This window comes from uncultured Eudoraea sp. (assembly GCF_947258925.1).
Taxonomy (GTDB): domain Bacteria; phylum Bacteroidota; class Bacteroidia; order Flavobacteriales; family Flavobacteriaceae; genus Eudoraea.
Genome location: NZ_CAMYKG010000006.1, coordinates 1 through 57,671 on the forward strand (window position 1 = coordinate 1; position 57,671 = coordinate 57,671).

A 57,671-nucleotide genomic window follows, 5' to 3' on the forward strand; every position below is an offset into this window, starting at 1 on the left:
GTAGTTTTAGAACCGGCCCCACTAACTATTTGTGGCAAATTAAATTCAACCAGGTACTGAAGGCTGTGTTCATGTCCTGAAACAAAGATTATTTTATCATTGTCCTGAGAGAGGGTAATGATCCGATCCCTGAACTCATCATATCTTTTACTTTGTATATCTGCAGGAGAGACACCTCCGGCACGTCGCAGGACATTTTTTAAAGTCCCTAAAATTGGGATTGGTGTCATATGTTGTCCTACTGAAAACTGTCCGCCATGCGGGCCATTCGTAAACATTGGGTGATGCAAAGCCACAACCGTAGTTTTACCCCGGGCCTTCTTTATAAGACTTTCATATTCAAGAAAAAAACGATTACGGCTTCGAATTTCGCAATTGTCATTTAATGTTGGAAACTTATCCCATTTGGTAAGGTACCATTCCGTATCCACGATAATTAACTCTACCTCATCATTAATTTCAACCTTGCGTATGGGGCAACCATCCTCAGGAAGGAATGTATTCTTCCCCAGTTTGTCCTCAATATACTCCTCCTGCCTTTCTAAACCCCTTGGTCCTCCGTTATACCAATCGTGATTTCCGGGTATAAAAATTGCTCTGCCGGCGAAATCTTTTACAACATCGGTTTGAACATCCAGCTGATGTTCTGCAAATTCCCTTCCTTTAGCTCCTTTTTCAGGCAAGCCTTTTGGATAAATATTGTCTCCCAAAAATAATGCGGTACTGTTACTTGAAGCATCCTTTAGTGCTTCTTCAAAAGACTTAAGTGCTTCAGATTTGGATCCTAAAGGTGAATTCCCTGCATCCCCTATTAAATAGAATGAGTGCTGTATTTCACTTTCAGATTGCCGCGGCATCATGGCTCCTTCCTCGTATTGAGGTTTATAGGTAGCACAGGAGTACAATACTAGAAAGCTAACTATAGTAGCAAACGATTTATAGAATCGATTCATTTTTATGAGATGATGAAATTAACCAGTTTTATATATAGTACGAGGAACTATTCGCGAAAATACAGACGTAAAGTATATTAATACCTTACTCTATGTCATTATAAATCCACCTTGAAACTACCGGCAGGATCAAAGATAAAGATATGCAATCTATTAGAATAGTCTTTCCATATCCAAAGTCATATTATAATGAGGGGATAGGAAACTCAATTATGGATTGCCTTATTTATTGACTTTGAACAATATCTATACCCCTGGTATATCCATATATCTTTAACAGAAACCACAGAATTTGTAAATTATGTTTTATAAATTTGGGGGATGTCTGAAATTCTAATTAAAACCGAAGCTTTTGTAGTTGATTTGTTATCGACAGAATTAGATCCGAAATACCTTTATCACAATCTGAAACATACCCAAAGGGTAGTAAAGAGCACTAAAGAATTAATAGAGGCCAATTCATTAGATGATAGTGACCAGGAGGTCTTGTTATTGGCAGCTTGGCTGCACGATACCGGATATACTTTAGGCCACGAGCAGCACGAGCGAAATAGTTGCAAAATAGCTAAGGAATTTTTGGAGAAGGAAGGTTATGACGCAGAAGGCGTCAAGCAGGTTCAGGCATGTATCATGGCAACTCAAATGGTCTATGAACCGCAAAACCTGAGCGAACAGATAATCCGGGATGCGGACGCCTCCCATTTTGCACAAAAAAGCTATTTGGAAACCTGTGAACTGCTCCGGGAAGAACTTTCCCTTTTGGGCATCGCTGATTATTCGGTTAAACAATGGATGGAAGAGAATATTAAAATGTTCCGGACACGCCATCAATATTATACCGACTATGCAAAGGCGAATTGGCAGGACAAAAAGGACAAAAATCTCCTGAATCTTTTAAAGGAACTGAAGAAAGAAAAAAAAATTACGAAAAAAGAACAGTTAAAAGCAAAATTAAAAAGTGATAGCCCGGATAGAGGTATACAAACCCTATTCAGGGTAACTTTAAAAAACCACATTACGCTTAGTGATATCGCCGATACGAAAGCCAATATCCTGTTATCTGTAAATGCAATTATAATTTCAGTCGTACTTTCTAATCTAATACCTAAACTAGACAATCCTTCCAATACCTATCTTATATACCCTACCGTGGTTTTTTTATTCTTCACCGTTACTTCAATGGTAATGGCAGTTATCGCAACACGTCCTAATGTAGGTAGTGGCAAATTTAGTATGGCCGATGTAGCCAATAAGAAGGTGAACCTTTTATTCTTTGGAAATTTTCATAAAATGAAATTGGAAGAATACGAGTCGGCCCTGCAAGAGTTGGTAAAGGATAAAGATTATATATATTCTTCGCTCACCAAAGACCTTTATTTTCTTGGGTTAGTGCTCCACAGAAAGTATAAGATCTTACGTTGGACCTATACCATCTTTATGGTAGGAATTATAGTTTCAGTTATCGCTTTTGCACTGGCTTTTAAATATGCAGGTAGCAGTAAGCTTGGTGAACCGTTTGCTTTACTAAGCATTTAATTCATTCATCAAATCTTCATAGGTAAATGTCTTTTCGTCCTGGGTGTTTTTGCTGTAGAGAATCTCTGCCCTAATTGCTTTGAGCCCTGACACTCCCTGAAGGCCTTCCAATTCTACTATTTCGATATTATTGGTGAAATAACCCTTAGCTTTCAGGAAAGAGATATATCTAAGGTACTCCAGTTCATCTTTTTTCTGAGAATATACTATAGACAGCTTACCTTTTTGGGTTAGTCTCTCATTAGTTCCTTTGACAAAGGACTTGTCAATTCGTTTTTTAATTATTTCGTAACGGGCATTATAGGTCCCATCCACGTCAAATCGTTTTTCATCCATTCTGAAACGAATAGACAAGGATGTGCTGTATACCAGAATAAGGGAAGCCACATCAAGCTGCACATCCAATTGTGGTTTGAGGTTGTAATGCTTGTTCTCCATTTCACACATCACTTGCAGCTGCCACAATCGAAGGTTCTTTAAATACAAAGGATCAAATTCCCTGTCTTCAGCAATTGAACTCCCGATATACATATTGTGTTCTATGCCATCTGTCTTATAGCGCTCGTAAAAGTGGGGAAACATCTCTTGTGCCGCTTCCTGATTATTATCAATTAATGTGGCCAACTTTTTATTAATACGCATCACACTATCGTCATATTGTTTCCTATGGTCGTAATAAGAATGTGTTTCCTCATTAATGGTTTTTTCATAGGCTTCAACCATTTTGGCCAACTCATTATCTTGCTTTTTCAGATGGTTAAATATTGGTATTATGTCCGTATGTACAAAGTCAAAAATAGTCTGTTCACTATTAGAAAATAAGGTTTCCTTTATCTCTTCAATAAAATTGTTAATTCTGTATATCAATTCCTCGTAGACCGGTAAATTTTCAATCTTCAATGCAGCTGTCAAAACTTCTTTGATATTTGATAACTGAATCATCAAATCTCTTTGGATAGCCGTATTCCTGGCATGGGAAGAATCCTTAATATCTATCTGACCGTATAGGGGATATACATCTTTAAAAACTATTTCTTTAAACGAAGGCTGTTTACCATCCAGCCCGTCAATAATAAACTGTTTGGCTTCCTCTTCAAACCTCCAGTGGACGGACTTATGTACCGAAGTACATTCATTTTGTATGATGGCATCTATTAAATTTTCTTCTTCAATTTTAGAACGGACAACTGCAGCTACAATGTAGGGCATTACATCATCAAGCTTCGTTGCATTAACGCCGTTTAACAGGTTTTTTTTTGTTGAAACCAATTCCAAAACCCCTAAAAGTTCATCTTCATTTACAATAGGAGCGAAAATGGCACTTTTAATTCCCTGTTCATACAATCCTTTGTATGGTTGAGATTCTTTTGATAATTTGTAATACTTATCAATGTCAGGTAGGGCAAAATAGCCTTTCTGATTTACTAATTTATCATAAGAACTAATACATAGGAGGTTGTTACAAGCTGCACTATTTTTTTCTTTTAGAAGAAAACTCTCTATACCATTCCCATACACCCGTTCTAATTGATCATCTTTTGAGTTATATGTGACGAAACCTAATTTTAAATCTTTAATCTTAAAAAAGGATCTGAAGGTCTCCTGAAGATCTGACATAAAAGTCTCACTACCTCTTTTATCACTGGCAATGAGATTTGTTTTGATTTCTGATATGGTATGTTCTGCAGTTACGTCAAACATATTAGAAATAACAAAACCTTTAGAGATAAAACTATTCGGGGGGATCATTTCCTTCCACAGTTCAAGATCTTCCGGATTTTCTAAAAGTTTATCAACATCTTCCTGGGTTAATTCCTTGGACAAATCTGTCGGTAAGAGATCCATAAAATCGGCATTATACAAAATGCGATAATGACGCATTACCCCATTTGCATCGGGTATGTCATAGAAGTAAGGCCTGCTAAAATCAAGATTATAGCCATAATACCATTTAAGGATTACTGTACAGCCCATAACATAGTCTATCCCTTCATCCTGATTTCTAATAAAAGGTTTGAAATCCTTACCGGCATTTTCTAAAATCTTTTGAAACCTTTTCGATTTATTAAATACTACATCAAAATAAGGCAAGGAGGCAGCCTTAATTTCATTTTCGCTTAATACCTCGGCAAAAGAATCCTGCAGAATTATCCTTATTACATCTTTATGCTTTTCAAGAAGGTCCAAATCTTCGAAACCTTCACGCAATTCAGGATATGGTGCCTGGGCATCAAGCACTGTTTTGGCCCTGGATACCAATAGCGGATCATCACTTTCAAGCATTTTATCATACTGCTGTAATAGCTTATCAAAGCTAACTAACATTTGCAGTGGCATGTCTTTACTTATAGATTCCATAGTGATATATATGTCTCCATTATTGCTGTAAAATTACAAAACTATTCTAATTCTTTTTGTTAAGAGAATATTTACCTTGTTACGTCCTTTTTTTGGATATTTATATAAATTTCCCGTATGTCTTCAAATAACAGACTTAATAATGCTTATAACAGGGCCAAAATCATAAGATTTGATGACACCTCAAAGTTTATACTTTTTAGTGATTGTCATAGGGGAGACAACAGTTTTGCAGATGAGTTTGCCAATAACAGAAATATCTACTACCACGCTTTAAAGCATTATTTTAACAACGGGTTTCAATACTGTGAGCTTGGAGATGGCGATGAGCTTTGGGAGAATCTGACATTTGAACCCATTTTTGAAGCCCATAAGAATATTTATTTGCTGATGAAACGTTTTCATGATGAAAACAGATTGCATATGATTTATGGCAACCACGATATGGTGTACCGGAAGCAGGAATATGTAAAGAAAAATCTTTATACCTTCTTTGAGCCTAAAGATGAAAAGGAAGCTGCTTTACTGGACCAATTAAAATATCATGAAGCCATAATTTTAAAGCATCGTGAGAACGGCCAGGAACTATTTTTAACGCACGGACACCAGGCAGATTTTATGAATTATCACGGATGGCGGTTTAACCGGTTTTTGGTTCGCATTCTATGGAAACCCTTACAGGTTTGGGGGATAGCAGATCCTACAAGTCCGGCTAAAAATCATCGTGAATTAATACGATTGGAAAAAAGAGTCAAGAATTGGATACTTCGGAATAAAATGAAAATAACGGTAATTGGTCATACCCACAGACCAAGATTCCCTGAGCCCGGTGATATCCCTCTTTTTAATGATGGAAGCTGTGTGCACCCCAGGAGTATTACGGGGATTGAAATAGTAAAAGGGACGATTTCACTTATAAAATGGCAAATTGCTACAAAGGAAGATGGTACGCTACAAATTGTCAGAATATTACTGGAAGGACCTCAGAAATTAGTGGATTATAAACAAAATGAGGATTGATCCTTCTGAATACTCACGTATTAGTCGAATCAATCCTCGGGAAATAGTCATGTGCTCTATTTCTATTGTATCATGAAGTTGATAGGTATACTATAAGGTACTTTAACAGATTTTCCACGCTGCATCCCCGGAGTCATATTTGGGAGTGAAGCAATAATACGATGCGCTTCTTTCTCTAATAGTTTGTCCGGACCTCGTGTGCGTATACCTTCCACTACTCCTTTTGAATTAATCATAAATTGCACAAATACTTTTCCTTTAATTCCCAGTTCCAATGCGCTCTCTGGATAGGTAAATTCTTTAACGATATGGGCTTGAATCATTTTTTGAAAACAAGCCTTTCGTTCATCATTACTTTGAGCACTCTCACATCCCGGAAATATTGGAACATTTTCAATAACCGCAAAGGGAACAACAATATCTTCTTCTTCTTCGGCAGCTTCCACGTCACCAACGTCCATTACCTCATCAATTACAGATTCCTGACTAGTCTCTGTACTCTCGATAATAGTTTCTTCTATTTCCTCGGTATCTTCAACTACTTCAATTACTTCAGGAGCTGCAGGAGGAGGAGGTGGTGGTGTAGTTTTGATCATTTCAGTTACAGGAACATCTTCCTTAAGGTCATCTACTGCCTCTGCGATATCGAGAACAGCAGTATCTTTAGGATACGATTTGTATTCTAAAGCGCGCCACGTTAAAAATAACACGACTGTAAGTCCTACTACAAAATACAGTCCGCTATTTCTGTTTAAATCTACTTTTGGGTTTTTTTTGACTTGCATGACTATTTGTATTATGATATACTCAAAAATACGTCATGTAAAATGCAGATTATATGATATTTATCAGTTTTAAATCATTATATCATAAGATTCTGTTTTTAATGGATAACGGGTGAAAAAAAGAATCAGGACTATTTTTATGTCCTGATTACTCTAAATCTGATGTATCAGATTCATATTGATGAATGGCTATTTCCCTCTTTGCACTTTACATACCAGATAAAAGTACTTCATCAAAATCAATCCCTTCAATAGGTACAATGCGCTGTTCAGTCCTATCCCATTCTATTCGTCTTCCAAGTTTAACCGAAAGGCCTGCCATATGTGCTGATATTGCCTCATCAAATCCCTCATTTATACCACAACTAACTTCACCTCCGTTGCGGGAGCAACTGAGCCATTCCCTTAAATGAAGAAATGTAGAATCAACCCTAGCTCCATTAATATAAGTCCACATAAGACCCTTATCCGCAAAATATTGTGAGGTCGCTGAGGAAACCGCATCAGGCACACTGGCCCCGGGATTGTACTGATAAACCGGTACTGACGGTTTCATTTTTCCGGATTCTATCTGATCTGCATATTTTGTAGATCTACTGTCTGGCCAAATTGTAAGTCGGTTCCCTAATTCCATAGTGCCGTCATGACCCATAAGAACAGTAGGTCTGCTGAAATTATTACCAAGAGTTGCACTGTAAACAAAGGTCATTCCCTTTTCCTTGCCTTTTTTCTGGCTACTCCCTGTACTGAAATTGGGAAACTCCATATTTACCTGGAGCACATCAGGAACATTTCGCCCGTCATTATGCGTATAAATACCACCGGAAGCCATTACCGATGCAGGGATACCCATTTGAAGGACACAATTTAGACGGTCATAGTCATGCGTTAATAAATCTCCGGAAAGACCTGAACCGTATGCCCACCATTTTCTCCATCTAAAAAAGTGATTTTTATTAAAAGGTACTTTTGGGGCCGATCCTAAAAAAAGATCCCAGTCTATTGTTTGCGGCGTTGCTTCATCCTCTATGTGATAATTCCAGGCACCATTATCATCATTCCTGTTTGTATTTGTCTGAACCAGTGAAACATGACCAAGAACTCCTTTGGAGACGATATCCTGTGCCGTTTGAAAACTCAGGGTTTGCCTGTGTTGATGTCCAACCATAAGAACCGCCTTTGACTTCTGGGCTGCTTCTTTAAGCCTGTAGGTTTCTTCTACGGTATGGGTCATGGGTTTTTCAAGATATGCGTGGATTCCGTTTTCGAGTGCATCTATGGCCATTGGCGCATGCCAGTGGTCCGGAGTGGCAATAATTACAGCATCAACTTTACCACTACGTATCATTTCCTGATACGTCTTAAACCTTTGTATCTTAGTTTCTTCGGTAGAAAAGGAATCTATTACCTTTTTCGCCCTAACATCATATACGTCACAAACTGCTGTAAGTTTAACATTAAGCTTATCCTGATTCATAAAGTCCTTTAAACGGGAGTGGTTTGGATCTTCCTCCGCGGCCAATCTCATTTCCTCCAGCCATTCTTTAGTTGCAAATCCTAAAGCCCTGCACAATTGCTCACCACGTATTCCAAAACCAATAATCCCAACACGTACGGGATCTCCGCTAATCTCCTTAACAGCTGAGGGTAAAGAAGGTTGAATATTTAGTTGTTCAAGGATTGCAGCACGCTCCCTGTTTTTAGAAACAGCACTAGCAGCCCCTGCCCACCAAACGGCACCAAGTATTGGAATTCCACCTAGTCCTTTAAGCACATCTCTTCTTGTCCATTTCATAAGGTTTCAGTTTTAGTTTGTTCTTTGTTTTTATTAAATAGATAGGGTAGACCAAAGTATTGTCCTGTAGGAAATTGATAAATTACCATACAAGCCGCCAGTTCTATTAAATTCTTGTTTACGAACCAGTAACTTCCTTCAACGTTTACCTGCATTAACCAGGGGAAAGGTGGGTGTGCCAAATAATACAAAGCAAGCAGGAAGATGGCTGCCAAAGCACCTTTTTTCTCAAATATCCCTAACAAAAAAGTAATCCCTACAAACATAAGTGCCATCCAGTTAAGGGTGTCTGCCCAGCCAATCATTGGTTCCTGGGCAATTGCAAGGAATATAGGTTTTAATGGTCCCTGCGCGGTTGCCAGATAGCCAAATGAAGTCCAGTCAGGATTGTAAAGCTTAATTACACCCTCGTACAGAAAGTGCCAGCCTATAAGTACACGCAATAGTACTATACTGTGCTTTAATTGCCATTTTCCTTTAGTTTCAGTCATATTTTTCAGTTAAAGTTGTTAATTATATGTTTCTGTTACCAGAATTTCGCGATTCCCAGGATATCGGAGATCTATTTCAGTCTATGATATAATGGGTTAAAATACCTTTATTGAGTCTTGGGCAAAATGGAATAAAACAGATCAAAAGTAAATTCACAATCACGAATTTTCTATGACAATTATCAGGTTTAGTCCCTACCGGAAGTCTCTCAATATTATATTGATGTAAACTATGCCAAAAGGCAGTAAAAGGTATTAAAAGTTATTGAAATGTTAAAAATTAGCAGCCATTATCCTGCTCCAATGTAGTTTCCATATCAGTTTTTGATAAAATTGATTATCTTGAGAGAAACAATTAACTAACCAAAAACTAAAAAATGAAAAAATTACTTGCAGAATTTGTCGGCACCCTATGGTTGGTGTTGGGAGGTTGCGGAAGTGCTGTACTTGCAGCAGGGTATCCGGAACTTGGAATTGGGTTCTTAGGGGTCTCCCTGGCCTTTGGATTAACAGTATTGACTATGGTATATGCCATTGGCCACATTTCAGGTTGTCACCTTAATCCGGCAGTTTCTATTGGCCTATGGATTGGCGGACGATTTGAGAGCAGAGAATTGGTTCCATATATTATTGCACAAGTTCTGGGAGGTATTGCCGGAGCAGGGATTTTATACCTCATTGCCACGGGAAAACCGGGATTCGAGCTTGGTGGCTTCGCCAGCAATGGCTATGGGGAACATTCCCCTGGTGGTTATAGTATGTTAGCAGCCCTGATTACAGAAGTAGTTATGACTTTTATGTTCCTGATCATCATTCTTGGAGCAACACATTCCAAAGCCCCTAAAGGAATGGCTGGTATAGCAATAGGGCTTGGGCTTACCCTTATACACCTTATAAGTATCCCGGTCACAAATACTTCGGTAAATCCTGCAAGAAGTACCAGTCAGGCATTATTTGCGGGCGGCTGGGCATTAGATCAATTATGGCTTTTTTGGGTAGGACCCATACTTGGTGCCTTATTGGCCGGTCTTGTTTACAAATACATTTCGCCGGAAAGCAAGGATTAGAAATTCTGGTGCTATTACAGCCCCTTTATTTTAGTTTGAATTACGCTCCATTTAGCTTTTTGAAATAGTATATTTAACGATTCAATTAGATAACCCGCCGTCAATATGCCATTGCTTATAGTAAGTCTGGGGATCATTATTCTCTTTATCCTAATAGCCAGATTCAAACTTAATCCATTTATAACGTTCATAATTGTATCGATTTTTGTAGGTATAGCGGAGGGAATGCCATTGGATAGCCTGGTAGATTCTATACAGAATGGAATTGGCAATACGCTTGGTTTTCTATTGATGATATTGGGTTTTGGAGCTATGCTGGGAAAATTAGTAGCCGATAGTGGCGCGGCACAGCGTATTACTACTAAACTGGTAAGTAAATTCGGTATAAAAAATATTCAGTGGGCTCTTGTACTTACCGGATTCATAGTAGGTATTCCAATGTTTTATTCTGTTGGGTTTGTTATTTTAATTCCACTCGTCTTTACTGTGGCCGCATCTACTGGTCTTCCTTTAATTTATGTGGGTTTACCGATGTTGGCCTCACTATCTGTAACACATGGATTTCTTCCTCCGCATCCTGCTCCTACCGCTATAGCTGTTATGTTTGATGCAGATTTAGGTAAAACCCTTCTTTATGGAATTATAATTGCAATACCTGCAATAATTGTTGCAGGCCCTTTGTTTTCGAGGACGATTAAAAACATAAAAGCAACTCCTTTAAAAGAATTTGTAAATCCCAGAATACTGGAAGACCATGAAATGCCAGGACTGGGAATTAGTATCTTTACTGCATTATTGCCTATACTCCTTATTGCGATTGCTACCCTGGCCGATCTATTTTTGCCTGAAAATTATTATCTTAAACCCATTATAGATTTTCTTGGAAATCCGGTAATAGCGATGCTAATTGCGGTTCTTGTTGCTATCTACACCCTTGGACTTGCCCGTGGCAAAAAAATGCCCGAAGTCATGGACTCTGTAAGCAGCTCAATTTCCGGAATTACCATGGTCCTTTTAATCATAGCTGGTGCCGGGGCATTAAAGCAGGTCTTAATTGACAGTGGTGTAAGTGATTATATTGCCAACTTGCTGAAAGGATCCACAATTTCTCCTTTATTATTAGCGTGGTTCATAGCCACAATAATTCGGGTTTGTGTTGGATCTGCCACCGTGGCGGGATTAACCGCTGCGGGAATAGTATTACCAATGGCTACCAGCCCTGGTGTTAATGCAGAATTAATGGTGCTGGCAATTGGATCGGGAAGCTTAATGTTATCCCATGTCAATGATGGGGGGTTCTGGCTGTTTAAAGAATATTTTAATTTGTCTGTTAAAGATACCCTTAGAACCTGGACAGTCATGGAAACCACCGTTGGAGTTATGGGACTTATCGGCGTATTACTCTTAAACACATTTATTTAAAACAAGGATATGAACAAATTACCATCACAAAGAATAGCTACTTTAGGGCTGAAACTCCCCCCGGCTCCTCCACCGGCCGGGCTATATAAGCCCATCCTCGTGGTTGACAACTTTCTTTATGTTTCAGGACAGGGACCAATGAAGTCAGATGGAGAATACATCACCGGCAGGGTTGGCGAAGATCTTAACCTGGGACAGGGCAAACTTGCTGCAGAACAGGTTGGTTTAACTATGTTGTCTACAATACAAACTCATTTTGGAGATATAGACAGGATTCTTCAGGTGGTTAAGGTATTGGGAATGGTCAATTCTACACCCGATTTTGGACAGCACCCACTGGTCATCAATGGTTTTAGTGAGTTAATGGCTGATGTTTTTGGAACAGACAATGGAGTGGGTGTCCGAAGTGCTGTGGGTATGATGCTCCCTGGAAATATTCCCGTGGAAATTGAAGCCATGTTTCAACTAAAATAAGGATTTTTAAGAATGCAGAATAAAAATTGGTACGAAATTGACCATCCTGAAGACGTTGTCTCACCATCACTTTTGGTTTTTCCTGAACGAATAGAAAAAAATATTGAATTAATGATCTCCATGATCGGTGATCCGGGCAGATTGCGCCCGCATATCAAAACTCATAAAACCGCTGAGATTATTAAAATGCAAATGGAACATGGTATCACCAAATTTAAATGTGCGACTATTGCTGAAGCAGAACTTCTGGGAAAATGCGGGGCTGCTGATATTCTATTGGCTTACCAACCTGTTGGAGCTAATTTAAACCGTTTTTTTAAACTTATAATTAAATATCCTAATTCATTGTTTTCTACTATTGTGGACAATACAACTACCACAGCACTCATTTCTGAAATGGCCGCTAGTAAGGAAGTTAGTATCCCATTATTTGTAGACCTTAACACAGGAATGAACAGAACCGGCATAGAACCAGATATGGGTGCTGTTGCATTATTTAAACAAATAGCAGATGACCCAAATTTAATTGCTCGTGGATTGCATGCCTATGACGGCCATATCAGAGATACTGATCCTTTATTACGCAAACAGGCATGTGATTCCGCTTTTGAATTAGTCATAAATCTGAAAAATACTATTGAAGCTTTGGATATTGAAGTAAAGACAATCGTCATAGGGGGGTCTCCTTCATTCCCAATACACGCTAAAAGAAATGATGTTGAGGCAAGTCCCGGCACCACATTACTTTGGGATGAACGCTATGGAACTTCTTTTAGGGATATGCCATTTTTACATGCTGCGGTTTTATTCACCAGGATTATTAGTAAACCCAAAAAAGGTGTGATCTGTTTAGATTTGGGACATAAAGCCATCGCTCCCGAAATGGATTTTCCCAGGGTAAAAATCTTTGGACTGGAAGATGCCGAGCAAATAGGGCAAAGTGAGGAGCATCTGGTGCTGAAATATGACAAAAGTGAAACCGTAAAAATTGGTGACTTTTTTTATGCAATTCCAATGCATATTTGCCCTACCGTGGCCAAATACTCCAAAATCCTAACTATTGAAAACAGACAAGTCAACGGGGCATGGAAGATTGCAGCAAGAGATTATCAATTGGAAATATAAAAAATACCTATGTTTATTTTTGACGCGCATCTTGATTTGGCAATGAACGCCATGGAATGGAACAGGGATCTTACCTGGACCGTAAAGGATATTAGGGCTAAAGAGATGGGGATGACCGATAAACCCGACAGGGGTAAAAACACGGTTTCCCTGGATGCCATGCGAAAGGGGAATATTGGGATTTGTATGGCTACCCAAATTGCAAGATTCGTTAAAAAAGAAAATGAACTTCCCGGATGGAATTCTCCCTATCAGGCCTGGGCGCAAACGCAAGGGCAACTTGCCTGGTATAAAGCCATGGAAACTCTGGGAGAAATGACCCAGATTAGTGACATAAAGGAACTGGACGACCACCTGGACGTATGGAATTCATCTGCTCAACCCAAAGAAAAACCTATAGGATACATTTTAAGTCTCGAAGGAGCCGACTCTATAATTACTATTGAACACCTTGAAAAAAGCTATGAACAGGGTTTGCGCGCTATAGGTCCTGCACACTATGGTCCCGGGACCTATGCGCATGGTACAAATTCTATTGGGGGTATTGGCCAAAAAGGCAAAGCCCTTTTAAAAGAGGTTGCCCGATTAAATATTATTCTGGATACCACCCATTTGTGTGATGAGAGCTTTTGGGAAACATTGAAGGTATACCAAGGGCCACTTTGGGCCAGTCATAATAATTGCAGGGCCCTGGTAGACCATAATAGGCAGTTTTCAGATGAACAACTTATTGAACTTTTTGCCAGGGATGCTGTAATTGGCGTTCCCCTTGACGCATGGATGATGGTGCCCGGCTGGGTTCGAGGTAAATCCACCCCGGAAGCTATGGGCGTAACCTTAGAAACAATGGCAGATCATATAGACCATATTTGTCAACTAGCCGGGAACGCACTTCATGTAGGAATTGGTACCGACCTTGATGGTGGATTTGGCCAAGAACAAAGTCCGTCTGATCTTGATACGATTGCAGATTTACAAAAACTCCCTGACATACTTAAGAAAAGGGGCTATACCCAAACAGACATTGCAAATATCATGCATCAGAATTTTATAGACTTTCTAAGAAACACCTGGAGCTAATCATAAAAAAATCCTCCCTGTAATTTGGAAGGATTTTGTTCAAATACTATATTTCCTAACTAAAATTTAACGAACCTTTCTCACTAAAGTAGCCATGGTTACCGACTTAAGGTCCCTAAGCTTGTCCATTTCCTGATATGCCTTTTGCTGCGCGTCTGTTGCGGGTCCCATACCAGCTCCATTAAAAAATTGATCATAACCCGTAAACATATCCACGGTAATATGGCTTGCATAAGCCTCAGTTGCATAACCCAGCATATTCCTCAATAACCCCCAATTTGCACGGCCACCAGAGTCAACATCGCCTTGATGATATGGTTTAAAAACTTCAGATTCCATTTTTTCATAGGCCCCGGACTCCCCTGGTTTTGCCTTCATAAAATTGATAACAGCCAAAGTGCCAATGGGCATATCAAAATTATCATTGGTCTTATCAATTTCTTGAAGGAAAACCCTATGTGTGAGATCCCGACTTTTTGCAGTCATTTCCATTTTTTTGTTACTTTCCTCATCAGATAGATTGGGATAAGCACCATTCCAGGCTTTCATAAAATCTCCCCCATCCATCATTTTAACGGGGTCATTATACAGACTTACTGTCATAAATTGTGCCCCCTGCTCTTGTCCGCTCGGCTCAAGACGCCAGAGGTCCCAGCCAATACAATCCCCATTTTTAACTCTTTGTACATGAACTTTTTCCCAAAATTCTTCGGTTTCTGCATAGGCAGCACCCATGCCTTCGTCGACATGCATAAATTCGAATAAAAGATAGAGCGGTTTCTCATCCTGTCCAATCGCCATGGTAGTGATCAAAGTCATCACCATAATCATAATTAATTTTTTCATCTTATTGAATATTAAAGGTTTAATACTCAATTAAAGAATAGAATATGGCAATATCAAGTGCATTAGGACGAATACAGCTTAAATATGTCCCAAGTAGTCAATCTGTTTATCCGGGATATGAAAATAGCCTTTAAATAATAATCTTTTGCTCCCTAAGGAAGGTATCCAGGCTATCAGCTATATCAAAACATCTGCTTACATTACTCACCCCATTGCAGAATCTTGAATCTAGTTGATGAGCCTCACATTCAAAGCCTGATAAATTTACTTTTTCAAAATCCTGGTTCAGGGTTTTGCACTTTTCATAAAGATCATCAACTGGCACACCGTTGCCCGGTTCAACGCCATTTTCGGCTAGAAAACCCCTGAGATAGTTCTCAATGGCAATATGCGAATTCTGGCAGACCATAAAAGATACGACGTCCTCGGCAGGCCGGCATAATTCTTCATTGGCTTCTTTCAGTTTCTGAATAGCAGTTTCATAAAGTCTTTTTGCTTTATCTTCCATAAACTGTGATTAATTCTAATTATCTATTGCTATTGCTTTTTATATTCTAATGTTTTTTGATGAATGAAATAATTACATATTTCTAAACAACTCAAGTCTTTCCCATTTGGTCTCTACCTCTTCCTGAGCCTGTTTCAAGAGTTCTGCACCTAACTCTGCATCTTCTTTTACTACCCTTGTAAAACGGGTCTCGTTGTACATAAAATCAGAAAGTGGAGCAGTTGGTTCTTTTGAATCCAGTCTGAACTTTTTCCCTTTTGGTTTAGAGGGATCAAATCTAAATAGAGGCCAATATCCTGTTTCAACAGCTTTTTGCTGTTGCGTTGCGCCATCTTTTAAATCATATCCGTGTTCACCACAATGTGAATAAGCTACAATCAATGATGGACCAGGATATGCCGCTGCCTCTTCAATAGCTTTGAGCGTTTGCAGGTCCTTGGCCCCCATGGCCACCTGAGCCACATAGACATTTCCATAAGATATAGCCTGAAGTGCCAGACTTTTTTTACCAGTACGCTTACCGGAAACTGAGAATTTAGCACTTGCCCCTAACGGGGTTGCTTTTGAAGTTTGTCCCCCCGTATTGGAGTATACTTCTGTATCCAGAACCATAATATTTATATCTTCCCCGGAAGCTAAAACATGATCTACGCCTCCAAATCCTATGTCGTAAGCCCATCCATCGCCACCAAGTATCCAAACTGCCTTTTTACGGAGATATTCTGTAAGCTGACTTAGTTTTACAGCATCGGGATTATCTTTTTTCTTTGATAATATTTCCTGTAATTTATCAAGATCGGTAAATTTCTGGCTTTGTTGTGCCTCCGTTTCTTCCGGATTGGTTAGAATCGATTCTGTCAATTCGGCACCAACCACATTTTTAAGATGCTTTAATAAATTAATCGCAATTTCCTGTTTCTTGGTTAAAGCCAGTTTCATTCCAAAACCAAACTCGGCATTGTCTTCAAACAAGGAATTTGCCCAGGCAGGACCTCTTCCTTCCTTATTGGTTTTATAAGGTGTTGTAGGAAGATTACCACCATATATTGATGAACATCCCGTTGCGTTTGCAATAAGAATGCTATCGCCATATAATTGGGTAAGCATTTTTATATATGGGGTTTCACCACAGCCCGAGCAAGCACCAGAAAATTCAAATAGCGGTTCTAAAAACTGGGAACCTTTAACATTGGTAATTTGCAAGGCCGTTCTGTCATAATCCGGCATATTGATAAAATAATCCCAGTTTGCGTTTTCCACCTCATCAAAATCGAGTTTCTTCCTCATATTGATGGCTTTGAAATTCTCAATTTCCTTGCTTTCCGCCGGACAAACAGCTACGCATAGGTCACACCCCGTACAATCCTCGGGCGAAACTTGCAGTACATAAGACTCTGTTTCCGCGGTAAATGGCCTTCCCTTAGCAGGAACTGATTTCAAACTACCGGGAGCATTTTCCATAACTTCATTAGGGACAACTTTAGCTCTAATCGCGGCATGCGGGCAAATAGCCACACACTTATTACATTGCGTACAAAGTACTTCATCATCCCATATAGGAATAAAATTAGCTATCCCGCTCTTCTCATATTGGGTAGTACCGGTTGGGAAGGTACCATCTACCGGAAAAGCACTGACTGGCAATTCGTCTCCATGCCCCCCTAATATCTTTTCAAGCACATTCTTAACAAAACCATCTGGTGCATTAGTCATTGCGGAAAGCAACCCTTTCTCACTGCTCACTTCTTTTGGGTAATCTACCTGAAATAAATTTTCAAGTGATTTGTCTACGGCATTAAAGTTCATTTGAACAACCGCATCCCCTTTGTGGGTATATGATTTCACGATTGCATCCTTTATTTTTTGAATTGCCTCGTCCTTGGGCAGGATACCTGATATTGCAAAGAAACATGTTTGGAGAACAGTATTCGTCCTCTTTCCAAGATTCGCATCATGGGCCACTTTGGTGGCATCCACAACATAGAATTTTGCTTCTTTTTCTATGATCCCCTTTTGCATCTTTTTGGGCAGTTTGTCCCAAATTTCATCTTTAGAAAATGGAGAATTTAACAAGAAGGTTCCCCCTTGTTTCAAATCGGCGAGCATATCATATCTTTCAATAAAATTGAATTGATGACTCGCAATAAAATCAGCTTTATCAATCAAATAGGAAGAATAAATTGGTTCAGGACCAAATCGCAAATGGGAAATAGTTTGCGCTCCTGCTTTTTTGGAATCGTAAACAAAATATCCCTGTACATAATTATCGGTCGTATCACCAATTATTTTAATTGAGTTTTTGTTCGCACCAACAGTACCGTCAGATCCCAGTCCGTAGAACATACAATTGATAGTTGTGCTTCTCACTTTAAAATCAGCATCGGAATCCAGGCTTGTATGCGAAATATCATCATTTATACCTACCGTAAAATGATTTTTAGGTTTCTCCTTGGTGAGCTCATTAAAAACCCCGCTGACCATCTGAGGTGTGAACTCCTTAGATGACAAACCATATCTGCCACCAACAACAGCTATATTTCTATCGCTCTCTGCAAGGGAAGTTATTACATCCTGATACAAAGGTTCCCCTGTACTTCCCGGTTCTTTTGTTCTGTCGAGAACTGCAATTTTCTTAACGGAATTAGGCAGACTATCTATAAAATGAGAAACAGAAAATGGTCTGTATAATCGAACAAATACCACCCCAACTTTCTCATCATTATTTACCATGGCTTCAACGGCTTCCCGCACTGCACCTTGACCAGATCCCATAATTACGATAACACGCTCGGCCTCAGGATGCCCTAAATAATAAAACAGGCTATACCTTCTGCCAGTATGTTTGTAAAAATCATCCATTACTTCCTGTACAACGCCGGGCACTTTCTCATAGAAAGGATTTGATGCTTCCCTGGCCTGGAAAAAGACATCAGGATTCTGAGATGTTCCTCTTATAACAGGATGATCCGGATCCAACGACCTTTTTTTATGTTCCATGATCTTATCCTCAGGCATCATTGCTTTAATGATATCATCTGGTATTGCATCAATCTTGGAAATTTCATGTGAAGTCCTAAAACCATCGAATACGTTTAAAAAAGGAATTCTTGTGTGTAAAGAAGCTACTTGTGATATTAATGCGAAGTCCATGGCTTCCTGCACTGATCCACCCATCAACATGGAAAAACCTGTTTGTCTTGTTGCCATAACATCTGAGTGATCACCAAATATAGAGAGTGCATGCGTTGCGACTGTTCTAGCTGCCACATGAATCACGGAAGGCAATAATTCCCCGGCAATTTTATACATATTAGGAATCATCAGAAGCAAGCCCTGCGAAGCAGTAAAGGTTGTGGTTAGTGCACCCGCCTGTAAAGAACCATGTACAGCTCCCGCCGCACCGCCTTCACTCTGCATTTCAACTATCCGGGGTACATTCCCCCAAATATTTTCTTGCCCTTGAGAACTATAGACATCTACGTGCTCTCCCATCGGTGATGCGGGAGTTATGGGATAAATTGCACATACTTCATTGGTTTTATGGGCTATCCTGGCAACTGCCTCATTAGCATCGCAAATCAGTTTTGGAAATTTTTTCTTCATGATGATATTATTAATACGAAAAAAGCATTCTTAGAAAAATATAAACCTAATACTCCACTGTCTATATTCCATCAAATGCAAGTTCTACACGTTTTACATTTCGGATAAAAATAGGACCATTATTACAGGCATACTATGACAAATGTCAGTTAATATTGCGCTAAAAGTCATTTGGGATTTAGGGTTCTGCAGCTTTTTCAAAAAGCAGTAGTTGAATTATACGCACAGTCCGTACACTACACAAAATAATGCACCCTAATGAATGCCATTAGGGTACATGATGGAAATTAAATTTGTTCTGGAAGCTTATTCGCCGTGCATCCAGACTTTCTTAGCCAATAGTTCTTCCTCTGTTTCAACGTGGTCCTCATCGGGCACGCAGCAATCTACCGGGCAAACAGAAGCGCATTGAGGTTCTTCGTGAAAGCCTTTACATTCTGTACATTTATCCGTAACTATAAAATAGAACTCGTCTGAAACAGGCTCGTTTTCTGCATCGGCATCAACTTCTTCTCCTGCAGGTGTGGTAACCATCCCGCTTAACGATGTTTCATCAGAATATGACCATTCCTGATCTGGTTCATAAATCGCGTTATTTGGACATTCGGATACGCATGCATCGCAATTAATGCATTCGTCTGTAATGATAATAGCCATAATAATATGTTTTTGAAATAATTGTGCGTAAATTTAATGTACAACAAATAGCTATCTAATGATAAAAGTCATATTTCTTTCTAAACGTCCAATTTATATTTGGCAGCGATACTTTCTATCAGATAGCATTTAAGTTAAAAATAAGCAAAAAATAAATAAGTAACAGATGATTGCCGAAGATACAAAACAAACGCAGGAAACACTTGAAGCTGTAATAGTAAGGTTTGTTGGTGATTCAGGAGACGGAATGCAATTAACCGGATCTCAATTTTCCGACACATCTGCGATGTTTGGCAATGATATTGCCACATTCCCGAATTATCCTGCTGAGATTAGAGCTCCTCAAGGTAGCCTTTATGGCGTTTCGGGGTTTCAGGTTCATATTGGAAGTGTTGAGATAAGTACCCCTGGGGAAAACGTAGACCTTTTAGTGGCCATGAATCCGGCCGGGTTAAAGACTAACTTACATGCCCTGAAGCCCGGACATTCTGTAATCGTGGATACTGATGCGTTCTCTAAAAAGAATTTGGAAAAGGCCCAGTACGAATCCAACCCACTGGAAGATGGAAGTCTGGAAAACTATCAGGTGATAGAAGTAAGTATGACCTCGCTCACGAAAGAAGCTCTAAAAGAGGTTGAAGGACTGGACAATAAAAGTATTACAAGGAGTAAGAATATGTTTGCTCTGGGAATGGTATACTGGATGTACAATAGGTCCACGGATCATACTATTGATTTTTTCAATAAAAAATTTAAAGCTAAACCAGCATTAATTGAAGCTAACACCAAGGTATTAAATGCAGGTTTTTTCTTTGCGGAAACCCTTGAATTAATACCCAATTCCTATACCGTTGCCCCGGCTAAAATGGCAGCAGGAACTTATAGAATTGTGATGGGAAACACGGCTACTGCCTGGGGCTTTTTGGCAGCAGCTGAAAAATCCGGATTGGAACTATTTTTGGGTTCCTATCCCATTACTCCTGCTTCTGATATTCTACATGAATTGGTAAAACATAAACACTTTGGAGTTAAAGCCTTGCAAGCAGAGGATGAAATTGCCGGAATAACATCTGCAATTGGTGCTGCCTTTGCCGGGGATTTGGCCATAACTACGACCTCAGGACCCGGTTTAGCGTTAAAAGGAGAGGCCCTTGGTCTGGCGATGATACTGGAATTGCCCCTGGTAGTCGTTGATGTTCAAAGAGGAGGACCATCCACAGGTTTGCCTACTAAAACTGAACAGTCAGATTTACTGCAAGCTTTGTATGGCAGAAATGGGGAAAGTCCGGTTATTATTTTAGCAGCCAGTACGCCATCTAATTGCTTTAATTATGCCTATGAAGCTGCCAGGCTGGCAATTGAACATATGACGCCCGTAATCCTTTTGACAGACGGCTATATTGCTAATGGTTCTGCTCCATGGAAAATACAATCGGTGTCCGACATGCCGGAAATAAAAACCAGGGTAATTAAAGAAGCTAAGGAAACATGGAATCCTTATGACAGGGATAGTGAATCTCTGGCACGCGACTGGGCAATTCCCGGAACATTGGGATTAGAGCACCGGGTTGGAGGCCTAGAAAAAGATAAAGTGACCGGACAGGTATCTTATGATCCTGAAAATCACGAACATATGACTAAAGTGAGGGCTGAGAAAGTTAAAAGAGTTGAAAATTATATTCCAAAACTTAAAACAACGTTCGCCGATGAAGGTGATTTACTCGTAATAGGATGGGGCGGCACTTATGGTACCTTATATTCATCTGTAAAAGAACTTAAACAGGAAGGGTATACTTCAATTGGACTTGCACACTTTAATTATATCAATCCTTTACCTAAAAACACTGAGGAGGTCTTGAAAAGATTTAAAAACATCATTGTTTGTGAATTAAATACAGGTCAATTTGCATCGGTATTAAGAATGAATTTTCATGGCATTGAGTTTTTGCAGTACAATAAGGTGCAAGGACTGCCATTTGGCAATACAGAACTTAAAGAACAATTTAAGAAAATATTGAAATAGAAATGGAGACAACAGCAACACCAAAATATACTTTTAAAGATTTTGCCAGTGACCAGGAAGTCAGGTGGTGCCCGGGCTGTGATGATTATGTCATTCTGCGTTCAATGCAAAAGGCACTCCCCGAAATGGGGCTCAAAAAGGAAGATGTAGTATTTATTTCTGGTATAGGATGCTCTTCCCGTTTTCCTTATTATATGGACACCTATGGTATGCACAGTATTCACGGCAGAGCCCCTGCAATTGCTTCCGGGGTTAAACTGGCCAACCCTGATCTAAGCGTATGGGTAATTACAGGTGATGGCGATTCCATGGCTATTGGAGGTAATCATTTTATTCATGTTCTACGCCGAAACCTGGATTTAAATATTGTCCTCTTTAACAATGAAATTTATGGTTTAACCAAAGGACAATTCTCTCCAACTTCCCTGGTTGGACAAAAAACGAAATCTTCTCCATATGGAAATACGCAACCTCCCTTTTTACCCGGGGAATTAGCTATTGGGTCAAAAGCCCGTTTTTTCGCCAGAATTGGAGGGAATACGCCTAAAGAAATGACGGACATTTTTATAAAATCGGAAAAATTCAAAGGGACTTCCTTAATTGAAGTCCTTCAAAATTGTCCTATTTTCAATGATGGATGTTTTGCGAAATACACAGATAAGGCCGTACGTGAAGACAAACAATGCTTTGTTGAACACGGAAAACCAATGATATTTGGTAAAGAAAGAAATAAAGGCTTGGTTTTAAAAGGCTTAAAACTAGAGGTAGTTACCCTGGGAGAAAACGGCGTTACCGAGCAGGATCTTTTGGTCCATGATGCCGAAGAACAGGATCCCACTTTGCACCAAATGCTGGTAAGGTCTGAGTATCCTCTGATAACCGGTATTATAAGAAGTTTTCCGGATGTTACCTTTGAAGAACGCGTTGATGAGTTGACAGCTGCAGTTAAAGCTGATTCCACTTTTTCAAAAACGGATGATTTGTTTTTCTCCGGGGAAACCTATGAAGTTAAATAAGATAATCTAGCGTATGGGGTCAGAAGCCATTATTGTATTTTTTCTCGCTGGAATTGTCCTGGTTGCCGGGGCGAATTTTCTATCCAATCTAATTTCACATAAGTCGGACAACCCTCAAAAACGAGAACCTTATGAGAGTGGGATGACCACCATTGGACCAACGTGGGTTCAGTTTAAAGTTGGTTACTATTTATTCGCAATCCTATTTTTAATTTTTGATGTGGAAGTTGCTTTTTTGGTTCCATGGGCCGTAGTGTTCAAAGGAATTGGAGCTGTTGCCTTTATTGAAATATTCATCTTCCTTGTTATTTTAGGTTTAGGCCTGTTATATGCATGGAAAAAAGGAGCATTAAGATGGGAATAGATAAAAAAAATGAAGCTATGGGTCAACCAGGTAAAGTTCCTGAAGACTTTCCGGGAAAAGTAATCCCGGCAGGTAACGGTGCTAATGTAATTGTTACCTCATTAGATAAAATAATTAATTGGGGAAGATCTAATTCCCTTTGGTCTCTATATTTTGGAACAAGTTGTTGCGCTATTGAAATGATGCAGACGGGTGCAGCACGGCATGATTACTCCAGGTTTGGTTTCGAAGTTGCCAGACCTTCCCCTAGGCAAGCAGATTTAATAATAATTGCGGGTACAATCGTCAATAAAATGGCCCCAGTACTTAGGCGGTTATACGATCAAATGGCCGAACCAAGATATGTAATTGCAATGGGAGCCTGTGCAATTTCCGGAGGTCCCTTTTTTTATAATACGTATTCAGTAGTTAAAGGGGCAGACCACGTAATACCTGTTGATGTCTATGTGCCTGGTTGTCCGCCCAGGCCAGAAGCATTATTAGAAGGTATGTTGATGCTTCAGGATAAAATAAGGACGGAAAACATGAAACATAAAAAGAATCCTATTGAAGGGTTTGATGAAGGTTTATAAACAAAATAGATGACTAACCAAAGTTTACAGGAATTAATAGGCAGTTGGAGCCCAAATCTAGAATTTAATGAAGAAGGCTCCCAATATCTGAATGTCTCTGTTCCCCCGGAAGAATTGCATGCCATTATGTTGAACCTAAAACAGAATGAACAAACCAGCCTTGATTATTTATTTTGTTTGAGTGGTGTGGATTGGGGAGAAGAATTAGGTGTTGTATATCATTTGGAATCCACGGAATTCAGACACAGTCTTGTTGTAAAAACACAAACTTCAGATAGAGAAAATCCAATTTTAGACTCGGTCTATGATATTTGGGCCACAGCTGAATTTCATGAGCGAGAAGTATTTGATTTTTTCGGGATTAGGTTTTCAAATCACCCTAATCTTAAACGCCTCTTCTTGACGGACGAATGGGAAGGATTCCCATTGCGGAAAGATTATGAAGACAACATAAATATGATTATCAAATAATCGGCTATGGAGACAACCACCCTTAATAGTAACTTTAAATCTGAAGAATACTTCATAAACATGGGGCCACAACACCCTGCAACACATGGAGTACTGCGACTATTGCTTACCATAGATGGGGAAATCATAAAGAAAGTAGAACCAGATCTTGGTTACATCCATCGCTCAATTGAAAAGATGTGTGAAAGGGATAGTTACCAGCAAATAGTTCATCTTACGGATAGAATGGATTACTTGTCGGCTAACATAAATAATGAAGCAGTTTGTCTTACAGTGGAAAACGCTTTGCAGCTGGAAATACCGGATCGGGTAAAAGTAATTAGAACAATCATTGGAGAACTTACCAGAATATCTTCACATTGCTTATGGTGGGGTGTTATGGGTATGGATGTAGGAGCCTTAACCACCTATTTTTATGGATTCAGGGACCGTGAACTTCTCAATGATATTTTTGAAGAAACTTGCGGTGCCCGTCTAACGATGAATTACAATGTGCCCGGCGGACTGATGTTTGATATCCACCCTAATTTTGTAAAGCGGGTAAAAGACTTTATAGCGCATTTTAAAACCAAACTGCCGGAATATGACCGACTTCTGACAGACAATATTATTTTTCAAAAAAGAACCAAAGGGGTAGGAATTCTGAGCAAAGAGGATGCCATATCCTTTGGAGCATCAGGTCCCGTTGGGAGGGCTTCAGGCTATTCCTGTGATGTAAGGAAACACCATCCCTATAGTGCCCTGGATAAGGTAACATTTAATGAAGCCTTGAAAACCGAAGGGGATACCTTTGCGCGTTATTCGGTAAGAATTCAGGAAATGTGGGAATCCCTTTCCATTGTTGAACAATTAATTGACAACATTCCTGAAGGAGAACACAGAGTTACCACAAAAGCTGTAATAAAATTACCAAAGGGAGAATTTTACCAAAAAGTGGAAACAGCCAGAGGTGAATTAGGGGTCTATATAATAAGTACAGGTACGAAAAGTCCTTATCGACTTAAATTCAGATCTCCCGGATTTTCAAACCTGTCTTTACTGAACCATATTGCCGTGGGTGGTAAAATAGGTGACCTGGTTGCGACAATGGCAACATTAGATCTGGTAATACCGGATATAGATCGATAAAAGAGGATTATGAATAGTGCACTAAGTATCACAAAAAATATTCACGACTGGCTCTACGAAATTATGCCCGAGGGAGTAGCCAATATTGTGGAGATGGTATTGATAGCCCTTGTCTATCTGGGGATCTTTGCAATAGCCGGATTATTTCTCGTATTACTGGAAAGGAGAGTTGCCGCGTGGTTTCAACTAAGGATTGGTCCAAACAGAGTAGGATTTAAAGGCCTGTTACAAACAATGGCCGACGCTATTAAACTTCTTTCCAAAGAATTAACTGGGACTGAAAAAGCAGATAAATTGCTCTACAATTTAGCTCCCTATTTTGTTATTATTTCTTCTTTAATGGCCTTGAGTGTCTTTCCTTTTACAAGGGAATTCCAGGCTTTTGATATCAATATCGGTATCTTTTTCCTAATTGCTATTTCCTCAATAGGCGTCATAGGAATATTGTTAGGCGGATGGAGTAGCAATAATAAGTTTGCGATGATCGGGGCAATGCGGAGTGGAGTTCAAACTATCAGTTATGAACTATCTATAGGTTTATCACTGCTTACCATGGTAATAATAACAGGCAGTTTACAACTTTCAGAAATTGTTGAGGTACAAAAATCGGGTTGGTTAATTGTACAGGGCCATATTCCGGCCGTTATAGCCTTTATGATTTATATGATTGCGGGTACTGCTGAAACTAATAGGGCTCCATTTGATATGGTTGAAGCCGAATCTGAACTTGGAGCTGGTTTTCACACGGAATATTCAGGAATGAAGTTTGCCTATTTCTTTTTAGCAGAATTCATTAATATGTTCATTATTGCTGCAATTGCCACTACTGTGTTTTTTGGTGCCTGGTTGTCTCCATTTGGAATAACAGAATCCATTCCCGTTTTAGGCGTATTCTGGTTTTTACTTAAAACCCTTATCCTGGTTTTTTTAATGATGTGGTTTCGCTGGACGTTCCCCAGGTTAAGAGTAGATCAACTACTTACTCTGGAATGGAAATATTTATTACCCATAAACCTTGTAAATATTGTAATAATGGCCTTACTGGTTTGGCACAATTTAACAATTAGTTTTTAAGATTATGAGCTACTTTTCAGATATCTATAATGGCATAAAAACCTTACTTACCGGCATGAGTGTTACCGGGAAGTATTTCTTAACATCGAGGAAAGGTGCTATTACCCAACAATATCCGGATAACAGGGAAACGCTTAAAATGTTTGATCGTTTTCGCGGTGAGGTGATAATGCCACATGATGAAAATAATGAACATCGATGTACAGGGTGTCAAAAATGTGAAATAGCCTGCCCTAATGGAACCATCGAAATCATTTGGGATAGAGGTATAGATGAGAATACCGGTAAAAAGAAAAAGAAAATCGATCAGTTTGTATATCATTTGAGCATGTGTACCATGTGTGGTCTATGCATAGATGTCTGCCCTACCGATGCTATAGAATGGGGTCAGAATTTTGAAAATTCGGTATACGACCGAACAGCTTTAACAAGAGTTTTAAACAATCCGGGATCGAAGTTACAGGCCGGTGTAGAAGATTAAATATGGAAAGAATTATTTTTTATTGTCTGGCAGCAGTCATAATTGTATTTGCGATTGCTTCCGTTACGAGCCGAAAAATGCTTCGATCTGTAATTTACCTTTCCTTTGTCCTGATCAGTATAGCAGGAATTTTCTTTTTAATAGATTATAATTTTCTGGCCGCAATTCAGCTAACAGTATATGCTGGTGGAATTGTTGTCCTGATTATTTTTTCTGTACTCCTGGTTCATCACATCGAAATGGAGTTGGAAATGGCCAAAACATCTCAAAAAATTTTGACTGCCATAGGATGTTTAACTGGTTTGAGTGTTTTCTTAACAGCCATATATTCCTTTGAGTTTAATGAGATAAACAATTCTCTCACGACCACAACAGAAGACATTGGTACCGGATTATTAAGCTACAAAGCAGGCGGATTTATATTGCCATTCGAAGTAATTAGTGTGCTTTTGTTGGCAGCAATGATTGGAGCAATAGTAATTGCCAAAGGGAAAAAATTAACCGAGAAAAATAATGATCCACAATGATAGAAGGAATAAGCATTTATGAAATTCTTACCATAACTTCTATACTGTTTTTTATAGGCGTATATGGCTTTATCACCAGAACTAATCTGATATCTATTTTGATTTCTGTGGAATTGATACTAAACGCCTCGGTGGTAAACTTCGTAATCATCAATAAATATTTGTTTCCGGAAGTTTTGCAAGGCGTCTATTTTTCAATTTTTATTATTGCCGTGGCAGCTGCAGAAACTGCTCTTGCGGTTTCTATAATTATTAGTCTTTACAGGCAGATTAGCTCAGTAGATGTCAAGGAAATTGAAACCATGAAATACTAACACGACCGAGTATGAATTTGAACTATGTCATTTTAATTCCCTTAATACCCCTGGCGGTGTTTTTGATTCTCGGACTTTTTTACAATCGAATAAAACCTGCTATCTCGGGATATATAGGTGTTTTAGGCTTAGTTATCTCCACCGGTTTATCCTTGTATTCGGCATATCAGTACTTCATTGTAATCGGAAAAACAGAAGGGATTTATCAAACTCTAGTGGAGAAAACAGTTTGGATGAACTTTGCTGAAACCCTTCATATTGATATGGGAATTCTTGTAGATCCCATTTCGGTCATGATGCTGATTGTTGTTTCTGTAGTTTCTTTAATGGTCCATATATATAGCAGGGGATATATGAAGGGAGATCCGGGCTACACCAAATACTTCGCTTTTTTATCTCTGTTCACATTTTCCATGTATGGCCTGGTCCTGGCAACCAATTTATTTCAAATCTATATCTTCTGGGAGCTCGTTGGTGTATCCTCATATTTATTAATAGGTTATTACTATACCAAGGAATCTGCCGTTGCGGCGGCTAAAAAGGCCTTTATTGTTACTCGTTTCGCAGATTTGGGTTTTCTAATTGGAATCCTGATTATTGGTTACTACACCGGTACATTTGATTTTGAAACTCTGAATAATCCTGAAGGAGCAAGTATTTTAAACTGGGCTTCATCTTCGTTTATGGGATTATCCATGTTAACCTGGGCCCTTATCCTGATCTTTATTGGCGGGGCAGGAAAATCTGCCATGTTTCCATTACATATTTGGTTACCCGATGCAATGGAAGGACCCACTCCGGTTTCGGCATTGATTCATGCCGCAACCATGGTTGTCGCAGGTGTTTATCTCGTTGCTCGTCTCTTCCCCATGTACTATTTTGTTGAGGAAGGCTACGCATTGAACATTGTAGCTTTCGTAGGTGCTTTTACCGCCCTTTTTGCAGCTGTAATCGCCATTACACAAACAGATATAAAAAGGGTACTGGCATTTTCAACAATGTCGCAATTAGGCTATATGATGATGTCACTGGGAGTCTCAGGATATGAAGGTCATGAAGGTTTGGGTTATATGGCATCTATGTTCCACCTTTTTACGCATGCCATGTTTAAAGCATTGTTATTTTTATGCGCAGGTTCGGTAATACATGCTATTCATAGTAATTTCTTAAAAGATATGGGAGGGTTGCGAAAATACATGCCCATAACAAATATTACGTTTTTAATAGCCGCTTTGGCCATAGCCGGAATACCGCCATTGGCAGGTTTTTGGAGTAAGGATGAAATTCTTGTAGCTGCTTTTGAACACAGTAAATTCATATATATAATTGGTCTATTTGTAGCCGGACTTACCGCATTTTACATTTTTAGAATCTATTTTGGGATATTTTGGGGAAAAGAAGGTAATTATCAACAAAAGCCTCATGAATCTCCGGGGTCAATGACCGCACCGCTCCTAGTATTAGCTTTTTTAAGTATAGCTGTTGGGTTTATTCCGTTTAGTGAATTCATCAGCCCGGATAAAGCAGGGTTTGAAACTCATATCAATTATCCATTAGCGGCCATAGCAGTAATTGCAGCACTGATTGGAATTGCTCTTTCGTGGCTATTTTATAAAAAGGAAAATACACTCGCCGATCAATTTGCAAATCGTTTAGGAGTGCTATTTACCTGGGCTTTTCATAAGTTCTATATGGATGAACTCTATCTTTTTGTCACTAAAAAAATACTATTCAATCTAATCGCAAGGTCTGCGGCGAGATTTGATAAAAAATATGTAGACGGGACAATGGTTGGAATAGGCAATCAAACCGTTAACACATCGGAGAAAATAAAAGGCTTACAGTCTGGTAAAGTTCAGGACTATGCCTTTGCTTTTATAGCCGGAGCTGTTATTCTTGCAATTTTATGCATCTATATATGGTCTTAATAAATGAATAATATGGATATCCTATCCCTTTTTATTGTAGTACCCGCCTTAACCGTTTTGGTTTTGATTTTTACCAAAAATCTAAAGCAAGCCCGAATTGTTGCCTTGGCAGGAAGTTTAGTACAGCTGGGCATGGCAATTAACCTTGTATTTTCTTACGTCAGAGAAAAAGAGGTAAACAATGCCATTATGGTCTTTACTAAAGATGTCATCTGGTTTAAAAACTTCAATATTCATTATAATATTGGCGTTGATGGTATTTCAGTTGCCTTGTTATTACTAACCGCAATTGTTGTATTGGCCGGGGTTTTTATTTCCTGGAAAATGGAAGATTTACCTAAGGAGTTCTTTATTTCACTAATTGTACTTTCCATTGGTGTTTACGGCTTCTTTATATCCATCGACCTCTTTACAATGTTCGTATTCTTTGAGATTGCGGTTATTCCAATGTACTTATTAATTGGTATCTGGGGTACCGGCCCGAAAGAGTTTTCTGCAATGAAGTTAACCTTGATGCTAATGGGTGCATCTGCAATTCTTTTGGTGGGGATATTGGGTATTTACTTTAATTCGAATTCAGACGGAGGTGCATTGACATTCAATATCCTGGAGATAGCGAAAGTGAACATTCCCTTTGAAGTTCAAAGATTGTTCTTCCCAATTACTTTTATCGGTTTTGCAGTAATAGGTGCATTATTTCCTTTCCATACCTGGTCTCCGGACGGTCATGCATCAGCACCAACCGCGGTTTCGATGTTACATGCCGGGGTACTTATGAAACTGGGAGGATATGGAGTTTTCAGGGTAGCTATTTTTTTATTGCCTGAAGGAGCTCTGCATTGGTCCTGGTTCTTTATTATTTTATCTGCATTTGGTGTAATCTATGGAGCCTTTGCGGCCATTAAGCAAACTGATTTGAAGTATATAAATGCCTATTCCTCCGTGAGCCATTTGGGGTTAGTCCTCTTCGCATTGCTCATGCTGAATAAAACAGCATGGAATGGCGCCATACTGCAATCGCTCTCACATGGTTTTATGACAGCTCTTTTCTTCGCTTTAATAGGAATGATATACGGGAGAACACATACCCGTGATGTCACCAAATTAGGAGGTTTGTTAAAAGTAATTCCTTTTATCTCTGCCGTTTATGTTATTGCCGGTTTAGCCTCCTTGGGTCTGCCCGGATTTAGCGGTTTTGTAGCCGAAATGAACATTTTCGTTGGTGCCTTCGAGCAGGAAGATATTTTCTATAGGATTGCAACCGTAATAGCCATTTCTGCAATTGTGGTAACCGCAGTATACATATTACGAGTGGTTGGTATTATGTTAATGGGACCAGTGAAAAATGATGCTTTTTTAAATCTTGAAAGGGTACGTTGGTACGAAAAACTGGGTATTTTGTTACTCTTATTACCAATAATTGCAATTGGCGTAGCGCCGTTATGGTTAAGTGAACTGATCCTACAAAGTCTGGATCCGTTTTTAAAAGGAGTGTTATAATTTGATTACTAAATAACCTAAAATGAATTTTAGCAACTTTTTATTAATGAGACAAGAAATTGCTTTACTGGCAATCATTCTGCTACTGCTTATCGCTGAGATTTTTATCCCCAAAAACAAAAAAGAAAGCATTATTCACCTTGCACTATTTTTATTTGGAATACATACTATTATAGGATTTTTTAATATTGATGAAAATAGTTTATTTGGCGGAATGTTTCGCACCAATAACCTCATTCATTTTTTCAAAAATATATTGAACCTGGGAGTTTTTATCCTCTTGCTGCAGTCTGCAGATTGGATAAAGGAAAAAATATTGAATCAGAATAAAGGTTCTGAATTCTTTATTTTATTGTTTTCCTCCTTGTTGGGTATCTACTTTATGATATCGGCAGGTGATTTTTTGATGTTCTATCTGGGGCTTGAATTATCCACATTGCCTGTGGCAGCCCTTGCAGCTTATGAAACTGCAAAAAGGATCTCGAGTGAATCAGGAATAAAATTAATCCTTTCGTCCGCACTGGCTTCCGGGGTTTCATTGTTCGGTATCTCCATGCTATATGCCACCAGCGGATCCATCTATTTCGATGAACTGTTACTCACCCTTAGCTCAAACCATTTATCACTACTAGGTATGGTATTGTTGTTTGCCGGAATAAGCTTCAAGATTTCGTTAGTTCCATTTCATTTTTGGACAGCAGACGTTTACGAAGGTGCACCTATTAGTATTGCGTCCTATCTATCAGTTATATCAAAAGGCGCCGCAGTTTTTATTTTAATGATCTTATTATTTACCGTATTACAACCCTTGGCTGACTTATGGGAAAAGATGATTTATTTCATTGCCATTGCAACGATGTTCATAGGTAATTTATTCGCATTAAGGCAGCAGAATATGAAGCGTTTCCTTGCATTTTCCTCTATTGCACAAGCAGGATTTATTCTACTGGGTTTAATAGCCGATTCACAATTAGGTACAGCTACCGTAGTCTATTTTGTACTGATCTACATATTTTCCAATTTAGCAGCCTTTGGGGTTGTACAGGCCATTTCCTTGCAAAGCGGTAAGGAGCGAATAAAGGATTACGAAGGTTTATACAGGACAAATCCTAATCTTAGTTTAGTGCTTATGCTCGCGCTATTTTCTTTAGCGGGTATCCCGCCGGTGGCAGGATTTTTTGGGAAATTTTTTCTCTTTACTGCTGCCGCTAGCGAAGGATACTACTTCCTCGTTTTCCTAGCTGTAGTAAATGTTACCATTTCATTGTATTATTATCTGCTGGTCGTAAGAGCTATGTTTCTAAGAAAAGGAGAAAATCCAATCCCTTTTTTCAGAAACAAAATTTATATGAGAATTGGATTGGTTATCACTGTAATTGGTATTTTGTTACTTGGTATATACAGCCCTTTATACGATTATATTTATGAATTAAGCAGTGTTTTTAATTAAAGGCTATGAGTTTAGGAGGCAAACATTTATTTGGTAGTATAGAAGATACAAGGGTGACATTTGTTGAAAAAAAAATAACTGCAGAACGCGTTGAATTTTTAAAAAAACTCCTGGAACATAACGGGTTTGAAGTTCTTATTCAGGAAGAAAAAAGGAAATCAGAAGAAGAACCGCAGTTGTATACCTTAGGCGTTACAGACATGGTCTTCAACCCTACGATATGGGTATACCAACGAAAACTTAAAACCTTTGACGGGCATAAGGTCACGCCTGATTACTGGAATCAACGTGCGGAAAATACACCCCCGCAGTATTGGAAAACACCGAAAGATCAATAACTGTTCATATCAAATAGGAGTATTTTTCACCAGGCTCAAAATCTGAATTTCATCGATTTTAACAGCAAATTAAGCGCCTATGGCAAGGTATTTGCTAACTTTACAGCGTAGAATCAAGGTGATGAAAAATCATTATTTACTTATATTATTTCTTTTTGCTTCTTTTTGCGTTAAGGCACAAACGGATTTTCCAAAAACCCAGCCTTTAAAAATAGAGGCGGATAAAAACTTGGATTTGAAGAACAGCCCCAATAATGGGACGGCTCTGAAAATGCCCTCATTGCTGGATTTTAATCCCAATGCAAGCATCAAAGAAACCAATTCTTCAAGAACAGTAAAAATGCTCCCCGAGAAGAAATTGAAACAAGCTGGTTTTGATTTGAAATTGGATACTAAAGTAGGAGAGCGTCAAAATGCCAACTCCAAGAAACACTTTGGTAATATGTATTTGGGTGATGTTAAAACTGGTGGAAAATTTATTGGCATAGTTTGTCGTGACCATGAATATGTTGATGGCGACCGCGTAAAGGTTTACGTAAATGGGGAAGTTGCTGAATACAACATTCTGCTTTCGAGCAGTTTTAAGGGACTAAATGTTGACCTTCAGGAAGGCTTTAACCGATTAGAATTCGAAGCCTTAAACCAGGGGTCTTCAGGGCCAAATACCGCACAAGTGAATGTATATGATGATAAAGGCGAGTTAATCCACTCTAACCAATGGCTCCTGTCTACGGGATCCAAAGCCTCTTTGATCGTTGTAAAATTCTAAAACTCACTCACCGGGATTATAGGTTGTCCTTGCTCTTTTAAGAACATCTTCTTTATAATAAGCTGCTTCTTTAAAATTAACTTTGGCATAAGGTAATGCCTGATCATCAAAATGAGGAGAATCGGGATCACCGCTCTGACCTCCTGCCAAAATTGTTTTGGCCTTCACTTTTGGCCCGAATTCTACAATGGCCACGAAACTATTTCCCCGCGTACCATAAATCTTTTTGGTATTATTGTGATATCGTGCTCCATATGCCGCCAATGCACCCCAACGTCCTGATGCAAAGCCAATGGGTATACTGGGTTTATTATCATCAAAGGCTTGTCTAATATCCCCGTTTAACCTCTGATACCTGTTAATTTCACCCCAGGGCATATTCCAACTCCCGAAATCATTCTCCAATTGTTTTAATACCTGCTTAAAAATAAATAAGCGTTCTTCCGGCGGAGAATCTGAACCAAAATATGACATCAATTCCATATCGCTCATCGGACTTGGTCGTTTTCCTTTTTTTCCATACAAAGTACCGTAGTAATGCGCCAGGGTCATGGCTACAGATTCTTCAGTAGTTCTATAATCCCAATTCCGAAGGATGGTTATAGCCTCTTCGAGTTCAGGAAATCCGGGTTCCAACTTATCACATGCGGAAACCAAACCAGGAATCAAGGCGGCGAAAGCTGGTAGATATGAATCGTGGGCCAGGGTAATAAGACTGTCTATGGTATACCCCGTCTTATTTTTTAATAAACTGATAGCGTGTATTCCCCGGAAATTTTCCCTGTCAACGGACATGTAATTGGGATAGTTTTTACGCTTTGGACTATATTCCAGAGATGCGGTAAAAGGCGTCGAATTACAATTTTGAATCCATCCGTTTTTGGGATTTAGCACAAGTATATTTTCATCTACCGTATGCAAACCTTTCCAGTCGGTAAGGGGATTACTGCCATCAACGGGTGCGCTGTAATCATATATGGTATCGCGAACCGGGATAAAGTTCCCATGAAAGTAGGCAATATTGCCGTCGGCATCGGCGTATACAGTATTATTCGACGAATTTGTTCGAATATCCATCATCTTGCGAAAGCCATCATAATCCTTTTGTTTTGTTCTGATATAGGACTGTTCCAACGCCTTTGGCGGTTCCCACATCATTGCCGTAGCAACGGGCGAGCCCTTTTCTCTATGTGTAATAGGTCCATGATGGGTTCGATAGATGGGAAATGTCTTTTCCTTAACCCCTTCCTTATCCTTATATTTCAGGACAATTTCAGATTGAATGACAGGGCGTAATTCCTTACCATATCTATAATATAGTTTACCTTCTTTCTCTTCAAATACCTCAATAAATTCATCCAATACATCGGTATACGTTGAGGTATGCATCCATCCTGTTTTTTCATTGAAACCCTGGTAGACAAAAAACTGCCCCCAGGTTACTGCGCCATAGGCGTTTAATCCTTCCTCACTTACAACATGTACTTCTCCCCTGAAATAAAAAGATGTATGCGGATTAATTAGTAACATGGCGTTACCACTTTTTGTTAAGTCTCCGGAGATGGCAATTCCGTTGGAACCCTGTGGTTCTAATTCTTCTTTACTCCTATTTTGTTTGGATTCCTCAGCTTTTCCAAATACAGCTCCTTTTTCATAAAAAGCACGAATTTTATCAGTACTGATTCGTTCAATATCCCCTCCTATTGAGCCCTCGCTAAAATACATGGGCATCCAGGGTTCAAATCTGGTTAATAGCTTAGGTTTCACCTCAGGATGGGTGTACAAATAGTAATTAATCCCATCAGCAAAGGCATTACAGAGTTCTTTTAACCATTGTGGGCTATTTTCATAATTCGCTAAAGCTTCTTCTTTGGTCATGAACATTTTGGCACGCAAATCACTGTAGAGCGCTTCCTTGCCTTCAATTTCTGCTAATCTTCCAATCGCTGATATATAATTTTGCTCTACCCGGTTAAAATCATCTTCACATTGTGCATACAACAGTCCAAATACCGCTTCGGAATCAGTTTTACCATAAATATGCGGTACGCCATAATCATCCCTTATGATGGTTACATTTTCCGCTTGTTCTTTCCACTGATCTAATTCTGATAGCTCCTGTTTACTTTTGCACGAAGTAAAACACAGTAATAATGTTAAAATGGCAAGGTACTTCATTGGCTGATTTATAGGGTTATTCCGGTATTTTAGTATGTCGAATCTGGAAAACAAATTCATCCTCAAACTTTTTTCAAAAACTGAGTTTTAAGTACAATCCGACTTTTACCAATTCGGCATTCCACTTCCTGTGGATTATTGGTAAGCCTGATATTTTTTATGATATTTCCTCGCTTAAGAGTTTTGGACATTCCTTTAATCTTCAGATCTTTTATGATATGAACATTGTCTCCGCTATCCAGAATATTTCCGTTACTGTCTTTTGATTCCATATAGCTATTTAATTCTCTGTGAAATTAAAAGTAATCAATCTTATATGCTAATTCTTCCTTAAATTATAATATGGGTCTGTTCTTTTATAGAATGGACGGCAATTTTGCTGTAAATTGCACCCTTTGACAAAGAATTAGAACAAATTTTCCAATGTCTGATAAAAGGGTAAGCATAATAAAAGCATTTAAAACTATAATTTGGCCAAGAAGGAATCTGGTTTTTATAGGTTTAGCCCTTATTATAGTTAGTAAGGCAGCTAGCTTTGTTGCTCCAATGTCTCTTAAATATTTAATGGATGATATTATTCCGAACAAAGACCTGGAATACCTAAAAATTCTCCTTGGTGTGGTCATTTTGGCCATTTTAATACAAGCTGTAACTTCATTTTTGTTGACCAAAATACTCAGTGTTCAGGCACAATATATGATCTCTGAATTACGGGCTCAGGTTCAAAAGAAAATTCTGTCTTTACCCATACGGTTTTTTGATAATACAAAATCCGGAGAATTAGTTTCCAGGATAATGACAGATGTAGAAGGGGTGCGTAATTTAATAGGAACCGGGTTAGTTCAATTAGTGGGTGGAACAATTACGGCCGTAGTATCCTTGATCCTTCTTCTTAATATAAGTCCCAGCATGACGATTTTTGCATTAATCCCCCTCGCTATTTTTGCAGTTATCGCACTAAAGGCATTTAAAATAATCAGGCCCATATTCCGCAATCGGGGAAAAATTAATGCAGAAGTTACAGGACGGCTTACAGAAACATTAGGAGGAATACGTGTAATTAAAGGCTTTAATGCAGAAACCCAGGAACATGGTGTTTTTGAAGAAGGCGTACTAAGGCTTTTTGAAAATGTAAAAAAGAGCCTTACCGCAACAGCCTTTATGACTAGCTCTTCAACTTTTTTATTGGGTGTCGCTACTACCGGAATAATGGGTTTGGGAGGTTATAAAATCATGATGGATGAACTCACAGTGGGCGAGTTCTTAACCTTTACCTTTCTGTTGGGTTTAATGATTGCCCCAATAGTGCAAATGAGTAATATTGGGAGTCAGCTTACAGAAGCGTTAGCAGGTCTTGACAGAACGGAAGAATTAATGAATATGGAACCTGAGGCCAATGAGGAAGTGCGAACAATGATGTTAAACGGAATTATCGGAGACATGGTGTTCGATAGTGTATCATTCGCCTATGAAGAAGAAAAAGAAGTGCTTCATGATATTAATTTCTCTGTAAAAGCAGGTACCGTTGTAGCACTTGTAGGCAGCTCCGGATCCGGGAAAAGTACCATTGCCGGCTTAGCTGCAAGCTTTTTAAACCCGCAAAGTGGAACTATTACCGTAGATGGTCACGATCTGTCTGAGGTTGATCTCAATAGTTTCAGAAAGCACCTTGGGGTTGTACTTCAGGATGATTTTTTATTTGAAGGAACCATAAGGGAAAATATATTATTTCCCAGACCTGATGCCAGTGAAGCTCAATTACAGGAAGCGGTTAACGCGGCCTATGTCAGTGAATTTACCGACCGTTTTGAAAAAGGATTAGATACGCTGATCGGTGAAAGGGGTATTAAATTATCAGGGGGGCAAAGACAGCGAATTGCAATCGCAAGAGCGGTATTAGCCGATCCGAGAATATTAATTTTGGATGAAGCTACCTCCAATCTCGACACAGAAAGCGAAGCTTTAATCCAAAAAAGTTTATCGCATCTTACTGAAGGAAGAACAACATTTGTAATTGCACACAGATTGAGTACGATCAGGAAAGCGGATCAGATTTTAGTAATTGAGAATGGCCGTATTGCCGAGCAAGGCACTCATGACTCCCTCATTGCTAAAGAAGGCAGGTATTATAATTTATTTACTTATCAGGCAAGAATTTAAGCAGCTGTTCGAACTAAAACATATTACAGTCTTAGTCAAGGTATATATCAAGCAATATTGATCACTTTTTCGATTTGGGGGGCATGTTTTTTAATTGTCATCTCCACCCCGCTCTTCAATGTCATTTGATTAACGCTGCACCCTACACAGTTACCTTCCAGTTTAACCGTAACTAGTTTGTCATTATCAATAGCTACCAACGAAATGTCTCCCCCATCACTTTGTAAAAAAGGACGAATTTCATCCAAAGCTTTTTCAACTGTTATTTTGAGTTCCTCAGATGTCATAGTCATTTCTTTTTAACTGCGGCACAGCCAGCCATTGTCGTTATCTTTATCGCTTCAGTAGGTGGTAAACTCTTATTTCTTGATACAACTTCCTGAACCACATTTTTAGTAAGTTCTTCAAACGCTTTTTCTACAGGAGTTGCAGTTTGTAGTGCTGCAGGCCTGCCAACATCACCAGCTTCACGTATGCTTTGAACCAATGGTATTTCTCCCAAAAATGGGACTTTCAGATCAGCAGCCAGGTTTCTTGCCCCGGCTTTACCAAAAATATAGTATTTATTATCCGGTAACTCTTCGGGTGTAAAGTAAGCCATGTTCTCAACAATGCCCAAAACAGGTACATTTATCGCTTCCTGTTGAAACATGGCAACACCTTTCCGAGCATCCGCTAAAGCAACTTCCTGAGGTGTACTCACAACTACGGCTCCGGTTACAGGCAGTGACTGCATAATACTTAAATGAATATCGCCTGTTCCAGGAGGTAAGTCAACTAACATAAAATCCAATTCTTCCCAATGGGCATCAAAGATCATTTGATTTAAAGCTTTTGAAGCCATCGGCCCTCTCCATATCACTGCCTGATTGGGTTGTGTGAAAAATCCGATGGATAAAAGCTTTACCCCAAAGTTTTCGATAGGCAACATTTTTGATTTTCCATTCACATTTGTTGCCAGGGGTTTATCCTCAGTCACATCAAACATAATAGGCATTGATGGGCCGTAGATATCCGCATCCAGCAGGCCAACTTTAAAACCCATTTTTGCCAAGGTGACAGCCAAATTAGCCGTTACAGTAGATTTTCCTACACCGCCTTTCCCTGAAGCAACCGCAATTATATTCTGTATTCCAGGTATTGGTTTTCCCTTAATTTCATTGACTTTAGGTTTAACAGGGGCATCAACTTTTATATTTATCGTAATCTTGGCTTTTTCATAAACCTCCCGGTGTATTGCTTTTAAAATCTCTACTTCGGTTTTCTTCTTTGCCTGCAGGCTTGGATTGTTGATCGTAATATCAATTACAACTTCATCTCCAAAAACCTGGATATTATTTATCGCACCACTTTCAACCATATTCATCCCTTCACCAGGAACTGTAATAGATTCAAGGGCTTTTAAAATTTCTTTCTTATCCAACCTCATGGGCATTAGTATTTATAACTTTATGTAAAATCATTCTAAACAACAAAGATAGGTCATAGGTGCCAAACAATAAAGTTGTGGCATTGAAAAGACCAATGGGCATATAGATTTGGTAAATGCGGGTAACTCCTAATATAGACCCTCGGGGAATGTAATATTTTTAATTTTCATACGGCAGTTCTTTGGCAGGGTCCCAAAAGTATTTTTCTAAATCCACAATTTGATTATCACGTATTTCCAGGCCTTCATTTTCTAATAATTGCTGCATTAAATTGGTTCCGTCAAAGTGGTGTTTACCCGTTAACAAGCCCTTTCTGTTAACTACTCTATGAGCAGGAACTCCTTCCATTTTTCCAGCACCATTCATTGCCCAACCGACCATTCTGGCGCTTCTGGCAGCTCCCAAATATCTGGCAATTGCTCCATAAGAAGTAACTCTTCCGTATGGTATTTGCTTAGATACCTCATAAACTTTTTGAAAGAAATTTTTATTTTCAGGTTTCATATTATTTATAAAATATTCTGAAAATGGTAATTACTAATAAGATCAGCATCAGAGCACTAAGAATGTAATTCGAATTTTTTGAAAATCGATCGGTCCTGGCTTCCAACTTATAGAAGTAAACCGTATATAAATACAGAACGGTAAAAGTACCACTGCCAGCCGCTATAATAAAAGTAAGTATATCCCAAATTTCAAATTTAATCCAGCCCGAGGCCTTCCACATGGCATGGAGACCACTATAATAGGGAATGGTAAGTAAATTAACGGCTGCAAGGAGCATCCCTTTAAAGTAACTATTCCTTTTACTCACCTTTACTATTTTTATCTTTTTCGCTTTTTCACGTTTAGCTGAAATAAAAAAATAAAGTGCGAAAAATGTAAAAACACCAAGCGCAATCTTAAGAAGTAGATCAATAATTTCAGGATGTCTGTACAAAAACTTTGAAATGAGCACTGCAATGTAGGCTTGCATCATTATCATTGTTGCAACGCCCAGGCTAAACATAATTCCGTTCAGCTTCCCTTTCTTGACACTTGTTTGAGCTGCATTCATATTGAGCAATCCGGGTGGTACAGTTGCCATAAAAGCAGCCGAAAATGTTACAAAAAAAAGTATGATCAGATGTGCCATTGGTTATTTGACAGTAAACTTAAGGTACGTAATAGGTTTTCCTTTTTCAAGATACTGCTTTTCATAGAAAGTCTGAATGTCGATAACTTCTTTTGGACTTCCTTCATTCCTGTAAATATCATGATTGGCATATAGAATTTCACCGCCTAAACCGTGTAATAATCCCAGGGTGTACCCATGCATAAATTCACTATCCGTTTTTAAGTGGATTATTCCATTCTTCTTTAATATAAACTTATATTTATCCAGAAAGGCACGGTTTGTTAGTCTGTGTTTTGTCCTTTTATATTTAATTTGCGGATCTGGAAATGTTATCCAGATTTCATCTATCTCATTCTCGTCAAAGATTAAATCTATAAGCTCTATCTGTGTCCTAAGAAAGGCAACATTCTTTATATTCTCTTCTTCAACTGTTTTTGCACCCCTCCACAGCCTGGCACCTTTTATATCAATCCCAATAAAATTACTGGAAGTCTGCAACTTTGCAAGACCAATGGTGTACTCTCCTTTTCCACAACCAAGTTCTAAAACTATTGGATTGTCATTATTAAAAAAAGTCTTCCAATTTCCTTTTAAAGCAAATTGGCCTTTGACAATCTCATCTCTGACCGGTTGAATTACATGGCTGAACGATTCGTTTTGTTTAAATCGCTTGAGTTTATTTTTACTTCCCAAAATGAAAAGGATTATTTTGTTTCAGCAAAACTAAGAATTTCTTATGGAGTCTGTGGTTGAGCTTCCTTAATACGAGCCTTTTCTAAAGTAAACGAAAATTCAGATCCTACATCCTCCACACTTTCAACATATATTTTTTCGCCATGGGCTTCAATGATGTGTTTTACAATAGATAAACCCAACCCGGAACCCCCTTCTTTTCGGCTACCACTTTTATCTACCCGGTAAAATCTCTCAAAAAGTCTTGGAATATGTTCATCAGGAATGCCCTCCCCATTATCAGTAACTCTCACGATAACCTTATTCCTGATTAGATTTTCCACACTTACTTCTGTCGTTCCGTCAGGATGACCATATTTTATTGAATTCACAATTAAGTTGGACAAAACTTGCTGTATCTTGTCCCTGTCTGCCTTAACGTAGATTGGAGTTTCATAATTCATATCAAAAGTGAGGGAGATATTTTTTTTTCCCGCTTTGATCTCTAAAAGTTCAAAAACACTTTTAATCAGTTCAATAATATCAAAGTCGCTCAATTCTAAATTAAGATCTCCAACTTCCAGTTTTGTAATTAAATCAAGATCCTTGATGATGTAGATCAGGCGTTCAACTCCTTTTTTGGCTCGCTGCAAATATTTTTTCCTTACCGTCTTATCCTCCATTGCTCCATCGAGAAGTGTAAGGATATAGCCCTGTACCGTAAATAATGGAGTCTTGAGTTCATGAGATATATTTCCCAAAAAGTCCTTTCGGTACTCCTCACGAATCTTAAGTGTATCTATTTCAATTTTCTTATCCTGGGCAAATTTTTCAATCTCAGCGGTCAATGTTTTCATATCTGTTGTTACAGGATCAATAGTAAAGGAGGAGGATTCCAGCAAAGAAACATCATCATATATCTTTTTAATCCTGCGATAAATATATTTTTCAACACGGATCTGAATAACAACAAAAGATAGTACAAAAATAAATGTGATAAGAAGCAAGAACAATAACAAGGAATCGCTTAGCTGCTTTTTAGAGAACAAAAAAACACCAATGGATAGTGCTAAAATAGCAGTAATTATTAGCGATGAACGGAATGCAAATTTATAAGACTTTTTGAGCTTCGTAGCCATTACAATACAAACTTATAGCCAACGCCTTTTACGGTTTTAAAATGATCCTCCCCAATTTTTTCGCGTAATTTTCTAATGTGCACATCAATCGTTCTTCCCCCTACAACAACCTCCTGTCCCCATACCTTGTCCAATATTACTTCACGCTTAAATACTTTATCTGGTTTTGAAGCCAACAAGGCCAATAGCTCAAATTCCTTCCTCGGTAAAATAACTTCATTCCCATCGTTGATTACTTTGTATTCTTCGCGGTTAATTTCAATATGACCAACTTTCAACACATCTTCATGCTGATTCTTGTCCTCATTTAGCCGTCTCAACAAGGCCTTAATCTTACTCACCAATACTTTTGGCTTTATTGGTTTGGTTATATAATCATCCGCCCCGGCATCAAAACCTGCTACCTGAGAATAATCCTCTCCGCGGGCAGTTAAAAATGTAATTAAAGTGTTTTCTAATCCTTTGGTGTTTCGAATAACTTCACAAGTTTCAATTCCATCCATTTCCGGCATCATGACATCTAATATTATCAAATGCGGAGTTTTCTTCTTTGCCTTTTCCACTCCCTCTTTTCCATTCTTGGCAGTAAAAACCTGATATCCCTGAGAAACGAGATTATATTTGAGAATTTCCAAAATATCGGGCTCATCATCTACCAGTAAAATTTTAATATCTTGTTTCTTCATGCTTATATAATTAGATCCTTTTGACCAAAAATAAAGATAATACTGATGCTTTAATTACTTCACATTGAATTAATGACAATTAATTAACAATGGAACTATAAAACAGGCTTGTTTAGCCGAAATTTATCGAAAATAATGCGACCTCCTGGTGCATTTTGTCGAATTTAACGCAATTTGCAATTTACTGGGGTATTGTAGACTGCTAAAATTTTTATATTTGTCATAACCAGTTTGTTGAAGAGTGTTTATGAAGCAATTTTACATCGTTTTTTTATTTCTTTTTATCTCCCTTAGCTATGGACAAGAAGCACAACATTCTGGTGGTGAAATAGAAGGTTTTGAACTCTATCCTAATCCTGTGACTACAGGAAAAGTTTATATACAAACTACCCTTAATGCCCCGAAAAGAATACTGATCTTCGATGTTTTTGGCACCCAACGACTAGAGACAACAATTCTGAGAAAAGAGTTGAATGTGTCAGATTTAGTGGCTGGGGTATATGTACTCCGTGTGTATGAAAAAGACAAGGTGGCTACCAGGAAATTGATAATAAAATAGAGCTGCTAGCTCAGACGTTCGTTGTTCATTCCTTGTAAATAAAAATTATTTATCATCGATGAAAGGTTTCTTTTTATCGATGAAAGTTAGATCTGGTTGTATTAACCTACAAAAATTTAGCTTTCACAACAATTTCTGTCAGGAGAAAGGGTAATATCATATATTTACTTTGTTGATCCCAAATCAATATTAATGCGTAAAGCCTACTTTTTCCTTTTACTGATCTTTACTTTAGTTCTTTCCGGACAGGAAAAGAAACAGGCTCTTGATGAAAAGAAACAAGAGTCTCCAACGTTTACGTTATATCCTAATCCGGCCACGGAAGGTGTAGTTTACATTAAAACTTCAAATAAAAATTCCAAAGATGTTGCAGTTTATGATGTCTTTGGGAAAATAGTACTTCGTGACAGGATTTCTACTGATATGTTGAATATAGGTAGACTTTCTCCGGGGGTTTATGTAATTCAGGTTAAAGAAAATTCCGTAACAATGACCAGAAAATTGGTTGTTAAGTAAAATTCGAGAAGATATCCAATTTTGTGCTCCGCGAAGGAGCCTTTTTTATTTTAGCTATTTTTGTAGGCGTAAAGAAGTATGGATATAAATAGAATTTTTGAGATAAAGACTTCATCTCAGTTCGATAATCTGGCTTTGGAAATTTTTAATTTTCAATATGATAACATTGCTATTTATAAGGAGTTTTGCAATTATTTTGGTAAATCTAAATCCAATGTCAAAACAATAGAAGAAATTCCATATCTACCTATTGAATTTTTTAAATCCAAAAAAATATTACATAAAAAATTTAAGCCACAGATCGTGTTTAAAAGTAGTGGCACAACCGGACAACAGCTAAGTAAACACTATGTGGCAAAGTCTGCGATTTATGAAAAAAGTTATTTAAAAACCTTTGAACAATTCTATGGAAATATAGAAGATTTTTGTGTGTTGGCATTATTACCATCTTATATGGAACGCAAGAACTCGTCCCTTATCTATATGGTGAAGGATTTAATAATGAAAAGCAGGAATAAGGATAGTGGATTTTACCTTGACGATATCGAAGGCTTGTTGAAATCACTTAAGGAACTGGATCAATCTAATCAGAAAAGTATTTTAATAGGTGTCTCTTATGCCTTACTTGAAATTTCTGAACACTATTCCATGAATCTTAAAAATACAATTATCATGGAGACCGGTGGAATGAAAGGCAGGCGAAAAGAAATAGTGCGCAAGGAGTTGCATAGTCTCTTAACTAATAGCTTTGGGGTAAATACAATTCACTCGGAATATGGCATGACGGAATTACTATCTCAGGCGTATTCCCGCGGTAATGGAATTTTCCAATGCCCTCCATGGATGTCAGTATCTATTCGTGAAACTGAAGATCCATTGACCAGAGAAAGTTTTGGCAGAATCGGGGGTATAAATATAATAGATCTGGCCAATATGTATTCTTGTTCATTTATTGCTACCCAGGATCTGGGCAGGGTATATAAAGATGGGAGTTTTGAAGTCTTAGGCAGATTTGATCATTCAGACGTTCGTGGTTGCAATTTAATGGTACTTTAATAGCGAATAAACTCGCCTGAATTCCCATCTTATTTATTGGGACTTTCTGTCCCCATCAATTTATCCCAAAAGGTAAAGTACAATCCAAAATTACACCTGAACTTTCTATGGTGCTGATCATGATGAGTTGCCCCTATAACCCATTTCCCAAAACTACTTCCATATTTACCGGAGGGGTATATTTCTACACCGGCATGATTAATAGTCGCGGAAATAGTCATGATTAAAAGCATGAATAACAGTGCGTAATAGTGCATTGGTAAAAACACCACTATTAAAGGAAGAATAATTGCCTGCAGAACGGTCTCCAGGGGGTGAAAAGAAAAAGCGGTCAGTACCGAAGTGTGTACACTTTTGTGATGAATTCTATGAAAATACTTATAAACGATTGGGATATGCATCCAACGATGTATCCAATAATAATAAGTGTCCTGAATAAACAGCGCTAAGAAAACACTAAGGGGTATATACCAAATTGGATAGGCATTGATATCATCGTATATAACCGTTTTGCCATTTGACCAAAGTGCATAAATAAAGATTCCAAAGATTGCGAAAATCAATCCGCTGATTGCTGACCAATACAATTCTTTAAATAACTGTTTTTTCTTAAGAGGGGTATGATCTAATATTCGATTATCGAATTTCTTCCTAAATAAAAAGAAAAATATGTAATGGTATAATCCCGAAACAATTAAAAAACGAATAAATATGATCACAAACAAAAGTACAGTTAGAACCAATACCGCTTTAAAATCTAAAAAATCAATTTTCTCCATTTATGTTGCGAAAATAAAATCTGCTTGTTGAATTATTCGAATAGCTTTATCAATTTCCTTTATTGACAATTTATGCCGTAACCACGAGGATAAAGTAATTCTTTTTTCCCCTTTGAAGTAAAACATACTTTTTATTAATCAAATCATCTTCGGTTATCAAATAGTCTTCTTTAACCTTTTCCTTATTTACTGATATAGCATTTTGCTTTAGCTCCCTCCTGGCTTCTCCATTTGAACTTAAAAATCCGGTTTTGGCAGCTAATGCCGCCACCATATCTAATCCGTTTTCCATTTCAGCCTTGGAAATTTGAGTTTGTGGTACTCCATCAAAAACATCTAAAAAAGTTGTTTCATCCAGGAGTTTAAGGTCTGTTGAGGTAGATTTACCGAAAAGAATTGAGCTTGCTCTTACAGCATTTTCATATTCCTCTTTGGAATGAACCATAATAGAAATTTCCTTTGCAAGGCGTTTTTGTACTACCCTTAAATGAGGTGCTTCGGCGTGTTCAATAATCAAATTTTCAATCTCCTCCTGAGATAAGAAAGTAAAGATTTTAATATATTTTTCAGCATCTTCATCAGACGTATTTAACCAATATTGGTAAAATTTATATGGTGATGTCCTGTGGGCATCCAGCCATATATTCCCCCCTTCTGTTTTGCCAAATTTAGTTCCATCTGCTTTTGTAATAAGGGGACAGGTCAGCGCATATCCTTTACCTCCACCAATTCTGCGGATGAGTTCGGTGCCCGTTGTAATATTTCCCCACTGATCACTCCCACCCATTTGAAGCGTGCAATTATACTTTTGAAAGAGATGTAAAAAGTCATATCCCTGAACCAGCTGGTAGGTAAATTCGGTAAAGGACATTCCTTCCTTTTCATCAGGCGACAATCTTTTCTTTACCGATTCTTTGGCCATCATATAGTTCACCGTAATATGTTTGCCAACATCCCGAATAAAATCAAGAAACGTAAACCCTTTCATCCAGTCATAGTTATTCACCAATACTGCCGAATTTTCGCTGTCACTTTCAAAGTCCAGAAAACGCGATAACTGCTCTCTGATCGCCTCCTGATTAAGTCTTAGCGTGGTTTCATCCAATAAATTTCTCTCCTTTGATTTCCCCGAAGGATCTCCAATCATACCCGTTGCACCCCCAATAAGAGCATATGGCTTATGACCTGCCAATTGAAAATGTCTTAGCATCATTACACTTACCAAATGACCAATATGGAGCGAGTTGGCAGTTGGATCGATTCCTACATATGCCGATTGCATCCCGGTTAATAAATGTTCTTCAGTCCCGGGCATTACATCGTGCAACATCCCTCTCCATTTTAGTTCAGAAACAAAGTTAAAATTCATCTTGTGATCTATTAAAATAGTTGCTGCAAATATAATAGAAATAGCAAGCAGCTTATCCCTTTAAACAAATATATCCAATCGAAATGAGTAAATTAGGCCCATGATTTTAGTCACAGGAGGAACTGGGCTGGTGGGGTCCCATTTACTATTGCATTTACTTGCAAGTGGAGCATCCGTTCGGGCCATTCACAGAAAAAACAGTGATTTGCAAAAAGTTAAGGAAGTCTTTTCATACTACCGGGAAGATTCTCTTGCCCTGTTTAGCAAAATTCAATGGGTAGAAGCTGATCTTAACAATATCCCAGCCCTAGAATTGGCATTCAAAGGCGTTACAATGGTATATCATAGTGCTGCACTCATTTCGTTTGATCCCCATGATTTTGATTCATTGCATAAGATAAACAAAGTCGGAACCGAGAATATTGTAAATCTATGTATCGACAAGAAGATTAAAAAATTGTGCTACGTAAGTTCCATAGCTGCAATAGGGAAGTCCACAACGGGTAATCCCGTGACCGAGGAAAAAGAATGGAATGACACCAATGCTAATGTATATGCATATTCCAAGCACTTTGCGGAAATTGAGGTCTGGCGGGGAGCTCAAGAGGGTGTTCCGGTAGTTATAGTTAACCCCGGGATCATCCTGGGCCCGGGATATTGGGAAAATGGGAGTGGACTGCTTTTTAAAACTTCAGCAAAGGGAATGCGTTATTATTTCCCCGGTGGAACAGGATTTATTTCTGTTGGCGACGTCATTAAAATAATGGTTCAACTTATGAATTCGCCTATTGAGAATGAACGGTTCATTGCTGTAGCTGAAAACCTGTCTTATCGAAGTATTTTGGAGAAAATTTCACAGGGATTTAACAAACCTGCTCCTAAAATTGGTCTAAAATTCTGGCAATTAGAAATTTTCCGGAGAATGGACTGGGCAATATGTTTAATTACCAACAAAAAAAGAAAATTGACTAAAAATGGGCTAGAAGCTTTACGTAACCCACAAAATTATGATAATTCAAAGGTAAATGGAACATTCAAGATGGAATATGAATCAATACAATCCTGCGTGAATCATTCCTGTAAAAAATATCTTGAAACTCATTCCACAACTTTATCCTGACCAAGACTATCCTTTTCTTGCTCTTTCATTTTGTCAAAACGATCTTTCTCCTTTTTAATCCTATCTTCCAGCTTTCTATAAATTTCTTCATATTCCAAAGGTTGCGATGCGTAATATAGATCACTGGAAACAAATTGCATACTGTCAATATCATATTTGTCATAAATAAATTCCATTGGATTAAATCCCCTGTTTTCCATTACATGGGGTCCGGTTGTCTTGGCCGCATTAATAATTGCCATATCATAGAGAATGTCAACCATTTTCTCTTTGGCAATAAGGCTGTTGGGTTTTTCTATAACCTCTTCCCCGCATGACAAAAGGGCAACGAATGGTAATATGATTAGTAATTTACGCATCATTATCTATCAAAAGTAAGTCTTTTAGCATTTCTTATATTGGAAAATTGTCCCTGGTCATAGGCTAAATGACCATTTATAAAAGTTTGAGTGACTTTTGTTCTAAACCCAGTTCCTTCAAAAGGTGACCATCCACATTTATAAACTATATTATTTTTACTTACAGTCCATGGAGATTCCATATCTATTATGGCCAAATCGGCATAATAACCTTCTTTAATGTAACCACGTTTTTTAATTTGAAACAATTTAGCCGGATTATGGCACATTTTTTCAACCACTTTCTCAACGGTAATTTTACCATCAAGAGTCTTTTCCATCATAGCGCTTAAACCGTGCTGAACCAACGGCCCGCCCGAAGGTGCTTTCATATATGGGTTGTTCTTCTCCTCCAAGGTATGTGGTGCATGGTCCGTAGCTATAACATCGATCCTGTCATCCAAAAGAGCTTGCCATAATTGATCTCTGTCTTCAGAAGTCTTAATTGCAGGATTCCATTTTATAAACATTCCCTTATTCGCATAATCTTCATCCGAAAACCATAGGTGATGAATACACACTTCAGCCGTAATTTTTTTTTGTTCTAGCGGAATATCATTTCTGAAGAGGTGGGTCTCTTTACCTGTAGAAACATGAAAGACGTGTAATCTGGCACCGGTTTTCCTGGCAAGGGCAATAGCCCGCGAGGAAGAAAGATAACAGGCCTGTTCACTGCGGATGACAGGGTGAAATTCAACAGGAATTTTATCTCCATATAAATCGCGGTATTTCTCAGTATTTGCTCTTATAGTATTTTCATCTTCACAATGTGCTGAAATTACCATCTCTGTATTCCTGAATATTCTTTCCAAAACTTCTTCATCATCTACCAGCATATTTCCGGTGGAAGAACCTAAAAAAAGTTTAATCCCCGAACAAGCAAACTTATCCAGTCTCTTTATTTCCTCAAGGTTATCATTTGTGCCTCCAAATAAAAAAGAATAGTTGGCATAGGAAGTATTGGAAGCTCGTTCAAATTTTTTCTCCAACTCCTCCAATGTTGTTGTTTGGGGTATTGTATTGGGCTGCTCCATAAAGGAAGTTATTCCACCGGCGATCGCTGCCCGGCTTTCAGAGGCAATATCCCCTTTATGCGTAAGTCCCGGCTCCCTAAAATGCACCTGATCATCAATAACCCCGGGTATTACCAGATTTCCGTTTGCATCCAGGACTTTTGCTGTCTTTGAAGAAAGATTTGTCCCAATTTTTGAGATAATCTCATTTTGAATTAAAATATCCGACTCAAACCTGGCCCCTTCATTTATTATCACAGCGTTTTTGATCAAGGTGTTTTTCATGATTTAGCGCTTTAAAAATATACTTCTCAATTTCATGCTGATTACTCCAAAAACTGCCTCCCAGATAATGGAAGAACTCATCTTGGATTTACCTTTTTCCCTATCGGTAAAAATTATGGAGACTTCTTGAATTTTAAACTTTTTAAGGTAAGCCCTAAATTTCATTTCTATCTGAAAAGCATATCCAATAAATTTAATGGAATCCAGATCTATTGCCTCCAAAACTTCCCTTTTATAGCACACAAAACCAGCCGTTGGGTCATGAACCCGCATACCAGTAATTAGTTTTACATAAAAAGAAGCTCCGTAGGATAATAAAATTCTGTAAAGTGGCCAATTAACAACATTTACGCCTTTCTTATAGCGTGATCCAATTGCTACATCAGCCCCATTAAGGCAGGCTCTATACAGTCGTTGCAAATCTGATGGTCTGTGTGAAAAATCGGCATCCATCTCGAAAATATATTCATATTTTCTTTCTAAAGCCCATTTAAACCCATCGATATAGGCGGTGCCTAATCCGGATTTTTCCTTTCTCACATTGAGAAATAATTCATTGGGATATTTACTCTGTAATTCAACAACCTTAGCGGCAGTACCGTCAGGAGAATTATCGTCTACAACAAGGATGTCAAATTCTTTTTTAAGTCCGAACACTGCTTCAATAATAGCTTCAATATTTTCAATCTCTTTGTACGTCGGTATAATTACTAAGCTGTCTGCCATAGGACTTTTGGTAATTTGGACAAAAATACTACTTTAAAAGCTCCGCCAGAAAATACCAAAGTATTTTTATCGTTTCTCTAAAGGAAATTATTAGTTGTATAATTTGTAATTTTGAATCGAATCGACAACCGGAATGAAACTTTATCTACCAAGACTATTCCTTTATTTACTAGCATCAATTTTAATAATTAATCTATTTCAAGGTTATTTTACAGAGCTGATTTTTGATGAAGCCTATTATTGGTATTATGCTCAAAAAATGGCCTGGGGCTACTTCGATCACCCGCCTATGGTGGCCTTACTAATAAAGTCTGGTAGTTTATTTTTCAACGGAGAAATGGGGGTACGCTTTGTGAGTTGTATCCTATCTGCAGGTATTTATGTCATCCTATGGTTTCTGATAGATAATCCTAAAAAGGAAAAATATATAATCCATTATTTTGTGTTGGCTTTCTCCATGACCCTAATGCATGCCTATGGCTTCCTAACATTGCCGGATACACCTTTGCTTTTCTTCACTGCCTTATTCTTACTGGTTTATAATAAGTTTTTAAAGAGCCCTTCCTTCGTATTGGCCATTATTTTGGGGCTTGTTATGGCAGCCCTAATGTATAGTAAGTATCATGCTGTTTTGGTTATTTTCTTTGTGCTGCTATCTAATCTGCGGCTTGTAATTAACAGATATGCCTGGCTCTCCGTAATAATAGCATTAGTATTTTATATCCCGCATTTTGTTTGGTTGATAAACAATGATTTTGTTTCTATAAAATATCATTTGTTTGAAAGACCGAACAGGGCCTATGAATTCGGTGATTTTACCCTTGGCTTTTTCATCAATCTGATCGCTCTTTTCGGATTAACATTTCCCTGGATCTACAGAGCCCTTTTTAAAACTAAAAGATCTGATAAATTTAACGATGCTCTTCTATTTTTGATTTATGGTTTTATCATATTCTTTTTTATCTCCAGTTTTAACAGACGAATACAGACCCAATGGCTAATTGTTATCAGTATTCCAATGATTGTAGTTGTTTACAATCAATTACTCCGCGATAAGGTCACAAGAAAATGGATATTTATCTTCGGAACAGCCAATATTGTTATTTTGTTGTTCCTGAGAATAGGCCTGGTCTACGCCCCTCTTTTTCCTATAGTTTATGAAACACATGGTAATAAAGACTGGGTAAGTAAAATAAGTTCTCAAGTCGGGACCATGCCCGTAGTCTTCGAAAATTCTTATACCAAAGCCCCCATGTATACTTTCTATTCTGGTAATACCACGTACTCTTTAAATAACATCCGATATAGGCCAAACCAGTACTCAATAGACGAGTCCGAAAATCTTGTACAAGGTAAAACTATACTTTATGTTTCCAAATTTCTGGATAAAGGCGACATCTCCTATAAGAATGCAAAAGGAGAATTGCATAATGGTGTTTTTATTGAGAATTTCGAATCTTTCAGGAAGCTGAGAACAAGTATTGAATCGCCTGTTAAATTAATAGACGACAAATACTTATCGTTTAAAGTCTACAATCCATACCAGAGGGACATTGAATTATCCAAACTTGAGTTTGGGGTAATATTTCTAAACAAATACAAAAATTTCAGGGAAGTCAAAAAGATTCAGGCCCAACCTATTAATGAAGAAATTCATTTGCTGAAATCGAAAGATACCACGCACTTCAGATTACTTATGCCCAAACCTGACATAAGTGATGCTTTCTATTTTAAGATAAGTATTTCTGAAAATGGGCTTTACTGGGGTATAAATGGGAAAAATACTAAATTACCATAATGGAACCGGTTCAAAGAGTTGTCAACAATATAGATTGGATAACAGCAATTATCTTTTCCAGCATCTTGTTTGTTGTAATTGCCAAAAATTTATTTTATAACAGGTTCTTAAATTTTATTATCCTGCCATTTAACAACAAATATATTTTCATGTATAATAAAAAGGATAAACTCTTAAATTGGTTTCATGTCTTTTTTACCATCTTCCAGCTTTTGAATTTTGCACTTTTCATTTATTTGGCCGCTAACATATTATCCAATTCAGAAAGTAGCCAGTATCCTATAGTATTTTTAATAATCCTGGGTTTTCTTTTATTGTTTTTAATTGTTAAAATTCTTCTTCAGTTTGGCAATGGCTTTGTCTTTAATAACACTAAGATAATATCCGAATTCATTTTTAAGAAACTGACTTATCTTAACTACAGTAGTATCATCATGTTAGCAGCCAATATTATCCTTACTTATGTGTTTAAAGATTCCAAGATAGTTGTGTTTACCAGTATTTTTCTAATAGTTTTGGTAAACGTTATTGGATGGATAACTATCATTAAAAACTATCAAAAGTTAATCTCGGCCTACTTTTTCTATTTTATTTTGTACCTTTGCGCTCTCGAAATTGCACCCTTTGTGATCATTTTTAATTTTTTAAAAAACTAAGGTAAATGAAGGTAAAAACTATTTTGGTGTCACAGCCAGAACCAAAAATGGAAAATTCTCCATACCTAAGGTTAATTGAAAAAGAAAAGGTAAAGGTAGATTTCAGGCCTTTCATTCATGTAGAAGGAGTAGAAGCCAAAAACATAAGGCAGCAAAAGATAGATCTTAAAGATTATTCCGCAATTATTCTTACAAGCCGTAATTCAGTTGACCACTTCTTCAGAATAGCCGAAGAAATGCGTTTTAAGGTTCCGGATAGCATGAAATACTTTTGTCAATCAGAGGCAGTTGCCTTCTATCTCCAGAAATATGTAGTTTACAGAAAACGGAAGATTTATGTAGGCAAGAGGAATTTTAGTGATTTACTTCCACTGATCAAAAAATATAAAGACGAATCATTTTTACTTCCCTCATCGGATGCTTTAAAACCAACTATCCCCGAGGCCTTAAATGAACTTGCCATTAACTGGGACCGAGGAATTTTCTATAAAACTGTTATCAGTGACCTGTCAGACCTTAGAAATGTTTATTACGATGTACTTGTGTTTTTTAGTCCGTCTGGCATAGAATCATTACTTAAAAATTTTCCCGACTTTGAACAAAATGATACCAGAATTGCGGTGTTTGGAAATTCAACTGTATTAGCGGCAACTAACGCCAGCTTGCGCATAGATATTAAAGCTCCAACACCGGAAACGCCATCTATGACAATGGCTTTACAGAAGTACATTACCAGTGTCAATAAAAAATAGATTTCAGCTTTATAAAGGTCTATCACCGGAAAGCCCAAAGAATAATGCTGTATCTCCATTCTCACCGACATTCGCTGAACAGTGCATAGGCAGGGTATTCTTGTATAATGGCAATATGAAGTTTAATGCGGAAAAAATTCCTTTTTTGATCTTCCCTGTATAGCCAGTGCCTCCTAGCAAAGTAATTTTACGGGTAAAATTGAGTATCGCAAAATTATGCTGTCTTGTTCCATTTATTGCAGCATTTGCTAAAAATCCCGGTGCATTAATCACTGTCCATTCCGGAACAAAAGTCTCCAAGTCTTTTTCCTGAGGTCTTAAAAACATATTGTATACAAACAAATTGGACCAGGGATATTCATTAATAGCCCTTATGTTCAACAGGTAATTACTATCCGCACAGGCATAACAATCCCTTACGAATAGGTTTTTATCTTTTAAATAAGTGGTAACCTTATTCTATAATGAATCAAATTTTGTGGGTTCAAAAGGAATATTTATTTCCCACCACCATACTTTATCCTCGGTAATATCATCTCTTACAATAAAGCGGTCCATGGGGGAACGACCCGTAAATTCCCCCGTGTTAACTGCCAATGCGCCGGTCGATGCCTCTTTACCCATTCCGTTTTCCAGGGTATTTTTATGGAGTTGAGCAGGGGTAATTGGTAAAAAACGTTATTGGTTCCCAGGCCGTACTATTCCAATGAAATTGATTTCATCACCTTATTACTTACTCCCATTTACGATATCTATTATGCTATTATTCTTATCGCATTCAAAAGCATGCTCGTTGATTATTTTAGTCGTCTATAAGCCTGGTACCCTAAAAGCAACCAACCCAAAATCATGAGAACCCCTCCAATTGGAGTAATAAATCCTATGGTTTTAAAATTAAACCCCGTTAAACTATTAGTTGCTAGCAAATAAATGGAAAATGAGAAAAAAATAATTCCAGAAACAATTAAGTAATATACCTGTTTCTTTGCTTTTTCAGGAATACCTTGGACACTGCCAAGGACAAGTAGTAATAAGGCATGATACATTTGATAAGTTACCCCTGTATTGAAAGTGTCTAATTCAGAAAGTGACATCACATTCTTCAGGCCGTGTGCCCCAAATGCTCCCAGAACTACCGAAAGGGCCCCAAAGAAAATACCGGTACAGAAAATTGTTTTGTTCATAACTTAAATGACCATATTTTTGACAAATGTAACAATTTGATACCTTAGTCCCCGCAATACTTACTAAAGTATATGAATTTATGTCACGAAAAATATTAGTAATAGGAGCAGGCAAATCCACCTCCTATTTATTGGATTATTTCCTTAAAAAAGCTTCTTCAGAAAAACTATTATTAACTATTGGAGATTTGAATCCTAACCTGGTTCCCTCTGAAATAAGGAACCATCCCTCATGTGAGGTCTTACAGTTGGATATTCTAAATGATGTTGAAAGAGAAGGGGTCATACAAAACTCGGATATCGTAATTTCAATGCTCCCTGCGCGGTTTCATATAAAAGTGGCCGAAGACTGTATACGTTTTAAGAAACATTTAGTTACCGCATCCTACCTAAGCAAAGAAATTAAAGTTTTGGATGTTGAAGCCAAAAAAAACGGACTAGTTTTTATGAATGAAATTGGGTTAGATCCGGGTATTGATCACATGAGTGCAATGAAATTTATAAATAGCATAAGGGACGAAGGTGGTAAAATGTTACTATTTGAGTCTTTTACCGGCGGTTTGGTCGCCCCTGAAAGTGATAATAACCTCTGGAATTACAAATTTACCTGGAATCCAAGAAATGTTGTTTTGGCCGGACAAGGAGGGGCAGCTAAATTTATACAGGAAGGCACTTATAAATATATCCCCTACCATAAACTTTTCAGAAGAACAGAATTCATGAATATAGAGGGGTATGGAGCATTCGAAGCTTATGCAAACAGAGATTCTTTGAATTACAGGGAGGCCTATGGCCTCAATGACGCCCTCACCCTTTACCGCGGAACTATGAGGCGTATTGGATTTTCAAAAGCCTGGAATATGTTTGTTCAATTAGGAATGACTGATGATAGTTATACCGTTGAAAATTCTGAAGGCATGTCCTATAGAGAATTCACCAACCTGTTTCTCCCCTATTCACCAACCGATTCTGTTGAACTTAAACTCCGTCATTACCTCAAAATAGATCAGGACGATATCATGTGGGGTAAATTGTTGGAACTGAATTTGTTTGATTCAAAAAAGACAATTCCTATAAAAAATGCTACTCCTGCCCAAATGCTACAGAAAATATTGGAAGACAGCTGGGCGATGGCTTATGACGACAAGGATATGATTGTTATGTACCACAAATTTGGATATGAACTGAATGGCAAAAAACAACAGATTGATGCGAATATGGTTGTAATTGGTGAAAACCACACCCATACTGCAATGGCTAAAACTGTGGGTTTACCTGTCGCTATTGCCACCTTACTGATACTAAATAAAAAAATTACCACTCCTGGGGTACAAATTCCAATATTGAGGGAAATTTACGAACCTATTTTAAAGGAACTGGAAACCTACGGCATAGAATTTAAGGAATATGCCGTACCCTACTTAGGTTATAACCCTGATTCAGTAGCAGGTTAATTTATGAAACTAATTTTGGTATCTTTAGGTCTAAATTGAAAGCCTAAGCATGAAAACCGCTAATGAAAATTTAAAAATTGATGGGATTGATAAGAAAATCCTAAGGTTTCTTATGCAAGATGCCCGAAAACCAATATTGGAAATCGCGAGAAATATAGGGATTTCCGGTGCTGCCATACATCAACGACTTCGAAAGCTGGAAAAATCCGGGCTTATTGCCGGATCTAAATTCATTGTTAATCCTAAAATTTTAGGCTATACTACGATGGCCTATATTGGTATTTTTCTGGATAAGGCCATGAGCAATCCAATCGCCGTAAAACAACTTGAAAAGATACCGGAAGTTCTGGAGTGTCATTACACCACAGGTAACTGGTCTATTCTTATCAAAGTTCTATGTAAAGACAATGAACATCTTATGTATCTGCTGAATAATAAAATTCAACAGATTGAAGGCGTTTCCAGAACAGAAACATTCATTTCCTTGGAACAGCAGATCAACCGACAAATTTCTATTTAGTATTTAGTACTTTAAATATACGTTTATTGGATCCGGCATTAATCTCTTCCGCCAAAGACTTGAAATCCCCAATAAACCAATGATGCTAAGGAACCAATTGCCGCAACTACGTAGGTTCTTGCCGCCCATTTTAAGGAATCTTCAGAGCCTTTGTATTCTTCCTGTGAAACAATGTTCTTCCTTTTTAACCACGCCAGAGCCCTATTACTGGCATCGTATTCAACCGGGAGGGTAATAAAACTAAATAGCGTTGCAAACCCCATCATTATAAGGCCTGCTACGGCAACATAAAAGCCTAATTGACCCCCGGCACCTTCAGACGAAGCCGCCAAGATAAGACCTCCAAAAACAACCCAGGTAGACATCCCGGAAGTAACACTTACCACTGGCACTAATTTAGAACGAATTGAAAGCCATTCATAGGCCTGA

At 38.1% G+C, this 57,671-nt stretch carries 57 protein-coding genes and 1 pseudogene (1 of these 58 running past the window's edge); 32 read left to right on the forward strand and 26 right to left on the reverse strand.

What is annotated here, in order from left to right; genetic code table 11:
- Window positions 1-953: metallophosphoesterase (locus Q0X77_RS03185; RefSeq protein WP_297792901.1), on the reverse strand; the 953-nt coding region annotated here is incomplete at its 3' end.
- A gap of 321 nt (window positions 954-1,274) precedes the next feature.
- Between Q0X77_RS03185 and Q0X77_RS03190 the strand changes: the two genes are divergently transcribed.
- Window positions 1,275-2,489, forward strand: coding sequence for a Pycsar system effector family protein (locus Q0X77_RS03190; protein WP_297792903.1), 1,215 nt, complete (start codon window positions 1,275-1,277; stop codon window positions 2,487-2,489).
- On the opposite strand, the gene Q0X77_RS03195 is transcribed toward Q0X77_RS03190, so the two are convergent.
- Window positions 2,478-4,847, reverse strand: coding sequence for a GAF domain-containing protein (locus Q0X77_RS03195; RefSeq protein WP_297792906.1), 2,370 nt, complete (start codon window positions 4,845-4,847; stop codon window positions 2,478-2,480). The two genes, Q0X77_RS03190 and Q0X77_RS03195, sit on opposite strands and share 12 nt — an antisense overlap.
- Window positions 4,848-4,964: 117 nt before the next feature.
- Here Q0X77_RS03195 and Q0X77_RS03200 point away from each other — a divergent pair, with 117 nt between their 5' ends.
- A complete protein-coding gene (locus tag Q0X77_RS03200; protein WP_297792909.1) occupies window positions 4,965-5,867 on the forward strand; it encodes a metallophosphoesterase in 903 nt (300 codons plus the stop codon).
- Window positions 5,868-5,929: 62 nt separating this feature from the next.
- Here Q0X77_RS03200 and Q0X77_RS03205 read toward each other — a convergent pair whose 3' ends face one another.
- The 3 genes from Q0X77_RS03205 to Q0X77_RS03215 all read right to left on the reverse strand — a co-directional run bounded on the left by Q0X77_RS03205 (window position 5,930) and on the right by Q0X77_RS03215 (window position 8,938).
- Entirely contained in the window at window positions 5,930-6,652 is a 723-nt protein-coding gene (locus Q0X77_RS03205; RefSeq protein ID WP_297792910.1) for an energy transducer TonB, read from the reverse strand.
- Window positions 6,653-6,860: 208 nt separating this feature from the next.
- Complete coding sequence (locus Q0X77_RS03210) at window positions 6,861-8,447, reverse strand: Gfo/Idh/MocA family oxidoreductase (protein WP_297792913.1); 1,587 nt, start codon at window positions 8,445-8,447, stop codon at window positions 6,861-6,863.
- Complete coding sequence (locus Q0X77_RS03215; RefSeq protein ID WP_297792916.1) at window positions 8,444-8,938, reverse strand: DoxX subfamily; 495 nt, start codon at window positions 8,936-8,938, stop codon at window positions 8,444-8,446. The genes Q0X77_RS03210 and Q0X77_RS03215 overlap by 4 nt, the downstream gene beginning before the upstream one ends.
- Before the next feature lie 377 nt (window positions 8,939-9,315).
- Between Q0X77_RS03215 and aqpZ the strand changes: the two genes are divergently transcribed.
- The 5 genes from aqpZ (at window position 9,316) to Q0X77_RS03240 (ending at window position 14,106) form a co-directional block, all read left to right on the forward strand.
- Window positions 9,316-10,005 (forward strand): aquaporin Z, encoded by a 690-nt coding sequence (aqpZ, locus tag Q0X77_RS03220; RefSeq protein WP_297792918.1) that lies wholly within the window; start codon window positions 9,316-9,318, stop codon window positions 10,003-10,005.
- 105 nt (window positions 10,006-10,110) lie between these two features.
- Window positions 10,111-11,427 carry a gluconate:H+ symporter gene (locus tag Q0X77_RS03225; RefSeq protein ID WP_297792921.1) on the forward strand — a complete coding sequence of 439 codons (1,317 nt, stop codon included), beginning with the start codon at window positions 10,111-10,113 and terminating at the stop codon, window positions 11,425-11,427.
- A gap of 9 nt (window positions 11,428-11,436) precedes the next feature.
- Window positions 11,437-11,901, forward strand: a complete 465-nt coding sequence (locus Q0X77_RS03230; protein WP_297792923.1) for a RidA family protein — start codon at window positions 11,437-11,439, stop codon at window positions 11,899-11,901.
- A 12-nt stretch (window positions 11,902-11,913) separates the two neighbouring features.
- The gene (locus tag Q0X77_RS03235) at window positions 11,914-13,026 is read left to right on the forward strand and encodes a D-TA family PLP-dependent enzyme (RefSeq protein ID WP_297792925.1); all 1,113 of its coding nucleotides are present in this window, start codon (window positions 11,914-11,916) and stop codon (window positions 13,024-13,026) included.
- 9 nt (window positions 13,027-13,035) lie between these two features.
- Complete coding sequence (locus Q0X77_RS03240) at window positions 13,036-14,106, forward strand: membrane dipeptidase (protein ID WP_297792929.1); 1,071 nt, start codon at window positions 13,036-13,038, stop codon at window positions 14,104-14,106.
- Between the two features lie 66 nt (window positions 14,107-14,172).
- On the opposite strand, the gene Q0X77_RS03245 is transcribed toward Q0X77_RS03240, so the two are convergent.
- The 4 genes from Q0X77_RS03245 to Q0X77_RS03260 form a co-directional block, all read right to left on the reverse strand.
- Window positions 14,173-14,952, reverse strand: coding sequence for a hypothetical protein (locus Q0X77_RS03245; protein WP_297792932.1), 780 nt, complete (start codon window positions 14,950-14,952; stop codon window positions 14,173-14,175).
- A gap of 130 nt (window positions 14,953-15,082) precedes the next feature.
- On the reverse strand, window positions 15,083-15,460 hold the full coding sequence (locus tag Q0X77_RS03250) for a HEPN domain-containing protein (protein ID WP_297792934.1): 378 nt from the start codon (window positions 15,458-15,460) through the stop codon (window positions 15,083-15,085).
- A gap of 72 nt (window positions 15,461-15,532) precedes the next feature.
- A complete protein-coding gene (gene nifJ, locus Q0X77_RS03255; RefSeq protein ID WP_297792936.1) occupies window positions 15,533-19,063 on the reverse strand; it encodes a pyruvate:ferredoxin (flavodoxin) oxidoreductase in 3,531 nt (1,176 codons plus the stop codon).
- Between the two features lie 306 nt (window positions 19,064-19,369).
- Complete coding sequence (locus Q0X77_RS03260; RefSeq protein WP_297792939.1) at window positions 19,370-19,720, reverse strand: 4Fe-4S dicluster domain-containing protein; 351 nt, start codon at window positions 19,718-19,720, stop codon at window positions 19,370-19,372.
- A gap of 166 nt (window positions 19,721-19,886) precedes the next feature.
- Between Q0X77_RS03260 and Q0X77_RS03265 the strand changes: the two genes are divergently transcribed.
- The 15 genes from Q0X77_RS03265 to Q0X77_RS03335 all read left to right on the forward strand — a co-directional run bounded on the left by Q0X77_RS03265 (window position 19,887) and on the right by Q0X77_RS03335 (window position 33,675).
- Window positions 19,887-21,743 (forward strand): 2-oxoacid:acceptor oxidoreductase subunit alpha, encoded by a 1,857-nt coding sequence (locus Q0X77_RS03265; protein WP_297792942.1) that lies wholly within the window; start codon window positions 19,887-19,889, stop codon window positions 21,741-21,743.
- A gap of 2 nt (window positions 21,744-21,745) precedes the next feature.
- Complete coding sequence (locus Q0X77_RS03270) at window positions 21,746-22,759, forward strand: 2-oxoacid:ferredoxin oxidoreductase subunit beta (RefSeq protein ID WP_297792945.1); 1,014 nt, start codon at window positions 21,746-21,748, stop codon at window positions 22,757-22,759.
- Window positions 22,760-22,772: 13 nt separating this feature from the next.
- Window positions 22,773-23,123 carry an NADH-quinone oxidoreductase subunit A gene (locus Q0X77_RS03275; RefSeq protein WP_297792947.1) on the forward strand — a complete coding sequence of 117 codons (351 nt, stop codon included), beginning with the start codon at window positions 22,773-22,775 and terminating at the stop codon, window positions 23,121-23,123.
- Complete coding sequence (nuoB, locus tag Q0X77_RS03280; protein ID WP_297792950.1) at window positions 23,114-23,695, forward strand: NADH-quinone oxidoreductase subunit NuoB; 582 nt, start codon at window positions 23,114-23,116, stop codon at window positions 23,693-23,695. The genes Q0X77_RS03275 and nuoB overlap by 10 nt, the downstream gene beginning before the upstream one ends.
- Window positions 23,696-23,704: 9 nt before the next feature.
- A complete protein-coding gene (locus Q0X77_RS03285; RefSeq protein WP_297792952.1) occupies window positions 23,705-24,166 on the forward strand; it encodes an NADH-quinone oxidoreductase subunit C in 462 nt (153 codons plus the stop codon).
- Window positions 24,167-24,172: 6 nt separating this feature from the next.
- Window positions 24,173-25,294, forward strand: coding sequence for an NADH-quinone oxidoreductase subunit D (locus tag Q0X77_RS03290; protein ID WP_297792954.1), 1,122 nt, complete (start codon window positions 24,173-24,175; stop codon window positions 25,292-25,294).
- Window positions 25,295-25,303: 9 nt separating this feature from the next.
- Complete coding sequence (gene nuoH, locus Q0X77_RS03295) at window positions 25,304-26,368, forward strand: NADH-quinone oxidoreductase subunit NuoH (RefSeq protein WP_297792956.1); 1,065 nt, start codon at window positions 25,304-25,306, stop codon at window positions 26,366-26,368.
- Window positions 26,369-26,372: 4 nt separating this feature from the next.
- Window positions 26,373-26,849, forward strand: a complete 477-nt coding sequence (locus tag Q0X77_RS03300; protein WP_297792958.1) for a 4Fe-4S binding protein — start codon at window positions 26,373-26,375, stop codon at window positions 26,847-26,849.
- Between the two features lie 2 nt (window positions 26,850-26,851).
- Window positions 26,852-27,376: an NADH-quinone oxidoreductase subunit J gene (locus tag Q0X77_RS03305; protein ID WP_297792960.1), complete on the forward strand. Its 525-nt coding sequence runs from the start codon at window positions 26,852-26,854 to the stop codon at window positions 27,374-27,376.
- A complete protein-coding gene (nuoK, locus tag Q0X77_RS03310) occupies window positions 27,373-27,690 on the forward strand; it encodes an NADH-quinone oxidoreductase subunit NuoK (RefSeq protein WP_297792962.1) in 318 nt (105 codons plus the stop codon). The genes Q0X77_RS03305 and nuoK overlap by 4 nt, the downstream gene beginning before the upstream one ends.
- Window positions 27,691-27,701: 11 nt before the next feature.
- On the forward strand, window positions 27,702-29,618 hold the full coding sequence (nuoL, locus tag Q0X77_RS03315) for an NADH-quinone oxidoreductase subunit L (RefSeq protein WP_297792964.1): 1,917 nt from the start codon (window positions 27,702-27,704) through the stop codon (window positions 29,616-29,618).
- Window positions 29,619-29,630: 12 nt separating this feature from the next.
- Window positions 29,631-31,118, forward strand: coding sequence for a NuoM family protein (locus tag Q0X77_RS03320; protein WP_297792967.1), 1,488 nt, complete (start codon window positions 29,631-29,633; stop codon window positions 31,116-31,118).
- Window positions 31,119-31,164: 46 nt separating this feature from the next.
- On the forward strand, window positions 31,165-32,568 hold the full coding sequence (locus Q0X77_RS03325; RefSeq protein ID WP_297792970.1) for an NADH-quinone oxidoreductase subunit N: 1,404 nt from the start codon (window positions 31,165-31,167) through the stop codon (window positions 32,566-32,568).
- A gap of 5 nt (window positions 32,569-32,573) precedes the next feature.
- Window positions 32,574-32,906, forward strand: coding sequence for a hypothetical protein (locus Q0X77_RS03330; RefSeq protein WP_297792972.1), 333 nt, complete (start codon window positions 32,574-32,576; stop codon window positions 32,904-32,906).
- Window positions 32,907-32,985: 79 nt separating this feature from the next.
- On the forward strand, window positions 32,986-33,675 hold the full coding sequence (locus Q0X77_RS03335) for a hypothetical protein (protein WP_297792974.1): 690 nt from the start codon (window positions 32,986-32,988) through the stop codon (window positions 33,673-33,675).
- Window positions 33,676-33,678: 3 nt separating this feature from the next.
- Here the strand turns inward: Q0X77_RS03335 and Q0X77_RS03340 are convergent, their stop codons facing one another.
- Window positions 33,679-35,853 carry an acylase gene (locus tag Q0X77_RS03340; protein ID WP_297793075.1) on the reverse strand — a complete coding sequence of 725 codons (2,175 nt, stop codon included), beginning with the start codon at window positions 35,851-35,853 and terminating at the stop codon, window positions 33,679-33,681.
- A 62-nt stretch (window positions 35,854-35,915) separates the two neighbouring features.
- Window positions 35,916-36,125, reverse strand: coding sequence for an alkylphosphonate utilization protein (locus Q0X77_RS03345; RefSeq protein WP_297792976.1), 210 nt, complete (start codon window positions 36,123-36,125; stop codon window positions 35,916-35,918).
- Window positions 36,126-36,276: 151 nt separating this feature from the next.
- Between Q0X77_RS03345 and Q0X77_RS03350 the strand changes: the two genes are divergently transcribed.
- Window positions 36,277-38,013 (forward strand): ABC transporter ATP-binding protein, encoded by a 1,737-nt coding sequence (locus Q0X77_RS03350; protein ID WP_297792978.1) that lies wholly within the window; start codon window positions 36,277-36,279, stop codon window positions 38,011-38,013.
- A 47-nt stretch (window positions 38,014-38,060) separates the two neighbouring features.
- On the opposite strand, the gene Q0X77_RS03355 is transcribed toward Q0X77_RS03350, so the two are convergent.
- The 7 genes from Q0X77_RS03355 to Q0X77_RS03385 form a co-directional block, all read right to left on the reverse strand.
- Window positions 38,061-38,300: a NifU family protein gene (locus tag Q0X77_RS03355; RefSeq protein WP_297792979.1), complete on the reverse strand. Its 240-nt coding sequence runs from the start codon at window positions 38,298-38,300 to the stop codon at window positions 38,061-38,063.
- Between the two features lie 2 nt (window positions 38,301-38,302).
- Window positions 38,303-39,442: an Mrp/NBP35 family ATP-binding protein gene (locus Q0X77_RS03360; RefSeq protein WP_297792981.1), complete on the reverse strand. Its 1,140-nt coding sequence runs from the start codon at window positions 39,440-39,442 to the stop codon at window positions 38,303-38,305.
- Window positions 39,443-39,602: 160 nt separating this feature from the next.
- Window positions 39,603-39,947, reverse strand: a complete 345-nt coding sequence (locus Q0X77_RS03365; protein WP_297792984.1) for an MGMT family protein — start codon at window positions 39,945-39,947, stop codon at window positions 39,603-39,605.
- A 1-nt stretch (window position 39,948) separates the two neighbouring features.
- Window positions 39,949-40,578 carry a LysE family transporter gene (locus Q0X77_RS03370; RefSeq protein WP_297792986.1) on the reverse strand — a complete coding sequence of 210 codons (630 nt, stop codon included), beginning with the start codon at window positions 40,576-40,578 and terminating at the stop codon, window positions 39,949-39,951.
- A 3-nt stretch (window positions 40,579-40,581) separates the two neighbouring features.
- Window positions 40,582-41,253 (reverse strand): tRNA (guanosine(46)-N7)-methyltransferase TrmB, encoded by a 672-nt coding sequence (gene trmB / locus Q0X77_RS03375; RefSeq protein ID WP_297792989.1) that lies wholly within the window; start codon window positions 41,251-41,253, stop codon window positions 40,582-40,584.
- Between the two features lie 41 nt (window positions 41,254-41,294).
- Window positions 41,295-42,371 (reverse strand): ATP-binding protein, encoded by a 1,077-nt coding sequence (locus Q0X77_RS03380; RefSeq protein ID WP_297792992.1) that lies wholly within the window; start codon window positions 42,369-42,371, stop codon window positions 41,295-41,297.
- The gene (locus tag Q0X77_RS03385; RefSeq protein ID WP_297792995.1) at window positions 42,371-43,057 is read right to left on the reverse strand and encodes a response regulator transcription factor; all 687 of its coding nucleotides are present in this window, start codon (window positions 43,055-43,057) and stop codon (window positions 42,371-42,373) included. The genes Q0X77_RS03380 and Q0X77_RS03385 overlap by 1 nt, the downstream gene beginning before the upstream one ends.
- Window positions 43,058-43,304: 247 nt before the next feature.
- On the opposite strand from Q0X77_RS03385, the gene Q0X77_RS03390 reads away from it, so the two are divergent.
- The 3 genes from Q0X77_RS03390 to Q0X77_RS03400 all read left to right on the forward strand — a co-directional run bounded on the left by Q0X77_RS03390 (window position 43,305) and on the right by Q0X77_RS03400 (window position 45,188).
- A complete protein-coding gene (locus tag Q0X77_RS03390; RefSeq protein ID WP_297793001.1) occupies window positions 43,305-43,616 on the forward strand; it encodes a T9SS type A sorting domain-containing protein in 312 nt (103 codons plus the stop codon).
- A gap of 192 nt (window positions 43,617-43,808) precedes the next feature.
- Window positions 43,809-44,132: a T9SS type A sorting domain-containing protein gene (locus Q0X77_RS03395; RefSeq protein ID WP_297793004.1), complete on the forward strand. Its 324-nt coding sequence runs from the start codon at window positions 43,809-43,811 to the stop codon at window positions 44,130-44,132.
- A gap of 78 nt (window positions 44,133-44,210) precedes the next feature.
- Entirely contained in the window at window positions 44,211-45,188 is a 978-nt protein-coding gene (locus Q0X77_RS03400; RefSeq protein ID WP_297793007.1) for an acyl transferase, read from the forward strand.
- 29 nt (window positions 45,189-45,217) lie between these two features.
- On the opposite strand, the gene Q0X77_RS03405 is transcribed toward Q0X77_RS03400, so the two are convergent.
- Both Q0X77_RS03405 and tyrS read right to left on the reverse strand, forming a co-directional pair.
- On the reverse strand, window positions 45,218-45,967 hold the full coding sequence (locus Q0X77_RS03405) for a sterol desaturase family protein (protein ID WP_297793010.1): 750 nt from the start codon (window positions 45,965-45,967) through the stop codon (window positions 45,218-45,220).
- A 70-nt stretch (window positions 45,968-46,037) separates the two neighbouring features.
- Window positions 46,038-47,336 (reverse strand): tyrosine--tRNA ligase, encoded by a 1,299-nt coding sequence (gene tyrS, locus Q0X77_RS03410; RefSeq protein WP_297793013.1) that lies wholly within the window; start codon window positions 47,334-47,336, stop codon window positions 46,038-46,040.
- A 100-nt stretch (window positions 47,337-47,436) separates the two neighbouring features.
- Between tyrS and Q0X77_RS03415 the strand changes: the two genes are divergently transcribed.
- Complete coding sequence (locus Q0X77_RS03415; RefSeq protein ID WP_297793016.1) at window positions 47,437-48,456, forward strand: NAD-dependent epimerase/dehydratase family protein; 1,020 nt, start codon at window positions 47,437-47,439, stop codon at window positions 48,454-48,456.
- Here Q0X77_RS03415 and Q0X77_RS03420 read toward each other — a convergent pair.
- From Q0X77_RS03420 to Q0X77_RS03430, 3 genes are read right to left on the reverse strand one after another with little or no spacing between them, the layout of a single operon-like run.
- A complete protein-coding gene (locus tag Q0X77_RS03420) occupies window positions 48,435-48,818 on the reverse strand; it encodes a DUF4296 domain-containing protein (RefSeq protein WP_297793018.1) in 384 nt (127 codons plus the stop codon). The genes Q0X77_RS03415 and Q0X77_RS03420 overlap by 22 nt on opposite strands.
- The gene (locus Q0X77_RS03425; protein WP_297793021.1) at window positions 48,818-50,152 is read right to left on the reverse strand and encodes a dihydroorotase; all 1,335 of its coding nucleotides are present in this window, start codon (window positions 50,150-50,152) and stop codon (window positions 48,818-48,820) included. The genes Q0X77_RS03420 and Q0X77_RS03425 overlap by 1 nt, the downstream gene beginning before the upstream one ends.
- A gap of 3 nt (window positions 50,153-50,155) precedes the next feature.
- A complete protein-coding gene (locus tag Q0X77_RS03430; RefSeq protein ID WP_297793024.1) occupies window positions 50,156-50,878 on the reverse strand; it encodes a polyprenol monophosphomannose synthase in 723 nt (240 codons plus the stop codon).
- A gap of 133 nt (window positions 50,879-51,011) precedes the next feature.
- Between Q0X77_RS03430 and Q0X77_RS03435 the strand changes: the two genes are divergently transcribed.
- Genes Q0X77_RS03435 through Q0X77_RS03445 form a run of 3 tightly spaced genes read left to right on the forward strand, consistent with a single transcriptional unit; the run spans window position 51,012 to window position 54,084 of the window.
- Window positions 51,012-52,676, forward strand: a complete 1,665-nt coding sequence (locus tag Q0X77_RS03435) for a glycosyltransferase family 39 protein (protein WP_297793026.1) — start codon at window positions 51,012-51,014, stop codon at window positions 52,674-52,676.
- Complete coding sequence (locus Q0X77_RS03440; RefSeq protein WP_297793029.1) at window positions 52,676-53,332, forward strand: DUF4271 domain-containing protein; 657 nt, start codon at window positions 52,676-52,678, stop codon at window positions 53,330-53,332. Before Q0X77_RS03435 ends, Q0X77_RS03440 begins: the two co-directional genes overlap by 1 nt.
- Before the next feature lie 5 nt (window positions 53,333-53,337).
- Complete coding sequence (locus Q0X77_RS03445) at window positions 53,338-54,084, forward strand: uroporphyrinogen-III synthase (RefSeq protein WP_297793032.1); 747 nt, start codon at window positions 53,338-53,340, stop codon at window positions 54,082-54,084.
- Between the two features lie 24 nt (window positions 54,085-54,108).
- Here the strand turns inward: Q0X77_RS03445 and Q0X77_RS03450 are convergent.
- Window positions 54,109-54,776 (reverse strand): annotated as a pseudogene (locus Q0X77_RS03450) (phosphoenolpyruvate carboxykinase (ATP)); the annotation flags it as partial.
- 105 nt (window positions 54,777-54,881) lie between these two features.
- Window positions 54,882-55,268, reverse strand: coding sequence for a DUF423 domain-containing protein (locus Q0X77_RS03455; RefSeq protein ID WP_297793035.1), 387 nt, complete (start codon window positions 55,266-55,268; stop codon window positions 54,882-54,884).
- An 80-nt stretch (window positions 55,269-55,348) separates the two neighbouring features.
- Between Q0X77_RS03455 and Q0X77_RS03460 the strand changes: the two genes are divergently transcribed.
- On the forward strand, window positions 55,349-56,722 hold the full coding sequence (locus Q0X77_RS03460) for a saccharopine dehydrogenase C-terminal domain-containing protein (RefSeq protein ID WP_297793038.1): 1,374 nt from the start codon (window positions 55,349-55,351) through the stop codon (window positions 56,720-56,722).
- 49 nt (window positions 56,723-56,771) lie between these two features.
- Entirely contained in the window at window positions 56,772-57,242 is a 471-nt protein-coding gene (locus Q0X77_RS03465) for an Lrp/AsnC ligand binding domain-containing protein (protein ID WP_297793040.1), read from the forward strand.
- Between the two features lie 38 nt (window positions 57,243-57,280).
- Here Q0X77_RS03465 and Q0X77_RS03470 read toward each other — a convergent pair whose 3' ends face one another.
- A protein-coding gene (locus tag Q0X77_RS03470) for a zinc metallopeptidase (protein WP_297793043.1) crosses the window boundary here: on the reverse strand, window positions 57,281-57,671 show its 3' portion. Its footprint extends 314 nt past the window's final position; only the last 391 of its 705 coding nucleotides appear in the window; the start codon falls outside the window, past its right edge — the gene reads right to left on this strand; the stop codon is at window positions 57,281-57,283.

Coding starts and splice junctions, on each gene's coding strand:
- Q0X77_RS03445 (WP_297793032.1), top strand. CDS start 53,338: ATGAAGGTAAAAACTATTTTGGTGTCACAGCCAGAACCAAAAATGGAA.
- Q0X77_RS03440 (WP_297793029.1), top strand. CDS start 52,676: ATGGAACCGGTTCAAAGAGTTGTCAACAATATAGATTGGATAACAGCA.
- nuoL (WP_297792964.1), top strand. CDS start 27,702: ATGAATTTGAACTATGTCATTTTAATTCCCTTAATACCCCTGGCGGTG.
- nifJ (WP_297792936.1), bottom strand. CDS start 19,063: ATGAAGAAAAAATTTCCAAAACTGATTTGCGATGCTAATGAGGCAGTT.
- Q0X77_RS03390 (WP_297793001.1), top strand. CDS start 43,305: ATGAAGCAATTTTACATCGTTTTTTTATTTCTTTTTATCTCCCTTAGC.
- Q0X77_RS03380 (WP_297792992.1), bottom strand. CDS start 42,371: ATGGCTACGAAGCTCAAAAAGTCTTATAAATTTGCATTCCGTTCATCG.
- nuoB (WP_297792950.1), top strand. CDS start 23,114: ATGGGAATAGATAAAAAAAATGAAGCTATGGGTCAACCAGGTAAAGTT.
- Q0X77_RS03205 (WP_297792910.1), bottom strand. CDS start 6,652: ATGCAAGTCAAAAAAAACCCAAAAGTAGATTTAAACAGAAATAGCGGA.
- Q0X77_RS03260 (WP_297792939.1), bottom strand. CDS start 19,720: ATGGCTATTATCATTACAGACGAATGCATTAATTGCGATGCATGCGTA.
- Q0X77_RS03365 (WP_297792984.1), bottom strand. CDS start 39,947: ATGAAACCTGAAAATAAAAATTTCTTTCAAAAAGTTTATGAGGTATCT.
- Q0X77_RS03395 (WP_297793004.1), top strand. CDS start 43,809: ATGCGTAAAGCCTACTTTTTCCTTTTACTGATCTTTACTTTAGTTCTT.
- Q0X77_RS03350 (WP_297792978.1), top strand. CDS start 36,277: ATGTCTGATAAAAGGGTAAGCATAATAAAAGCATTTAAAACTATAATT.
- Q0X77_RS03250 (WP_297792934.1), bottom strand. CDS start 15,460: ATGGAAGATAAAGCAAAAAGACTTTATGAAACTGCTATTCAGAAACTG.
- Q0X77_RS03465 (WP_297793040.1), top strand. CDS start 56,772: ATGAAAACCGCTAATGAAAATTTAAAAATTGATGGGATTGATAAGAAA.
- nuoH (WP_297792956.1), top strand. CDS start 25,304: ATGAATAGTGCACTAAGTATCACAAAAAATATTCACGACTGGCTCTAC.
- Q0X77_RS03345 (WP_297792976.1), bottom strand. CDS start 36,125: ATGGAATCAAAAGACAGTAACGGAAATATTCTGGATAGCGGAGACAAT.
- Q0X77_RS03360 (WP_297792981.1), bottom strand. CDS start 39,442: ATGAGGTTGGATAAGAAAGAAATTTTAAAAGCCCTTGAATCTATTACA.
- Q0X77_RS03270 (WP_297792945.1), top strand. CDS start 21,746: ATGGAGACAACAGCAACACCAAAATATACTTTTAAAGATTTTGCCAGT.
- Q0X77_RS03400 (WP_297793007.1), top strand. CDS start 44,211: ATGGATATAAATAGAATTTTTGAGATAAAGACTTCATCTCAGTTCGAT.
- Q0X77_RS03460 (WP_297793038.1), top strand. CDS start 55,349: ATGTCACGAAAAATATTAGTAATAGGAGCAGGCAAATCCACCTCCTAT.
- Q0X77_RS03305 (WP_297792960.1), top strand. CDS start 26,852: ATGGAAAGAATTATTTTTTATTGTCTGGCAGCAGTCATAATTGTATTT.
- Q0X77_RS03385 (WP_297792995.1), bottom strand. CDS start 43,057: ATGAAGAAACAAGATATTAAAATTTTACTGGTAGATGATGAGCCCGAT.
- Q0X77_RS03430 (WP_297793024.1), bottom strand. CDS start 50,878: ATGGCAGACAGCTTAGTAATTATACCGACGTACAAAGAGATTGAAAAT.
- Q0X77_RS03265 (WP_297792942.1), top strand. CDS start 19,887: ATGATTGCCGAAGATACAAAACAAACGCAGGAAACACTTGAAGCTGTA.
- Q0X77_RS03190 (WP_297792903.1), top strand. CDS start 1,275: ATGTCTGAAATTCTAATTAAAACCGAAGCTTTTGTAGTTGATTTGTTA.
- Q0X77_RS03195 (WP_297792906.1), bottom strand. CDS start 4,847: ATGGAATCTATAAGTAAAGACATGCCACTGCAAATGTTAGTTAGCTTT.
- Q0X77_RS03335 (WP_297792974.1), top strand. CDS start 32,986: ATGGCAAGGTATTTGCTAACTTTACAGCGTAGAATCAAGGTGATGAAA.
- Q0X77_RS03330 (WP_297792972.1), top strand. CDS start 32,574: ATGAGTTTAGGAGGCAAACATTTATTTGGTAGTATAGAAGATACAAGG.
- tyrS (WP_297793013.1), bottom strand. CDS start 47,336: ATGAATTTTAACTTTGTTTCTGAACTAAAATGGAGAGGGATGTTGCAC.
- Q0X77_RS03370 (WP_297792986.1), bottom strand. CDS start 40,578: ATGGCACATCTGATCATACTTTTTTTTGTAACATTTTCGGCTGCTTTT.
- Q0X77_RS03225 (WP_297792921.1), top strand. CDS start 10,111: ATGCCATTGCTTATAGTAAGTCTGGGGATCATTATTCTCTTTATCCTA.
- Q0X77_RS03325 (WP_297792970.1), top strand. CDS start 31,165: ATGAGACAAGAAATTGCTTTACTGGCAATCATTCTGCTACTGCTTATC.
- Q0X77_RS03210 (WP_297792913.1), bottom strand. CDS start 8,447: ATGAAATGGACAAGAAGAGATGTGCTTAAAGGACTAGGTGGAATTCCA.
- Q0X77_RS03245 (WP_297792932.1), bottom strand. CDS start 14,952: ATGAAAAAATTAATTATGATTATGGTGATGACTTTGATCACTACCATG.
- Q0X77_RS03455 (WP_297793035.1), bottom strand. CDS start 55,268: ATGAACAAAACAATTTTCTGTACCGGTATTTTCTTTGGGGCCCTTTCG.
- Q0X77_RS03320 (WP_297792967.1), top strand. CDS start 29,631: ATGGATATCCTATCCCTTTTTATTGTAGTACCCGCCTTAACCGTTTTG.
- Q0X77_RS03435 (WP_297793026.1), top strand. CDS start 51,012: ATGAAACTTTATCTACCAAGACTATTCCTTTATTTACTAGCATCAATT.
- Q0X77_RS03340 (WP_297793075.1), bottom strand. CDS start 35,853: ATGAAGTACCTTGCCATTTTAACATTATTACTGTGTTTTACTTCGTGC.
- Q0X77_RS03290 (WP_297792954.1), top strand. CDS start 24,173: ATGGAGACAACCACCCTTAATAGTAACTTTAAATCTGAAGAATACTTC.
- Q0X77_RS03425 (WP_297793021.1), bottom strand. CDS start 50,152: ATGAAAAACACCTTGATCAAAAACGCTGTGATAATAAATGAAGGGGCC.
- Q0X77_RS03275 (WP_297792947.1), top strand. CDS start 22,773: ATGGGGTCAGAAGCCATTATTGTATTTTTTCTCGCTGGAATTGTCCTG.
- Q0X77_RS03235 (WP_297792925.1), top strand. CDS start 11,914: ATGCAGAATAAAAATTGGTACGAAATTGACCATCCTGAAGACGTTGTC.
- Q0X77_RS03405 (WP_297793010.1), bottom strand. CDS start 45,967: ATGGAGAAAATTGATTTTTTAGATTTTAAAGCGGTATTGGTTCTAACT.
- Q0X77_RS03355 (WP_297792979.1), bottom strand. CDS start 38,300: ATGACATCTGAGGAACTCAAAATAACAGTTGAAAAAGCTTTGGATGAA.
- Q0X77_RS03300 (WP_297792958.1), top strand. CDS start 26,373: ATGAGCTACTTTTCAGATATCTATAATGGCATAAAAACCTTACTTACC.
- Q0X77_RS03285 (WP_297792952.1), top strand. CDS start 23,705: ATGACTAACCAAAGTTTACAGGAATTAATAGGCAGTTGGAGCCCAAAT.
- Q0X77_RS03420 (WP_297793018.1), bottom strand. CDS start 48,818: ATGATGCGTAAATTACTAATCATATTACCATTCGTTGCCCTTTTGTCA.
- Q0X77_RS03230 (WP_297792923.1), top strand. CDS start 11,437: ATGAACAAATTACCATCACAAAGAATAGCTACTTTAGGGCTGAAACTC.
- Q0X77_RS03415 (WP_297793016.1), top strand. CDS start 47,437: ATGATTTTAGTCACAGGAGGAACTGGGCTGGTGGGGTCCCATTTACTA.
- nuoK (WP_297792962.1), top strand. CDS start 27,373: ATGATAGAAGGAATAAGCATTTATGAAATTCTTACCATAACTTCTATA.
- Q0X77_RS03215 (WP_297792916.1), bottom strand. CDS start 8,938: ATGACTGAAACTAAAGGAAAATGGCAATTAAAGCACAGTATAGTACTA.
- aqpZ (WP_297792918.1), top strand. CDS start 9,316: ATGAAAAAATTACTTGCAGAATTTGTCGGCACCCTATGGTTGGTGTTG.
- Q0X77_RS03200 (WP_297792909.1), top strand. CDS start 4,965: ATGTCTTCAAATAACAGACTTAATAATGCTTATAACAGGGCCAAAATC.
- Q0X77_RS03240 (WP_297792929.1), top strand. CDS start 13,036: ATGTTTATTTTTGACGCGCATCTTGATTTGGCAATGAACGCCATGGAA.